The sequence below is a fragment of the Geobacillus sp. BMUD genome (genome assembly GCF_013096845.1).
Lineage (GTDB): Bacteria > Bacillota > Bacilli > Bacillales > Anoxybacillaceae > Geobacillus > Geobacillus vulcani.
The window spans coordinates 115,344-173,014 of sequence record NZ_SDLA01000004.1 but is presented as its reverse complement, the minus strand read 5'-3'; the positions used below and the strand labels follow the sequence as shown (position 1 = coordinate 173,014).

At 52.3% G+C, this 57,671-nt stretch carries 58 protein-coding genes (2 of these 58 cut by a window edge); 3 read left to right on the top strand and 55 right to left on the bottom strand.

Annotated features, from left to right (window positions below):
• The 41 genes from ETC05_RS07570 to prfA all read right to left on the bottom strand — a co-directional run.
• On the bottom strand, window positions 1-1,474 hold the 5' portion of the coding sequence (locus ETC05_RS07570; RefSeq protein WP_171660726.1) for a glutathione ABC transporter substrate-binding protein. 86 nt of this gene lie to the left of the window's left edge; only the first 1,474 of its 1,560 coding nucleotides appear in the window; the start codon lies at window positions 1,472-1,474; the stop codon falls past the left edge of the window.
• Between the two features lie 36 nt (window positions 1,475-1,510).
• Window positions 1,511-2,413, bottom strand: coding sequence for an ABC transporter permease (locus ETC05_RS07565; RefSeq protein ID WP_171660725.1), 903 nt, complete (start codon window positions 2,411-2,413; stop codon window positions 1,511-1,513).
• Between the two features lie 25 nt (window positions 2,414-2,438).
• Window positions 2,439-3,380, bottom strand: coding sequence for a nickel ABC transporter permease (gene nikB, locus ETC05_RS07560; RefSeq protein ID WP_171660724.1), 942 nt, complete (start codon window positions 3,378-3,380; stop codon window positions 2,439-2,441).
• Between the two features lie 239 nt (window positions 3,381-3,619).
• A complete protein-coding gene (locus ETC05_RS07555) occupies window positions 3,620-4,069 on the bottom strand; it encodes an Lrp/AsnC family transcriptional regulator (RefSeq protein ID WP_015376050.1) in 450 nt (149 codons plus the stop codon).
• Window positions 4,070-4,253: 184 nt separating this feature from the next.
• The gene (gene spoIIQ, locus ETC05_RS07550) at window positions 4,254-5,141 is read right to left on the bottom strand and encodes a stage II sporulation protein SpoIIQ (RefSeq protein WP_171660723.1); all 888 of its coding nucleotides are present in this window, start codon (window positions 5,139-5,141) and stop codon (window positions 4,254-4,256) included.
• A gap of 178 nt (window positions 5,142-5,319) precedes the next feature.
• A complete protein-coding gene (gene spoIID / locus ETC05_RS07545; protein ID WP_171660722.1) occupies window positions 5,320-6,351 on the bottom strand; it encodes a stage II sporulation protein D in 1,032 nt (343 codons plus the stop codon).
• 357 nt (window positions 6,352-6,708) lie between these two features.
• Entirely contained in the window at window positions 6,709-8,004 is a 1,296-nt protein-coding gene (gene murA, locus ETC05_RS07540) for a UDP-N-acetylglucosamine 1-carboxyvinyltransferase (protein WP_031406694.1), read from the bottom strand.
• 31 nt (window positions 8,005-8,035) lie between these two features.
• Window positions 8,036-8,791 carry a YwmB family TATA-box binding protein gene (locus ETC05_RS07535; RefSeq protein WP_031406692.1) on the bottom strand — a complete coding sequence of 252 codons (756 nt, stop codon included), beginning with the start codon at window positions 8,789-8,791 and terminating at the stop codon, window positions 8,036-8,038.
• Between the two features lie 248 nt (window positions 8,792-9,039).
• On the bottom strand, window positions 9,040-9,279 hold the full coding sequence (locus ETC05_RS07530; RefSeq protein ID WP_011232810.1) for a DUF1146 family protein: 240 nt from the start codon (window positions 9,277-9,279) through the stop codon (window positions 9,040-9,042).
• 437 nt (window positions 9,280-9,716) lie between these two features.
• A complete protein-coding gene (nuoN, locus tag ETC05_RS07525; protein WP_031406689.1) occupies window positions 9,717-11,210 on the bottom strand; it encodes an NADH-quinone oxidoreductase subunit NuoN in 1,494 nt (497 codons plus the stop codon).
• A 4-nt stretch (window positions 11,211-11,214) separates the two neighbouring features.
• Entirely contained in the window at window positions 11,215-12,774 is a 1,560-nt protein-coding gene (locus ETC05_RS07520; protein WP_031406687.1) for an NADH-quinone oxidoreductase subunit M, read from the bottom strand.
• Entirely contained in the window at window positions 12,771-14,624 is a 1,854-nt protein-coding gene (gene nuoL, locus ETC05_RS07515) for an NADH-quinone oxidoreductase subunit L (protein WP_171660721.1), read from the bottom strand. Before nuoL ends, ETC05_RS07520 begins: the two co-directional genes overlap by 4 nt.
• A 17-nt stretch (window positions 14,625-14,641) precedes the next feature.
• Window positions 14,642-14,947: an NADH-quinone oxidoreductase subunit NuoK gene (gene nuoK, locus ETC05_RS07510; RefSeq protein ID WP_011232815.1), complete on the bottom strand. Its 306-nt coding sequence runs from the start codon at window positions 14,945-14,947 to the stop codon at window positions 14,642-14,644.
• Window positions 14,944-15,465: an NADH-quinone oxidoreductase subunit J gene (locus ETC05_RS07505; protein WP_011232816.1), complete on the bottom strand. Its 522-nt coding sequence runs from the start codon at window positions 15,463-15,465 to the stop codon at window positions 14,944-14,946. Before ETC05_RS07505 ends, nuoK begins: the two co-directional genes overlap by 4 nt.
• Window positions 15,462-15,881 (bottom strand): NADH-quinone oxidoreductase subunit NuoI, encoded by a 420-nt coding sequence (gene nuoI / locus ETC05_RS07500; RefSeq protein WP_013146600.1) that lies wholly within the window; start codon window positions 15,879-15,881, stop codon window positions 15,462-15,464. Before nuoI ends, ETC05_RS07505 begins: the two co-directional genes overlap by 4 nt.
• A gap of 249 nt (window positions 15,882-16,130) precedes the next feature.
• The gene (nuoH, locus tag ETC05_RS07495; protein WP_011232819.1) at window positions 16,131-17,132 is read right to left on the bottom strand and encodes an NADH-quinone oxidoreductase subunit NuoH; all 1,002 of its coding nucleotides are present in this window, start codon (window positions 17,130-17,132) and stop codon (window positions 16,131-16,133) included.
• Window positions 17,129-18,229 carry an NADH-quinone oxidoreductase subunit D gene (locus ETC05_RS07490; RefSeq protein ID WP_014196947.1) on the bottom strand — a complete coding sequence of 367 codons (1,101 nt, stop codon included), beginning with the start codon at window positions 18,227-18,229 and terminating at the stop codon, window positions 17,129-17,131. Before ETC05_RS07490 ends, nuoH begins: the two co-directional genes overlap by 4 nt.
• 3 nt (window positions 18,230-18,232) lie before the next feature.
• Window positions 18,233-19,567 carry an NADH-quinone oxidoreductase subunit C gene (locus ETC05_RS07485; protein WP_483299794.1) on the bottom strand — a complete coding sequence of 445 codons (1,335 nt, stop codon included), beginning with the start codon at window positions 19,565-19,567 and terminating at the stop codon, window positions 18,233-18,235.
• 372 nt (window positions 19,568-19,939) lie between these two features.
• Window positions 19,940-20,452: a NuoB/complex I 20 kDa subunit family protein gene (locus tag ETC05_RS07480; RefSeq protein WP_011232822.1), complete on the bottom strand. Its 513-nt coding sequence runs from the start codon at window positions 20,450-20,452 to the stop codon at window positions 19,940-19,942.
• On the bottom strand, window positions 20,443-20,811 hold the full coding sequence (locus ETC05_RS07475) for an NADH-quinone oxidoreductase subunit A (protein WP_011232823.1): 369 nt from the start codon (window positions 20,809-20,811) through the stop codon (window positions 20,443-20,445). The genes ETC05_RS07480 and ETC05_RS07475 overlap by 10 nt, the downstream gene beginning before the upstream one ends.
• Before the next feature lie 273 nt (window positions 20,812-21,084).
• The gene (locus tag ETC05_RS07470) at window positions 21,085-21,486 is read right to left on the bottom strand and encodes a F0F1 ATP synthase subunit epsilon (RefSeq protein ID WP_011232824.1); all 402 of its coding nucleotides are present in this window, start codon (window positions 21,484-21,486) and stop codon (window positions 21,085-21,087) included.
• A gap of 22 nt (window positions 21,487-21,508) precedes the next feature.
• The gene (atpD, locus tag ETC05_RS07465) at window positions 21,509-22,930 is read right to left on the bottom strand and encodes a F0F1 ATP synthase subunit beta (protein ID WP_171660719.1); all 1,422 of its coding nucleotides are present in this window, start codon (window positions 22,928-22,930) and stop codon (window positions 21,509-21,511) included.
• A 27-nt stretch (window positions 22,931-22,957) separates the two neighbouring features.
• Window positions 22,958-23,815, bottom strand: a complete 858-nt coding sequence (atpG, locus tag ETC05_RS07460; RefSeq protein ID WP_011232826.1) for an ATP synthase F1 subunit gamma — start codon at window positions 23,813-23,815, stop codon at window positions 22,958-22,960.
• Between the two features lie 67 nt (window positions 23,816-23,882).
• The gene (gene atpA, locus ETC05_RS07455) at window positions 23,883-25,391 is read right to left on the bottom strand and encodes a F0F1 ATP synthase subunit alpha (RefSeq protein ID WP_011232827.1); all 1,509 of its coding nucleotides are present in this window, start codon (window positions 25,389-25,391) and stop codon (window positions 23,883-23,885) included.
• Window positions 25,392-25,415: 24 nt separating this feature from the next.
• The gene (locus ETC05_RS07450; protein ID WP_011232828.1) at window positions 25,416-25,952 is read right to left on the bottom strand and encodes a F0F1 ATP synthase subunit delta; all 537 of its coding nucleotides are present in this window, start codon (window positions 25,950-25,952) and stop codon (window positions 25,416-25,418) included.
• Window positions 25,949-26,482: a F0F1 ATP synthase subunit B gene (locus ETC05_RS07445; protein WP_171660741.1), complete on the bottom strand. Its 534-nt coding sequence runs from the start codon at window positions 26,480-26,482 to the stop codon at window positions 25,949-25,951. Before ETC05_RS07445 ends, ETC05_RS07450 begins: the two co-directional genes overlap by 4 nt.
• 120 nt (window positions 26,483-26,602) lie before the next feature.
• On the bottom strand, window positions 26,603-26,821 hold the full coding sequence (atpE, locus tag ETC05_RS07440; protein WP_011232830.1) for a F0F1 ATP synthase subunit C: 219 nt from the start codon (window positions 26,819-26,821) through the stop codon (window positions 26,603-26,605).
• A gap of 71 nt (window positions 26,822-26,892) precedes the next feature.
• Complete coding sequence (gene atpB / locus ETC05_RS07435) at window positions 26,893-27,606, bottom strand: F0F1 ATP synthase subunit A (protein ID WP_011232831.1); 714 nt, start codon at window positions 27,604-27,606, stop codon at window positions 26,893-26,895.
• Window positions 27,607-27,623: 17 nt separating this feature from the next.
• Window positions 27,624-28,007, bottom strand: a complete 384-nt coding sequence (locus ETC05_RS07430; protein WP_014196951.1) for an ATP synthase subunit I — start codon at window positions 28,005-28,007, stop codon at window positions 27,624-27,626.
• Between the two features lie 4 nt (window positions 28,008-28,011).
• The gene (locus ETC05_RS07425; protein WP_011232833.1) at window positions 28,012-28,233 is read right to left on the bottom strand and encodes an AtpZ/AtpI family protein; all 222 of its coding nucleotides are present in this window, start codon (window positions 28,231-28,233) and stop codon (window positions 28,012-28,014) included.
• A 603-nt stretch (window positions 28,234-28,836) separates the two neighbouring features.
• Complete coding sequence (gene upp, locus ETC05_RS07420; RefSeq protein WP_031406654.1) at window positions 28,837-29,466, bottom strand: uracil phosphoribosyltransferase; 630 nt, start codon at window positions 29,464-29,466, stop codon at window positions 28,837-28,839.
• Between the two features lie 190 nt (window positions 29,467-29,656).
• Window positions 29,657-30,895: a serine hydroxymethyltransferase gene (glyA, locus tag ETC05_RS07415; RefSeq protein ID WP_011232836.1), complete on the bottom strand. Its 1,239-nt coding sequence runs from the start codon at window positions 30,893-30,895 to the stop codon at window positions 29,657-29,659.
• 92 nt (window positions 30,896-30,987) lie between these two features.
• Window positions 30,988-31,566: a TIGR01440 family protein gene (locus ETC05_RS07410; RefSeq protein ID WP_013524809.1), complete on the bottom strand. Its 579-nt coding sequence runs from the start codon at window positions 31,564-31,566 to the stop codon at window positions 30,988-30,990.
• Window positions 31,567-32,335: 769 nt separating this feature from the next.
• Window positions 32,336-32,782, bottom strand: a complete 447-nt coding sequence (gene rpiB, locus ETC05_RS07405) for a ribose 5-phosphate isomerase B (RefSeq protein ID WP_023633289.1) — start codon at window positions 32,780-32,782, stop codon at window positions 32,336-32,338.
• Between the two features lie 95 nt (window positions 32,783-32,877).
• The gene (locus tag ETC05_RS07400; RefSeq protein ID WP_011232839.1) at window positions 32,878-34,167 is read right to left on the bottom strand and encodes a methyl-accepting chemotaxis protein; all 1,290 of its coding nucleotides are present in this window, start codon (window positions 34,165-34,167) and stop codon (window positions 32,878-32,880) included.
• 25 nt (window positions 34,168-34,192) lie between these two features.
• Window positions 34,193-34,639: a low molecular weight protein arginine phosphatase gene (locus ETC05_RS07395; RefSeq protein ID WP_011232840.1), complete on the bottom strand. Its 447-nt coding sequence runs from the start codon at window positions 34,637-34,639 to the stop codon at window positions 34,193-34,195.
• A 254-nt stretch (window positions 34,640-34,893) separates the two neighbouring features.
• Window positions 34,894-35,445, bottom strand: a complete 552-nt coding sequence (locus tag ETC05_RS07390; protein WP_011232841.1) for a manganese efflux pump MntP — start codon at window positions 35,443-35,445, stop codon at window positions 34,894-34,896.
• 412 nt (window positions 35,446-35,857) lie between these two features.
• Window positions 35,858-36,925 carry an L-threonylcarbamoyladenylate synthase gene (locus ETC05_RS07385; protein ID WP_062899057.1) on the bottom strand — a complete coding sequence of 356 codons (1,068 nt, stop codon included), beginning with the start codon at window positions 36,923-36,925 and terminating at the stop codon, window positions 35,858-35,860.
• Between the two features lie 129 nt (window positions 36,926-37,054).
• Window positions 37,055-37,918 carry a stage II sporulation protein R gene (gene spoIIR / locus ETC05_RS07380; RefSeq protein WP_171660740.1) on the bottom strand — a complete coding sequence of 288 codons (864 nt, stop codon included), beginning with the start codon at window positions 37,916-37,918 and terminating at the stop codon, window positions 37,055-37,057.
• Window positions 37,919-37,977: 59 nt separating this feature from the next.
• Window positions 37,978-38,859, bottom strand: coding sequence for a peptide chain release factor N(5)-glutamine methyltransferase (gene prmC, locus ETC05_RS07375; RefSeq protein ID WP_011232844.1), 882 nt, complete (start codon window positions 38,857-38,859; stop codon window positions 37,978-37,980).
• Entirely contained in the window at window positions 38,849-39,925 is a 1,077-nt protein-coding gene (prfA, locus tag ETC05_RS07370; RefSeq protein WP_171660718.1) for a peptide chain release factor 1, read from the bottom strand. Before prfA ends, prmC begins: the two co-directional genes overlap by 11 nt.
• A 274-nt stretch (window positions 39,926-40,199) precedes the next feature.
• On the opposite strand from prfA, the gene adhP reads away from it, so the two are divergent.
• Together adhP and adh are read left to right on the top strand one after the other, a co-directional pair.
• Window positions 40,200-41,222 carry an alcohol dehydrogenase AdhP gene (adhP, locus tag ETC05_RS07365; RefSeq protein WP_171660717.1) on the top strand — a complete coding sequence of 341 codons (1,023 nt, stop codon included), beginning with the start codon at window positions 40,200-40,202 and terminating at the stop codon, window positions 41,220-41,222.
• A 77-nt stretch (window positions 41,223-41,299) separates the two neighbouring features.
• Window positions 41,300-42,817 (top strand): aldehyde dehydrogenase, encoded by a 1,518-nt coding sequence (adh, locus tag ETC05_RS07360; protein ID WP_081188478.1) that lies wholly within the window; start codon window positions 41,300-41,302, stop codon window positions 42,815-42,817.
• A gap of 41 nt (window positions 42,818-42,858) precedes the next feature.
• On the opposite strand, the gene ETC05_RS07355 is transcribed toward adh, so the two are convergent.
• From ETC05_RS07355 to ETC05_RS07300, 13 genes are all read right to left on the bottom strand, one after another.
• A complete protein-coding gene (locus ETC05_RS07355; protein WP_171660716.1) occupies window positions 42,859-44,313 on the bottom strand; it encodes a sigma-54-dependent transcriptional regulator in 1,455 nt (484 codons plus the stop codon).
• Window positions 44,314-44,332: 19 nt separating this feature from the next.
• Window positions 44,333-45,997 (bottom strand): sensor histidine kinase, encoded by a 1,665-nt coding sequence (locus ETC05_RS07350; protein ID WP_171660715.1) that lies wholly within the window; start codon window positions 45,995-45,997, stop codon window positions 44,333-44,335.
• Between the two features lie 2 nt (window positions 45,998-45,999).
• The gene (locus ETC05_RS07345; protein WP_171660714.1) at window positions 46,000-47,148 is read right to left on the bottom strand and encodes an iron-containing alcohol dehydrogenase; all 1,149 of its coding nucleotides are present in this window, start codon (window positions 47,146-47,148) and stop codon (window positions 46,000-46,002) included.
• 253 nt (window positions 47,149-47,401) lie between these two features.
• Entirely contained in the window at window positions 47,402-47,842 is a 441-nt protein-coding gene (locus ETC05_RS07340; protein WP_253263967.1) for a hypothetical protein, read from the bottom strand.
• Window positions 47,843-47,906: 64 nt separating this feature from the next.
• Window positions 47,907-48,524: a thymidine kinase gene (locus ETC05_RS07335; RefSeq protein ID WP_171660713.1), complete on the bottom strand. Its 618-nt coding sequence runs from the start codon at window positions 48,522-48,524 to the stop codon at window positions 47,907-47,909.
• 163 nt (window positions 48,525-48,687) lie between these two features.
• Window positions 48,688-48,888: a 50S ribosomal protein L31 gene (gene rpmE / locus ETC05_RS07330; protein WP_011232848.1), complete on the bottom strand. Its 201-nt coding sequence runs from the start codon at window positions 48,886-48,888 to the stop codon at window positions 48,688-48,690.
• Between the two features lie 257 nt (window positions 48,889-49,145).
• Window positions 49,146-50,420: a transcription termination factor Rho gene (gene rho, locus ETC05_RS07325; protein ID WP_011232849.1), complete on the bottom strand. Its 1,275-nt coding sequence runs from the start codon at window positions 50,418-50,420 to the stop codon at window positions 49,146-49,148.
• A gap of 252 nt (window positions 50,421-50,672) precedes the next feature.
• Complete coding sequence (glpX, locus tag ETC05_RS07320) at window positions 50,673-51,635, bottom strand: class II fructose-bisphosphatase (protein WP_011232850.1); 963 nt, start codon at window positions 51,633-51,635, stop codon at window positions 50,673-50,675.
• A gap of 34 nt (window positions 51,636-51,669) precedes the next feature.
• Entirely contained in the window at window positions 51,670-52,956 is a 1,287-nt protein-coding gene (locus ETC05_RS07315; RefSeq protein ID WP_011232851.1) for a UDP-N-acetylglucosamine 1-carboxyvinyltransferase, read from the bottom strand.
• Window positions 52,957-53,088: 132 nt separating this feature from the next.
• Window positions 53,089-53,730: a fructose-6-phosphate aldolase gene (gene fsa / locus ETC05_RS07310; RefSeq protein WP_011232852.1), complete on the bottom strand. Its 642-nt coding sequence runs from the start codon at window positions 53,728-53,730 to the stop codon at window positions 53,089-53,091.
• A 75-nt stretch (window positions 53,731-53,805) separates the two neighbouring features.
• Window positions 53,806-54,669 carry a class II fructose-bisphosphate aldolase gene (locus ETC05_RS07305; RefSeq protein ID WP_011232853.1) on the bottom strand — a complete coding sequence of 288 codons (864 nt, stop codon included), beginning with the start codon at window positions 54,667-54,669 and terminating at the stop codon, window positions 53,806-53,808.
• 208 nt (window positions 54,670-54,877) lie between these two features.
• On the bottom strand, window positions 54,878-55,009 hold the full coding sequence (locus ETC05_RS18070; RefSeq protein WP_256371108.1) for a hypothetical protein: 132 nt from the start codon (window positions 55,007-55,009) through the stop codon (window positions 54,878-54,880).
• A gap of 65 nt (window positions 55,010-55,074) precedes the next feature.
• A complete protein-coding gene (locus ETC05_RS07300; RefSeq protein WP_031406619.1) occupies window positions 55,075-55,437 on the bottom strand; it encodes a response regulator in 363 nt (120 codons plus the stop codon).
• A 123-nt stretch (window positions 55,438-55,560) separates the two neighbouring features.
• Between ETC05_RS07300 and ETC05_RS07295 the strand changes: the two genes are divergently transcribed.
• Window positions 55,561-56,082 carry a DUF2529 domain-containing protein gene (locus ETC05_RS07295; protein ID WP_031406617.1) on the top strand — a complete coding sequence of 174 codons (522 nt, stop codon included), beginning with the start codon at window positions 55,561-55,563 and terminating at the stop codon, window positions 56,080-56,082.
• 151 nt (window positions 56,083-56,233) lie between these two features.
• On the opposite strand, the gene ETC05_RS07290 is transcribed toward ETC05_RS07295, so the two are convergent.
• On the bottom strand, window positions 56,234-57,671 hold the 3' portion of the coding sequence (locus ETC05_RS07290; protein WP_171660712.1) for a CTP synthase. It continues 158 nt past the right edge of the window; only the last 1,438 of its 1,596 coding nucleotides appear in the window; its start codon lies off the right edge, out of view — the gene reads right to left on this strand; it ends in the stop codon at window positions 56,234-56,236.

The following is a 57,671-nucleotide window of genomic DNA, read 5'->3' as shown; positions in this document are numbered from 1 at the left end:
CAACACCATGGTTCATCACGACAACAGCAGCGTCTTTCAACAAAAATTCGTTCGCTTCTTTCAATTTTTGTTTCCGCACTTCCGGGTCAATGGTCATACGTGATTCTTCGACTAGCTTATCGAAGGTTGGATTGTTGTAGAATATACGGTTCGTTGCCCCTGCATTCTTTGAATGGAAGTTCGGGTAAAACAGTTCGCTGCCGTCAGCAGTGAGGTTCGCCCAGCTTAAGAATGTGATATCATATTTCCCTTGTCTCGCTGAATCTAAGAATGTTCCCCACTCCATTGACTCAATTTCAGCATTAATTCCGACTTCCTTCAATTGGGCTTGGACAATTTCTGCCATCTTCATGTAGCTTGCTGTATTGGCGACTAAAATTTTTACCTTCGTTCCTTTATATCCATGCTCTTCAATGAGTTGTTTCGCTTTTTCTGGATTATAGGTGTAAGCGACGTTTTCCGACGACTCGTCATAGCCGAACACTTTCGGGCCGATGACGCTGTTTGATTTCACGCCGAGACCTTTTAACTGTTGGATGTATTCATCTTTGTTGATCGCATACGAAACGGCTTGGCGGAAGGCGAGTTCGTTCATCGGTTTCTTTTTCATATTAAACCCTAAATAGTAGACTGGTGTGCCTTCTTTTTTGATGAACTGAACGTTTTTCATCGATTCGACGCGAGACAACTGTTCAGCCGGAATATTGTCGATAAACTGCACATCGCCGGTTTGCAGCATCGAAATGGCGGTCGTTACTTCCGGAACGACTTTAAACGTTACTTTCTCTAATTTCGGCGCCCCTTGCCAATAGTTATCGTTTTTCTCCAGCGTCACATGATCCCCCGGCACCCATTCAACGAACTTAAACGGGCCGGTGCCAACTGGTTGCTTCATTAGATCCTGTTTTTGATCAGCGGTCGGACTGACGATGGAAGCATTCGTATGCGACAGGGCAGCGAGCATCGGACCATACGGATATTTCGTTTTGATCACAACGGTATAGTCGTCTTTCACTTCGACCGATTCAACCGGCTCAAGCAGCGATGCCCGCGGCGCCGCCGTTTTCGGATCTCGCAATTTATCAAACGTATATTTGACTGCTTGGGCGTTAAAATCAGTGCCGTCATGGAACTTAATCCCTTTTTTCAATTTAATAATCCATGTCTTGTCATCGGGAGTTTCATACGATTCTGCCAGATGCGGTTTGATTTCCATTGTCTCTGGATCGCGGACAAACAATGTTTCATACACTTGCTCGATAACTGCTGACGAGACGGAATCGTTCGTTAAAATGGGCGAAAGGCCAACGACATCGGACGTTGTCGCATATGTCAGCTCTTGGGTGACGTTTCCTTTCCCTTGCGAGCCGGACGAGGCATTGTTAGAAGCGGATTTGCCTGCGCATCCAGCCAATGCTCCGGAAATGGCAAGCATGAGAATAAGTACGATGTAAGACCAATACTTCTTCCTCACTGTTCTTCCCCCCAAAACTTGTTTATATATATTTGATTAATGGACATCCATGTTTGGATCCAGCGCGTCGCGCAACCCGTCACCAACGACATTAAAGGCGAAGACGACGAGCATAATCGCGATACCTGGAACGATTGTCATGTGCGGCGACGTCCACATAAACGCCTGTCCAGCGGCGATCATCGCCCCCCACTCCGGCGTCGGCGGCTGAGCGCCGAGCCCCAAATAGCTGAGCGAGGCAGCAGATAAAATCGCTGTCGCCATACGCATCGTCGCAAAGACGATAATCGGTGCCAGACAGTTTGGCAAAATATGCTTAATGATGATGCGGGTGTTGCTGGCCCCGAGCGCTTTCATTGCTAAAATGTACTCACGGTTTTTCACCGACAAGACGCTGCCGCGGACGATGCGGGCGCACGTCGGAATCGACCAAATGCTAATGGCGATCGCTACATTGACTAAACCTGTGCCTAAAATGGCAATGATCAGCATCGCCAGCAAAATGCCCGGAAACGCAAACAGCAAATCGACAATCCGCATGATCAGTCCGTCGAGTTTTTTGTAATACCCCGCCAACAACCCGAGCGCCACCCCACCGATCAGCCCCAAACTGACGGAAACGATGCCGACAACGAGGGAAATGCGGGCGCCATACACGATGCGGCTCCAAATATCCCGCCCATAATTATCGGTTCCAAGCCAATGCCCATCGGAAAAAACCGGCAACTCAGCCGCTGACAAATTTTGCTTAACCGGATCATGAGTAGCGAGCCACGGGGCGAAGATAGCCATGAGTACTTGAATCGCGATGATAACAAGCCCTGCGACTGCTAACTTGTTTTTCAGCAACCGCTTGATCGTGGTGATGTACATTTTTTCTTTCTTGCGTCCAAGGCTGGCTGTGGCATGGCCTGTGTTCACTGCAGCGTCGGTTTGCATCGATTGTCCCCTTTCTATCGTTCTTTTAATCGTAACTAATACGCGGATCAATAAACGTATAAATAATGTCAACAATCAGGTTGACTAAGACAAACAGCGTAGCAACAAGCAAGACGGAGCCTTGCACCATCGGGAAGTCCCGGGCGGCAATGGCTTGCACCATCAGCCGGCCAACGCCGTTAATGGCAAAAACCTGTTCGGTGATGATCGTGCCGCCGAGCAAAAAACCAAAGTTTAGCCCAATAACCGTAATGACTGGGATCATGGCGTTGCGCAAGGCATGCACCCAAATGACTGTCCTCTCTCGTAAGCCTTTGGCTCGTGCTGTCCGAATAAAGTCGGCTCGTATCACCTCGAGCATCGACGAACGGCTCATTCTCGCAATCATTGCCGCTGACCCAGTCCTGAGCGTAATGGCCGGCAGCACGAGCTGCTTCAACCCTTCCGCCGTGTAAAATGGCTGATCGAGCCCACCGACAGGCAGCAACTGCAAGTGAACGGCAAAAATCAAAATGAGCACAGTGCCAAGCCAAAAGTTTGGGATCGAAATGCCTGCCAAAGCAAAGACGGTGCTGGAGACGTCAAACCATGAATTTTGACGAATGGCAGAAATAATGCCGGCAACGACACCAATGATGACAGCCACGATAATGCTGGCAATGGCCAGCTTAAGTGTGTTGGGAAACCGCGTCATGATCGCGTCCCACACCGGCTGCTTCGTTTGATACGAATAACCAAGATCGCCATGAAACACTCCGCTTATGTAACGACCATACTGAACAAGGAACGGGTCGTTAAGCCCTAAATCTTCGCGGATGGCGTCGATGTCCGACTGTGATGCGGTCGGACCAGCAATGATCGTTGCTGGATCCCCCGGGGCGATATACATGCTCGTAAAAACGAGAAACGAGATACCGACCAACAGGAGGATGAGTTGAAAAAATCTTCTGACAATCATCCCAGCCATCATACTCACTCCTTTCTGTTGTTTATATAAAAAGGAATTTTATATGCATTTGTTAATTAAAATTAACATCATATTTAACAAAGTTAATTTTTATTTTGTTTTTTATGATTATATAGGAATTCGAATCAGTTTTCCATATAATTCTCTAAAAAAAATGAATTTTTTATTTATACACATAAAAAAGCGCCCCTTTACGGGACGCTTTCTACCGTGTTTCATCGCTCTGCTATAGATGACCGCTACAACTTCAACCCCGTCCGACTCTTAAAGCGGCGAAGCAAAATATGGCTTTCCACTCTCGTAATGCCTTCCAACGCATACAACTCGTTATTGATGAATTTCTCAAGGGCGGCAAAATCTTCTACGAGAACGTGCATATGGAGCGTGCTCGGGCCGGTCATTTGGTAGCAGCTCGCCACGTTTGGATTTTCAGCCAGTTTTTGTGCCACTTCAACCAAGTACGCTGGCTCGCAGTCGACCTCAAAAAACGCAGAAACTTGCTTGCCAAATTTCTCTGAATTAATGACGACCGTAAATTTCTCAATGACACCGTGCTTGACGAGCTGATTGACCCGTTCACGGACGGCGACGCGCGAGAGATTTAGCTTTTTCCCGATATCGACGTATGACATTCGGCCATCTTCAATCAACAGTTCCAGAATTTTGCGGTCGATGTCATCCAATTTCACTGCCTTGTCACCCGCCTAGCATCCATTTTCTATCATTATACCCGCTCCGGCTGCAAGGTTGAAAGTTTTTTTCATCCCCCTATGGCGCAACATGCCGATGAAAAAAAGACCCATCCGCTCGTCTTGGCAAACGGACAGGCCTTTTCGTCGCGTTTTTCGTTTCCTCTGCTAGACGCTTTGTCGATTACGCTCTTGCCATGCCGATCGAGGCGTCTGGCGTTTTGTAGGATGAAGCGTCGTTGTTTTCGTCTTGATTGTTGTCGCTTGGCGTCGTCGAATGGTCATCAGCCGATGGCTGTTCATTCGCTGGATTTTCATCCGCCGGCGTTGTTTCATCGCTTGGCATCAATTCTTTTTCCTTGTTCGTGGCGGCGCGGTCGCTTCCTGCGTTGTCTTCCGCTTTGTCAGTCAAAGCCGTCAACGGTTTGTTGACATAATCAATCGGATTCACCGCCCGGCCGTCTTTGCGAATTTCAAAGTGGACGTGGATGCCGGCTTCTTTGTTGAATTCGCTTTGCCCCGCCTTGCCGATCACTTCGCCTTGTTTCACCGTATCGCCGGCTTCCACTTTCACGTCAGCGAGCGATTGATAGACGGTCGTGACCCCTTGTTCATGGTTGATTTCGACAACGTAGCCTAAAATCGGGTCTTTTTCCGCTTTCGTCACCGTGCCGCTTAAGGAAGCGGTGACATCAAACGTTTTGCCGTCTTGGCGAACTAAGTCGATGCCTTGGTTCGGATGGTACGTATGATCATAAAAGACAAGGGCTGCTTCCTGTTCTGCTTCCGATGCTTTGTCATCGTAGAACGGCGTTTTCACTTGCACCGCATTTGGATCAAGCACCGGCATCGCAATCGTTTCGACCGTTTCATTGACCGGAACAGCCGGATTTTCTTGTTGGGCGGTGCCGTTTTTCGCCACGTTGTCTTTACCTATATTCTCCTCTTTGCTTGCCTGGAACCAAAGGGCGCCAGCGACGATCAATGCGGCAGATGATAAGTAGATGGCCGGAAATACCCAGCGTTTGCGAAACAGACGCTTCAGCGACGATTGTTTTTGTTCCTCTCTCATGTTCATCACCTCAGCAACCATTTTGAACAGAAAGAGGAAAAGATATACACATCAAAACCAATTTTTTCACTTATTTTTTGACATTCGGCTAGATTTTATACACAAAAAATGAGGGGCGCCTCCCTGTCTTTGGCCCTGAGAAAGGGACAAAAAAGTCGAGGGCGCAAAATCCCCCGACTCATCCGTTTTTCGCTGTCAGCTTGTTCAAAAACGCCGTCGCCGACGAAATATGGACACCGCGGTAATAATATTTGACAATGTCAGCGTACGTTTTCCCTTCTTTCGCCATAAAGTTGGCCCCGTACTGGCTCATGCCGACGCCATGGCCGTAACCTTTCGTCGTAATGATGATGTCATCTCCGTTGCGCACCCAAGTGAAATCACTCGACGGCAACCCGAGCCGTTCGCGCACATCACGGCCCGTAAACGTCTTGCCGCCGATTTTTACTTCGCCGACGCGGCGGCCGGGAGTGCGCGATACAATGACGCCGACTGAGCCGTCAGCGGGCAGTTCGATCCCCAACCTTCGCTCGAATTCCGCCACCGACATCGTTTTCCGCTGGTAAAACTTCGGCGATTGTTTATCCCATGGGCTGGCGACGCTTTTTAAATAGGGAAAATCGCTTTGCCAATAGGCTTCCGAATTTTCGGTATACCCGTTGCTTGTTGAGAAAAACAGCGCCTCGATCGGCTCGTTGTTGTATGTCAAAATTTGTCCTTGCGTTTCCAACACGGCTTTTGTCACTTTTTTGATTTTCCAATCATAATCGCTGCCCCACAGCTTTCGCAACTCGTCATCGCTGTAATAGACTTGATGAGCCACCGTGTCGGTCACATTCGCTCCTTTTGGCAGGCGAAACGGCTGGTTGGCAAGCAGCTGCTTGACAATGTATGTGCGCGCCGTCAACGCTTGCGCCTTTAATGCCTCGAGCTCAAATTCGGCCGGCATTTCCGCTGCGACGACGCCGATGACGTATTGCTCGAGCGGAATATGTTCGACACGTTGTTCTTTGCTTCGGTAGACCGCCACCTCGACGGACGGCCCTTCGGCTGCCTGCGACCGCTGAAGTTGTTCTTGCTTGTGCAGTTGTTCGGCCAATTTCGCCACCTTCCCGTCATAAAAGGGAAGAACGAGCGCTGTCGGAATGACGAGGATGGCGACAAATAGCAAGAAAGCGAGCACCATTACGGGTTTCAATCGTTTCACCATAGCCGAGCCCCCAATATGCGTTTTCCAAGCACAAGCGGACATTGCGAACAAATGCCTGCATTGGCTTCGGTTCGTTACTATAGTTATGGGCTCGGACAAGTATGTATGACAGTTTTCTTTTCATAGAAAAGGTCCATGGGCAACGTTTTGCCCTCCACCCAGGGATGAAAATCCGCGTCAGTCCTGCATTTTCACGGAAAAGGTCCATGGGCAGTGGTCTGCCCTCCACCGGAACATGAAAACGACGACCCAGCTTGGCCATATAGCAGCCTCAGGCGCGTGCCATGTGCGGATAGAAAAAACGACCATTTCCTGCTCGAAGGCAGTTCACGGTCGTTTTCTCGCTCCTGATCCGTTTCATTGGATCGCTTGAATGTGGTCGAATTGTTCCGTTTCTTCACGGACGCGTTCAATGTCAGCCCCAAGCGCAGCCAACTTTTCATGGAAGCGGACGTACCCGCGGTCGAGATGACGAAGCTCGGTTACGCGCGTGTAGCCGTCTGCCGCGAGTCCAGCCAAAATCAACGCTGCCGCTGCGCGCAAATCGGTCGCCGCCACTTCCGCGCCTTGCAGCTGGCACGGACCATTGATCATGACCGAACGACCTTCAATTTTAATATCGGCGTTCATGCGCCGGAATTCCTCAACATGCATAAAGCGGTTTTCAAACACCGTCTCGGTGATCATGCTTGTGCCTTCCGCTTTCAACAAGAGAGCCATCATTTGCGACTGCATGTCGGTCGGAAAGCCCGGATATGGCATCGTTTTAATGTCGACGGCTTTCAGCTTTTCCGGACCAATGACACGCACCCCATTTTCCTCTTCAATGACCGTTACGCCCATTTCTTCGAGTTTGGCGATCAGCGAGCCTAAATGTTCTGGAACCGCCCCTTGCACGAGGACGTCGCCGCCGGTGATGGCCGCTGCCACCATAAACGTGCCAGCTTCAATGCGATCCGGAATGACCGTATGTGTGGTGCCGACGAGCTCGTCGACCCCTTCGATTCGAATCGTTCCGGTGCCGGCGCCGCGCACTTTAGCGCCCATCGCATTCAAAAAGTTCGCCAAATCGACAATTTCCGGCTCTTTCGCACAGTTTTCGATCACGGTTGTTCCTTCCGCGAGGACGGCGGCCATCATAATATTTTCCGTCGCCCCGACGCTTGGAAAATCCAAATAAATTTTGGCGCCGCGGAGCCGTCCATTCACTTCCGCATCAATAAAGCCGTTGCCCACTTTCACGGATGCACCCATCGCTTCAAATCCTTTTAAGTGCTGATCAATGGGGCGCGAGCCAATGGCACAGCCGCCCGGCAGCGCTACACGGGCTCGGCCGTTGCGCGCCAACAGCGGGCCCATGACCAACACCGATGCGCGCATTTTTCGCACGTATTCAAACGGCGCTTCCACCGTCAACGGACCGGTGGCGTCGACGGTGACCGTTTCGCCGGCAATGTGCACGTCGGCGCCTAAATAGCGGAGCACTTCGCTGATTGTATATACATCGGAAAGAGCAGGCACATCATGAATCGTACTCGTTCCTTTCGTAGCCAATAAAGTGGCAGCAATGACAGGCAAAACGGCATTTTTTGCGCCTTCCACTTTGACGGTGCCGCTCAACCGGTTTCCGCCACGGACGATGATCTTTTCCAAGGTATTCCCCTCCGCGTCCAATTTCTCTATATTAATATTCAATGGTAATGATTGGGGTTCCAGCAACGACGCGCGTCTTGCCGCCCAATCTTTCTCTCAAGGCGAGTTGCAGGTTGATCGGCTGATGATTGGCGGCCGGGAGAACGTTCTTCCACTGCCCAGTATATGCAGACAGGGAAACGAGTGACTCTTCCCGCAACCACTCGACAGGCGTCGCTTGAAAATCACGAAGCAATTGAGAGGCTTGGTCGAACAAACCACCTTTCATATTACCACTGAACTCGCCTTCAATACAAGCAAAAAATGTAGGGTGGTTCACAAATAGGCTGTTCGTCGTTTTTTCAATGTGCTGTGCTGCTTCTTTCCACCTAGCTTGGCTCCACATCGGACCGGTCGCTTCATAGAGGATATACGTTTGCGGCATTCCGTTTGTGACGGTCATCACAAGCTGAATTTGTTCACGAAAGAAGGAATGGTCGTTCGTGCCGATCACTTTTTGCCAATGGTTAGCTTGGTGGAACGTCCAGCGAAAGGAGCGGTATGTTTGTTTGAACTCCGCCATTTTTTTGAAAAAGTCCGCATCATTTTGAATATCGTGGGCATACTCTCTTGTGTACACGACCCAACGGCCGAGCGAGGCACCATGTTGCACCAATGTGTGCGCCATCGTTTCCAACGGCTTGGACCATTCGTTCCCCCCGGCGCCCTCCGTCCGGTATTGTCCTGCGGCCAACAACGAGACCGCGGCGACGAGCGCCATTAGCCAACAGACTGGATTTTTTCTCATCTTCGTTCCCTTCCTCTCCTTACTTGTTATTGTTGCCGCTGAGCAAGGGAACATACGTCAAAAAAATCGACAATCGGTGATTTTTGAAACCGTTTTCAAACATCAAAGCGAAGGGCAATCGGCGGAGAATCGGTGGAAAAAAGGGACAGCGTGCAAAGAGACGCCGTCAAGGGCGGGGCCCCTTGACGGCCGAACAGAGGGCGAGGCAAGCGAGGGGAAGCCGAAGCCATGCGGCGCCCCAAGCCTCGCTATTCGCGGAACAAATACGGCAAATCGGTTGACCAAGCCCAATAGTCGAGGAAAAAGTTCGCCACCGTCGAGCCGATGGCAATCGTCAATAAAATGTACAACAACCGCCCTTGAACGACACGGTTCGGCCGAAGCAACACCTCGAGCCTCACTGCCTGCAGCGTCCACCACGTCACCGCTAGAAACGCCAAATGAACGATAATCGAAATCAACGCTTGTTGGCCGATGACCGGCATCATCAAGTTTCACCTCTTTCTCCAGCATATGTGAAACGGTGCATACGAAGCATTCTCTCTTTTCCGAAACGCGGCGAGCAGCCAGGGCGCTTCATCTAAAATCGGCAAGGATACCCCCACTTCAATCGTGTGCAGGGCGATAGCCCAACGATAAGTGGGGGAGGAATTGCCGTCAGATACGATAGTATCTGAACCTACACTTTTCCGTGAAAATGCTGCGCCTTGAGTGAACATTTTCATACCGAGTGGAGTGCGAATGCGCTTATGGACCTTTTCTAAAGAAAATGCGCAAGCCTTGAAACTTCCTGCTGGGTGGAAAGCAAAAAGGATGGCTCATGAATCTTTCCTTCGCAAAGCAGGCAGCGCATCCCCCCTTTCCAAACGAGGCCAGCGGCGCAAAAAAAGAGGAGAGGCATTCTCCCTCTCCCTTTATTCTACCGTTACGGCAAAAAATCGCCAAAATGCCCAAACTGGGCGAGTACATCGTAAGCCAGCCCCGGCGCCCAGCCGATCGCCAACGTTCCAAGCGCGCAAAGGATGACGGCGGTCGACAAACCGGCCGGAAGCCGGCCAAGCGGTGCCGTGAACGCCGGACGGAAAAAGAGCTGAACGATCAAATGGAAATAATACACGTATGAGATGACAGTCGTGATGGCCATCACCACAGCGAGCACGTAATGGCCCGGTTCAGTGACGACAAGGCCAATGAATATATACAGTTTGGCAATAAACCCAGCCGTTCCCGGAATGCCGGCAAGCGAGAGCAAAAACAGCCCGAGCGCTGAAGCCAACAGCGGACGATGCCGGTACAAGCCGGTGAGTCCATCCAAATCATCCGATCCCGTTTCATTGACAATATGGGCCACAATAGCAAACGCTCCGATGTTCATGAACGTATAGACAACCAAATACAGCCAAAGCGAATCGATCATCGTCCATGACATCGCGGCAAACCCGGCGAGCAAGTAGCCGGCATGGGCGATGCCTGAATAGGCGAGCAGCCGCTTTAAGCTCCGCTGCCGAAGCGCCACAACGCTGCCGATGATCATCGTCAATCCGGCTAACACGGTGATGACCGGCTGCATCGACAAGAGAAGCGATGATGGGTCCCGCCCTTCAGACGGCGCTGCGGCAAAGATCGTCACGAGCAAACGGAGAAGAAGGACAAAGCCGGCCGTTTTCGACACGACGGCAAAAAACGCCGTCGCAGGAACGGGCGCTCCTTCGTACACGTCCGGCGCCCACATATGGAACGGAACGGTCGCCAGCTTAAACGAAACCCCGATCAGCAAAAGGAGAAACGCCAAAGCGAGCATGTACGGCTCGTTCGTCTCCTGCAAACGGCGTGCAATGCCGCCGAGATTCGTCGTGCCGGTCAAGCCGAACAGATAGCTCATGCCAAACAGCATGATGGCGGTGGCGATGCCGCCGTTGATCACGTATTTGAGCGCCGCCTCATTCGACTCCGGCGCTGTTTTGCGTAAGCCGGCCAAAATGTAGGATGATACCGACAGCAGCTCGATACTGACGAACAGCGTCAGCAAGTCGCCGCTTGACGCAGTCATCATCGCCCCAAGCAAGGCAAACAGCATCATATAGGCAAACTCGCCGCGGTGAGGACTGTCTTCTTTCGGTTTCCAATCGGCGGTCAGAAGCAAAGCGAATGCGGCGCCAGCCAGCACAATGAGCTTAAATGCTTTGGCGAACGCATCGAGCCGGAACGTATCATGTAAAATGGATGCCGGCTCGGCCGGAATCATCGCCGCTGTCGCGATCATGGCCAATGCCGCCGCCGCCGCGGCGCCCCAGGCGAGCGGACGCCGGCTTCGGCCGCTTGGCAGGGCCAAATCGATCACTACTAGCACAATGGCAACCGCAAGAACGATCCATTCCGGCGTCATCATGCCCCAATCGGATTGCCATACATCGTTCATGTGATCACCCTCCTAGCCCGTTCATCATCGTCTCTACGACGGCTGTAAGCGGCGCGGCCAATAGCTGCGGATAGACGCCAACGGCCACGATCAACGCGACGAGGATGAACGCCGGCACTGCTTCTTTCCCTCGCAAGTCGACGGCAGCCTGATGCACCTCGATCGCCTCCGCCGTCGATCTTGGATTCATGACCGCCCCTCGACGGTCGCGGCCGAATGTGATGTCAAGAACAGCCTTGAGCGAGTAAGCCGCAGCTAAGATCAACCCAAGCGCCCCTACGGCGGCGAGGACCGGCTTCGTTTGAAACAGCCCGAGAAACGACGTGAATTCACCGACAAACCCCGCCATGCCCGGCAAGCCGAGCAAGGCGAGCGCTGCTGTAAGCAAATACCCGGAAAAGAGCGGCATCGCTTTCGTCAGTCCGCCAAGCCGGTTGAGATCCGTCGTTCCCGTTCGCCCGGCGAGCACGCCGACAAGCAAAAACGACAAAGCCGAAATGAGCCCGTGTGCGATCGATTGCAGGACCGCTCCTTGAATACCGGCCTCATTCAACGCGCCGAGTCCGATGAGCACAACCCCCATATGCGATACGCTCGAGTAGGCGAGCACGCGCTTCAGTTCGCGTTGGCGAAGCGCCAACAGCGCGCCGTACAACACGTTGATGACGCCAAATAGAGCGAGAACGCCGGCAAACGAGCGGAACTCGCCCGGAAACAAGCCGACCCCGAAGCGAATCATCGCATATGCCGCAATTTTCAATAGCACCCCGGCGTGAAGCATGACAACCGGCGGCGGCGCTTCAACGTGAACGCGGATGAGCCAACGATGGAACGGAAAGGCTGGCAGCTTGATCGCAAACGCCAGCAGCAGCCCCCCCAGCAGCCAGCGACGCCCCTCTTCCGAAAGCGGCGCAATCCACTGCCCTTGGGCAACGGGATTATGTAACATCTCATGGAGCAAGGCAAAGTTCGCTGTTCCCGCGCGGGCGACCAACACCGCGATCACGACAAGCAGTAAGGCCGAACCAAGACCGTTGTACAACAAGTAGCTGTACGCCGCCCGCTCGCGCTCAAATCCGCCCCACTTGCCGACAAGCAAAAACATGGCAACCAACGTCACTTCTAAAAAGAGGAAAAACCAAACGAAATTGGCGGCGGAAAATACGCCGAGCATACCAATCTCGAGCGCCAGCAGCCAAAGAAAATACCCTTTTTTCTCCGTTTTGACAAGCACCGACGCCAAAGCGGCCAACGTCGACAACACCGCAGTCAAAACGATAAAAACAAGCGACAGCCCATCGATGCCAAGCTCATAACGGATGACGTACGCCGCGTCCGTCAAAAATGGCAGGTCAGCAAGCCGCACCCAGTCCCGCGCTTCATCGAGCTGCTCGAGGCGAAACCCACGCCCGGACTGGATGAAAGCAAACAGCGCCAAAATGAGCGATGGTACGGTGGCGGCCGTTCCGAGCCATTGAATCATTCGTTCATCCGTTTTGCGGACAAACATCAACAACACGATGCCTAACAGCGGTGAAAAGACGAGCAGTGATAAAAACATCATAGCCAGTACCCCCCTGTTAAGGCGAAGATGACGACCAAAATCGCCAATCCGGCCACCGTCACCGCCCCATATGTCTGCGCCTGCCCGTTTTGCCCACGCGACCCAGCCGAGGCAGCCGCGCCGACGATGCCGGCCGCAAGCCGGGCGATCCCTTCAACAAGGAAGCGGTCGACATACACCAACAAACGGCTGATGAGCGACACGAGCGCCACAACTGTCAAACGGTAGATGTCATCGATATAGTAGTGGCGGCGCAACAGCTCATCAACATACGGAACGCGCGCGGACAGCCAATCGCGCGGCACCTTCCGCGCCCCATACATGAGCCAGGCGAGGAGAATCCCGGCAAGCGAGACGATTGCCGCCGCCACAGCAATCCATCCCGGCGCCGCTTCATGACGATACGCTCCATCCGTCAACCATTCCCCAAGGAACGGGCCAAACCACGGCGTTTGCACGTACCCCGCCACGATCGACAACACGCCGAGCACAAGCATAGGACCAACCATGGATGCCGGCGCTTCATGCACCTCTTCATCACGGCGCGCTTTTCCGGCAAAGACGAGGAAAAAGAGACGGAACATATAAAACGACGTCAGCAGCGCGGCAGCGACCGCGAGCCAAAAGAGAGGGCGCGGCCCGTTCGTCCAAGCGGCAGCCAAAATTTCGTCCTTGCTGAAAAAGCCGGAGAATAGCGGAACCCCGCTGATCGACAGCGCTCCAATCAAAAACAGCGGCGCGGTCCACGGCAACCGCCGCCAAAGTCCGCCCATTTCCTCGATGTTTTGGGTATGGACGGCATGAATGACGCTCCCGGCGGCCAAAAAGAGGAGCGCCTTAAAGAACGCATGCGTCGTCAAATGGAAGATGGCCGCGACATAGCTGCCGGCGCCAAGCGCCAACATCATATAACCGAGCTGGCTGATCGTCGAATACGCGAGGACGCGCTTAATGTCCGTCTGCACCAAGCCGATCGTCGCGGCGAAAATCGCCGTCACCCCGCCGATCGTCGCCACAGTCATCATGGCTGCATGGCTTGCCTCATACAGCGGAAACAATGCCGCCACAAGGTACACACCGGCCGCCACCATCGTCGCAGCGTGGATGAGCGCCGACACCGGCGTCGGGCCTTCCATCGCGTCTGGAAGCCATGTATGGAGCGGAAATTGCCCCGATTTGCCGATGGCGCCGATGAAAATCAAGATCGCCGCGAGCGTCGTCATCCCCGGCGACAGCGTCCCGTCGCCGACGGCGCGGAAAATGTCGTCGTAATCAAAGCTGTGCGTTTGCCAAAAGAGCAACATCATGCCGATGAAAAAGCCAACGTCGCCGATGCGCGTCATGATGAACGCTTTTTTCGCCGCCGCTTTTGCTTCTTCCTTATAGAAGTAAAAACCGATCAGCAAAAACGATCCAAGCCCGACGAGCTCCCAAAAGATGTACGCCTGCAGCAAATTCGGCGACAGCACAAGACCGAGCATCGCAAACGTAAACAGGCCCAAATACGCGTAAAAGGTGGAAAACCGTTCATCGCCAGCCATGTACCCTTGCGAATACACATGGACGAGCCAGCTGACGAGTGCGACGACGACGAGCATCCAAGCGTTTAGGGCGGTGGCGGAAATCCCGACCGTCAACGTCACGCCGCCTATCGTCATCCATGTCCAGTTTGCCTCATACGTCGACCCGCCGAGGCGGTCCACAAGCACCGCGAGCGCCAAAAGCAGCGACAAGAACGCCGCGGCGATGCCGACATAGGCGCTTGCTTGTTTCCATCTCCGTCCGAACAGCAGCAACAGAATGAACGAACCAAGCGGGAACAGCGGCACGACCCAAGCTAGGTTCATCATCGTTCCCATCCCCTTCTCTAATGTTTCAACGAATTGGCTTCATCGACTTGAACCGTCTTCCGGCTGCGGTAAAAAGCGATGAGCGCAGCTAAGCCGACGGCTGCTTCCGCCGCCGCCACGGCGATCGCAAACAGCGCGAACACATGCCCGTGAACGCTGGGATGGGCGCCGTATTTGGCAAACGCGACGAAGTTGATGTTGACCGCATTCAACATCAGCTCAATGCAGATGAGCACAATGACCGTATTCCTCTTCGTGAGCGCCCCGTACAGCCCGATGCAAAACAAGATCAGCGCCAACGCTAAATAGGCCGATAATGTCATTCGTCTTCCGCCCCCTTGCCGTCTTTTTTCGCCAACACGATCGCGCCAATTAAGGCGACAAGCAAAATGACAGACACGATTTCAAACGGAATCGTATAATACGAGTAAAGCAACTTGCCGATCGCCTTAGCGTTGTCGCCCGCCAGCGCGCTGCCGTCAGCGCCGAAGTCGAGCTGGCGGATGCCGAAGTAGACGGCAAGGCCGAAGGCGATGACGGAGAGGGCGGCAACCGCTTTATGCCAGACGCCGCCGGTGGTTTGGCGCTCCCTTTCGTCTGTGTGATGGCGCGTCAGCATGATCGCAAACAGCATGATGATCGTGATGGCTCCGGAATAGATGAGCACTTGCACAACAGCGACAAATTCGGCGGACAACAGCACGTACAGCCCGGCAATGCCCAAAAATGTCATGACGAGGGCGATGACCATATGGACGACGTTCGTCAGCTGGAGCATCGTCACTCCCCCGGCAATCGCCGCGAGGGCGAGCAAGAAAAAGGCGATGTCCGTTCCGCTCACGGCTTATTCTCCCTTCTTATGTTCGTATCGTTTTCATCAAGCCAGGCCAAATCTTTATACAGAGCGTCGCGGCTGTATTCCGCGAGCTCAAAGTTGTTCGTCATGACAATCGCTTCCGTTGGGCATACTTCCGTGCACAAATCACATAAAATGCAAATTTCAAAGTTGATGTTGTACGTCTCAATCACTTTCCCTTTTTTCGTCGGATCGGGATGTTTTTTCCCGGTCAGCTGGATGCATTCGGTCGGGCAAATGTTGACACACTGGTTGCACACGATGCATTTTTCGGGATAAAATTTCTGGATGCCCCGAAACCGATCCGGGAGCGGGAGCGGTTCGTGCGGGTAATCGTACGTCACTTTTTCGCGCGTCAACTCTTTTAACGTATACGCCAATCCTTTCATCAACCCTATCATCCGTCTACCCCTCTCATGGGAAAAGTGGCGTTCCGACACGACCTCTGCCCGAAGGAGGAGGCCATGCTCATGGGCGGCTGCCCCCTTCCTGGCAAGACAAGTTGCTTTGTTTCTTTAGAGGACTGGCGAAAAACGACCGATTTCGCCGAATCCGTTGCTTTTGGTTGAAAGAGAGGCGTTGATTTTACAGGACTTCTCAATTTGAGAAAAGTCCGTTTTTCGCGACTTTTCACTAAATCACCGGCTTTTTTAGAAAAACCACGCTTTAACGACCGCCGTCAGCACAATGTTGACGAGCGAAAGCGGAAGCAGCACTTTCCAGGCGAACTCCATCAGCTGGTCGGCGCGCACGCGCGGAAATGTGGCGCGAAACCAAATGAGGACGAAAACAACCGCACAAAACTTCAGCGCAAACCAGACCGCGCCAGGAATCCAGCCGAGAAAGGCGACCGGATGCCAGCCGCCGAGAAACAAAATCGTCACAAGCGCCGCCATGGCGAACAAATACACATACTCGGCGAGCATAAAGAACGCCCAACGGAATCCGGAATATTCGACATGAAAGCCGGCGACCAACTCGGACTCCGCCTCCGGCAAGTCAAACGGCGTCCGGTTCAACTCGGCCACCGCGGCAATGAGGAAAATCAAAAACGCCAACGGCTGGGCGAAAATGAACCAGACGTCTTTTTGCGCCGCAACGATGTCGACTAAATTCATGCTTCCAGCCAAAAGCACGACGCCAAGCGCTGACATGACGAGCGGAATCTCATAGGAAATCATTTGCGCGGCTGCCCGCATGCCGCCAAGCAGAGCGTATTTGTTGTTTGACGCCCAGCCGCCGGCGACAACGCCGACGGTCGTCAAGCCGGAGACAGCGATATAATACAGAAGGCCGACGCCAATATCGGCGAACCGGAACGCATCGGTAAACGGCAATACCGCCAACACCATAAACGACGGCACAAAGGCGATGATCGGCGCCAGCACGTAGAGCGGACGGTCGGCCGCTTTCGGGATCGTATCCTCTTTCAAAAGCAGCTTCAACACATCGGCAACGGTTTGCAGCAGTCCGAAGCGGCCGCCGACTTGGTTCGGGCCGATGCGCCCTTGCATAAACCCCATCACTTTCCGTTCGGCCAAAATGCCGTATGTGACAAAGGCGAGCACAACCGCCAAAAGCAGCGCCCCAAGCCCGAAAAACAGGGCGATGTTCGACCAGCCAGGCGTGGATTCAAGCCATTGTTCCATCATCCGTCGACCTCCCCAAGCACAATGTCAATCGACCCAAGAATGGCGATGACATTGGCCAAGTTTTCCCCTTTGAGCAGCTTCGGGAGTATTTGCAAGTTGTAAAACGATGGGCGCCGGAATTTGAGGCGGTACGGCTCTTTTTTGCCGTCGCTCGCAATATAGCAGCCGATCTCGCCGCGCGGCGCTTCGATGCGGACAAATGTCTCACCCGGCGGCGCTTTAATGATGCGGGGCACTTTTCCCATGATCGGCCCCTCAGGCGGAAATTGCTCGCACGCCTGCTCGATGATGCGGAGCGACTGTTCGATTTCCGCCATCCGGCATTCATAGCGGGCGAGGCAATCGCCGCCCTCGCGCACCGGCACGTCAAAATCAAAGCGGTCATAGATCGAATACGGTTCATCTTTGCGCAAATCCCATTTGACGCCGGTCGACCGCAAGTTGACGCCGCTCAGCGAATAGCTGATCGCCTCTTCTTTCGTATACCGCCCGACGCCGGTGACGCGCTGGCGGAAAATTTCATTGCCGGTGACAAGCTCATGATAGCCGTGAAGTTTCTCCCGCATGTACGGAACGAACTGCTTCACTTTGTCAATCCAACCGTCCGGCGCATCCCATTTGACCCCGCCGATGCGCATATAGTTGAACGTCAACCGCGCTCCAGACAGCTCATTTAATAGATTAATAATCATTTCGCGTTCGCGGAACGCGTACAAAAACGGGCTCGTCGCGCCAAGGTCAAGCAAGTACGTCCCCCACCAGACAAGGTGGCTGGCGATCCGCCCAAGCTCCATGGCGAGAACGCGCAAATATTCGGCCCGCTCCGGCACTTCAATGCCCATCATCGTTTCGACCGCATGGCAAAGCACATAGTTGTTCGTCATCGCTGATAAATAGTCCATCCGGTCGGTGTACGGGATGATTTGCGTATATTGCAGCCCTTCGGCAATTTTCTCCGTTCCGCGATGCAAATAGCCGATGACCGGTGTCGCTTCTTGAATGATCTCGCCGTCAATTTTTAAAATGAGGCGGAACACCCCGTGCGTGCTCGGGTGTTGAGGGCCGACGTTTAAAATCATTTCTTCTGTGCGCAGCATCATCTACACCTCCGCATCATACGGCTCGTAATCTTTGCGCAACGGATGCCCGACCCATTGCTCCCCTAGGAAGATGCGGATTAAGTTCGGGTGGCCGCGGAAACGGATGCCAAGCAAATCGTACGCTTCGCACTCCGGCCAGTTCGCCCCCGGCCAAAGCGGAACGAGCGAATCGACTTCCGGGTTGTCGCGCTCGATTTTGACTTTCAGCGCCACCGGCTGCCGGTTTGGATAGGAATACAAATGGACGTACACTTCCATATGCGTTTGAAAATCGGTGCCGTGCAGCTCGGATAAATAATCAAACCGAAGCTGTTCATGGCCTTTCAACAACTCGGCGACTTTGTAGTACGCCTCTTTTTTCACGACAAGCGTCGGCACATCTTTCGCCAGCCGGTTGATGTATGCATCCTCGAGCACGTCCGAACCGAGATGCTCATGAATGATGCGGACATATTTCTCAAGCAGCGGATCGTTCGGCGACGGAGCGGCATACCGTCCGGTTCCTCCGTCAGTTTCTTCGGCCTTTGTCCGGGCGGCCGCTGCCGCTTTTTGTTTCGCCCCCTCATCGCCAGCGCCGCCTTGTTGCTTCGCCAAGGCCGCCGCCCGCGCTTTTGCCGCGGCCGCAGCTTTCGCTTTCGCCGCGGCGGCCGCTTTTTGCTTGGCTAGCTCGTCATCGTCGCCCGACGCTTCAGCGGCTTTTTGTTTGGCTAATGCAGCAGCTCTCGCCTTCGCGGCCGCAGCTGCCTTTTTCTTCGCCAACTCAAGATCATCCTCCGCACCGCTTTCCGCCGCCTCGCGCTGTCTCCGCAGTTCCGCCGCCCTCGCCCGCGCTTCCTCTGCCGCCTTTCTCTTCGCCGCCTCGAGGTCGCCTTCGGTCGCCGCACCAGACGCAGCGGCCTCGCGCTGTCTCCGCAGCTCCGCCGCCTTCGCCCGCGCTTCCTCCGCCGCCTTTCTCTTCGCCGCCTCGAGGTCGCCTTCGGTCGCCGCACCAGACGCAGCGGCCTCGCGCTGTCTTCGCAGCTCCGCCGCCTTCGCCCGCGCTTCCTCCGCCGCCTTTCTCTTCGCCGCCTCGAGGTCGCCTTCGGTCGCCGCACCAGACGCAGCGGCCTCGCGCTGTCTCCGCAGTTCCGCCGCCCTCGCCCGCGCTTCCTCCGCCGCCTTTCTCTTCGCCGCCTCGAGGTCGCCTTCGGTCGCCGCACCAGACGCAGCGGCCTCGCGCTGTCTTCGCAGCTCCGCCGCCCTCGCCCGCGCTTCCTCCGCCGCCTTTCTCTTCGCCGCCTCGAGGTCGCCTTCGGTCGCGCCGCCTGTCGCGGCTGCTTCCCGCTGTCTTCGCAGCTCCGCCGCCCTCGCCCGCGCTTCCTCCGCCGCCTTTCTCTTCGCCGCCTCGAGGTCGCCTTCGGTCGCGCCGCCTGTCGCGGCTGCTTCCCGCTGTCTTCGCAGTTCGGCGGCCCTCTCCCGCGCTTCCTCGGCTGCTCGTTTTTTCGCCAATGCAAGATCGTCGGCCGATGCCGGTTCCGTTGCCTCTCCCTTCGTTGTTTCGAGCTGGCTGCCATTCGAATTCGGGGGCGTTTTCAAACTGCCCGTTTCGGCGGCTGACTTGGCCTGTTCATCTGCCTGCCTAGCCGCGAGCCGTTCGCGCGCCAGCTGTTTTGCCCGCTCAGCGGCTTCTTTTTTTCGCTGGGCCAAATCTTTTTCTTCATCCATCGGTTACAGCACCTTCTTCCCCGTTTTGGCTTCCAGTCGGATTTTTTCTTTTAATTTATGAATACCGTAGATGAGCGCTGCCGGGTTCGGCGGACAGCCTGGTATGTACACGTCCACCGGGACAATTTGGTCGACGCCTTTGACGACGCTGTACGATTTGACGTACGGGCCGCCGGCTGTCGCACACGAACCCATGGCGATGACCCATTTCGGTTCGGGCATTTGGTCATACAACCGGCGCAAGAGCGGCGCCATTTTTTTCGTCACCGTGCCCGAGACAATCATGACGTCCGCCTGCCGCGGCGAGGCGCGGAAAAACGAACCGAACCGGTCGAGGTCGTAATGGGCGCCGCCGACCGCCATCATCTCGATAGCGCAACAGGCAAGGCCGAACGTCAACGGCCAAAGCGAACTGCTTCGGGCCCATCCTTTCAACTGTTCCAACGTCGTCAAAAAGACGTTTCGCTTCACTTCTTCCATTTCGACGCCAGAAAAACCCTCCCATTTCACATCCATCGTAACACCTTCTTTTTCCAAGCATAGATAAGGCCAATGGCAAGCAAAACGATGAAAATGATCATTTCCACCAACGCGAACAAACCGAGTTGGTCATAGACAACAGCCCACGGGTACAAAAACACCGTCTCGATATCGAAAATGACAAACAGCAAGGCAAATAGGTAGTACCGAACTTGGAACTGAACGCGCGAGTCGTGAAAGGGATTGTTACCGCTTTCATACGTTGTCGCCTTTGCATCACTCGGCACGTGCGGCCGCAGCCACCGCCCGGCCGTGAGCGCCCCGATCGGCAGCAACACACCGAGGCAAAGGAAGACGAAGATGATCAAATAACTGTTTGCATAGATGTTGCTCAACCAGCTCGCCCCCTTCCGGTTTACTACATACGTATGGTGTTAATGATGAAATTTTTCAATAATTCCTTCGATTTCATTATAACATTTATATCCAGCCGTGTCAGCAAAACTTCAAGTTAACACTGTCAACACTGTATCCATTCATGTAAGCGCTTCATCTTTGTTGAAACGACGGAATGCGAGGAACGAAAAAAGAGAGAGCGTTTGCCTCTCTCCTTGACGGACGATTCTTCTGTTTTCATCAAAAAAAGCAGGGGAGTTTTCCCCTGCTTTTTACTTCATTTCCGCAACACTCAAACGGTTCATGGCGCGTTTTAACGCCAGTTCAGCCCGCTTGAAGTCGATGTCATCCTGCTGGCTTTGCAGGCGGCGCTCCGCCCGCTCTTTCGCCGCTTTGGCGCGGAGGACGTCAATGTCCTCCGCCCGTTCAGCAGCTTGAGCCAAAATCGTCACTTTGTCCGGGCGGACTTCCAAAAAGCCGCCGCTGACGGCAATGTATTGCGTTTTGCCGCCTTTTTTCAGCCGGGCCGCGCTGATCTCGAGCGGGGCGACAAGCGGAATGTGCCCCGGCAAAATGCCGAGCTCGCCGCTTTTCGCTTTGACGCTGACCATCTCAACATCGTCTTCGTACACCGGGCCATCAGGAGTAACGACGCTCACGTGGATCGTTTTCATTGTCCAATCCCCCTATCCCGGGTCACACTTCGACACCCATCGCTTTCGCTTTTTCAACGACTTCTTCAATGCGGCCGACTAAGCGGAACGCCTCTTCCGGAAGGTGGTCATATTTGCCTTCCAAAATTTCTTTGAAACCGCGTACGGTTTCCTTAACCGGCACGTACGAACCCGGTTGGCCCGTGAATTGTTCCGCCACATGGAAGTTTTGCGACAAGAAGAACTGAATGCGGCGGGCGCGATGAACGACGAGTTTGTCTTCATCCGACAGTTCATCCATCCCCAAGATGGCGATGATGTCTTGCAATTCTTTATAACGTTGCAGCGTTTGCTGCACTTTGCGGGCGACTTGGTAGTGCTCCTCGCCGACGATTTCCGGCGCCAACGCACGCGATGTCGAAGCGAGCGGGTCAACGGCCGGATAAATCCCCATCTCCGCGAGCTTCCGCTCCAGGTTCGTCGTCGCATCCAAGTGCGAGAACGTCGTGGCCGGAGCCGGGTCCGTATAGTCGTCGGCCGGGACGTAAATCGCTTGAATCGAGGTGATCGATCCTTTCGCCGTCGACGTGATCCGCTCTTGCAATTGACCCATCTCCGTCGCCAATGTCGGTTGGTAACCAACGGCCGACGGCATGCGGCCTAACAGCGCCGACACTTCCGAACCGGCCTGCGTGAAACGGAAGATGTTATCGATAAAGAGCAACACGTCTTGGCCTTGTTCATCACGGAAGTATTCGGCCATCGTCAAGCCGGTCAAGGCGACGCGCATCCGCGCCCCCGGCGGCTCATTCATTTGTCCGAACACCATGGCCGTTTTGCTGATGACGCCGGAATCTTTCATCTCATGGTACAAGTCGTTTCCTTCGCGCGTCCGTTCGCCGACGCCAGCAAAGACGGAAATCCCGCCGTGCTCTTGGGCGATGTTGTGGATCAGCTCTTGAATCAAGACCGTTTTTCCTACGCCAGCGCCGCCGAACAAACCGATTTTTCCGCCTTTAATATACGGGGCAAGCAAGTCAACGACTTTAATCCCCGTTTCCAAAATTTCGACTTCCGTCGCCAATTCCTCGAATTTTGGCGCCGGACGGTGAATCGGGTCGCGGCGGGCGTCAGCCGGAATGTCGCCTTCCAAGTCGATCGGCTCGCCCAAGACGTTGAACACGCGGCCAAGCGTGACTTCGCCGACCGGCACCGAAATCGGTGCACCGGTATCGATGACTTCCATGCCGCGGATGAGGCCGTCTGTGGACGCCATCGCGATCGTCCGTACTGTATCATCGCCAAGGTGCAAGGCGACTTCCAATGTCAAGTCGATGTCGACTTCGTTTTCGTTGCGCGCTTTATGTTGAATTTTCAGGGCGTTGTAGATCGCCGGCAAGTGGCCGTTCTCAAACTTGACGTCTACAACCGGACCCATGACTTGGATAACGCGTCCTCTTGTCATCGTTTTCCCTCCTAACTTGCTAGTCCCCTATTGCAAGGCGTTTGCTCCGGCGACAATTTCCGTAATTTCTTGCGTAATCGCCGCTTGGCGAGCGCGGTTGTAGGAAAGCGTCAATGTGCGAATGAGCTCGTTCGCATTGTCCGTTGCGTTCTTCATCGCCGTCATGCGGGCGGCGTGTTCGCTTGCTTTTGCATCGAGCAATGCGCCGTAAATGAGGCTTTCCGCATACTGCGGCAATAAGACGTCCAAAATTTCTTCTTGCGACGGTTCAAATTCGTACACCGTGCGCTGCTTATTCTCCGCCAAGTCAGTGAGCGGCAGAAGCTTCCGTTCCGTCACCTCTTGCTGGATCGCGCTCACGTAATGGTTGTAATACATATACAGCTCGTCAAACGTACCGTCGGCGAATAACCCAACCGTTTTGCGGGCGATTTCTTTAATATCGGCAAACGACGGCTGGTCCGGCAAGCGGGTGATGTCGAGAATGACCGGCATGTTCCGCTTGCGGAAAAAGCTCAACCCGACGCGGCCGATGACGATGATCGCATATTCGTCCGGAGAAGCATGGCGTTTTTGGATCGTTTGGTACACGAGGCGCAGCACGTTGCTGTTGTACGCGCCAGCCAGACCGCGATCCGACGTGATCACGAGATACCCGGTTTTTTTCACCGGGCGCGAAACGAGCATCGGATGCGAAGCCCCCCCGGCGCCAAGCGCCACATTAGCCACGACTTCTTGAATTTTCTCCATATATGGAACGAACGATTTCGCGTTTTGCTCCGCTCGGTTCAGCTTCGACGTCGAGACCATTTCCATCGCTTTTGTAATTTGGCTTGTCTTCTTCGTCGCATTGATGCGCGTTTTAATATCGCGTAACGATGCCAAAGGTTTCACCACCTTTTTGCTGCACGGGTTCTAACAGGCGTGAGGGGGCGATATGCCCCCGCCGGCCTTATTGTGAAACGACAAACGTTTTCTTGAACGCTTCGATCGCTTTATTGAGATCGTCTTCGTTCGGAAGATCTTTCGTCGTGCGGATGTGCTCAAGCAAGTGTTGGCCGTTTTGGTCGAGCCACAAGTAAAACTCTTTCTCGAAACGGCGCACATCTTCAACCGGAATGTCGTCCAAAAAGCCGCGCGTCAATGCATAGATGATCAACACTTGTTTTTCGACCGGAATCGGCTGATGCAAATCTTGCTTCAGCACTTCGACCGTGCGCGCCCCGCGGGCGAGCTTCGCTTGCGTCGCCTTGTCGAGGTCGGAGCCGAATTGGGCGAACGCCTCCAGCTCACGGTAAGCGGCCAAGTCCAAACGGAGCGTCCCGGCTACTTTTTTCATCGCTTTGATTTGCGCTGCCCCACCGACGCGCGAAACGGACAACCCTGCGTTGATCGCTGGGCGGACGCCGGAGAAGAACAAGTCCGATTGCAAGAAAATTTGCCCGTCCGTAATCGAGATGACGTTCGTCGGAATGTACGCGGAAATATCGCCCGCTTGCGTTTCGACGAACGGAAGCGCGGTCAAGGAACCGCCGCCTTTGGCATCGCTCAATTTCGCTGCGCGCTCAAGCAGGCGGGAGTGCAAGTAGAAAATATCCCCCGGATACGCTTCACGGCCCGGCGGACGGCGAAGCAAGAGCGACAATTCACGGTATGCCGCGGCTTGTTTCGATAAATCGTCATAGACCACTAACACGTGTTGGCCTTTATACATGAAATACTCGCCCATCGCCACACCGGCATACGGCGCCAAGAACAAAAGCGGAGCCGGCTGCGACGCCGAAGCGGTGACGACGATCGTATAGTCGAGCGCGCCGTGTTTGCGGAGCGTTTCGACAACGGTGCGGACCGTCGATTCTTTTTGCCCGATGGCGACATAAATACAAATCATGTTTTGGTCTTTTTGGTTGATGATCGTGTCAATGGCGACGGACGTTTTCCCCGTTTGCCGGTCGCCGATGATGAGTTCGCGCTGGCCGCGGCCGATCGGCACGAGCGCGTCGATCGCTTTAATCCCGGTTTGCAGCGGCTCATGCACCGATCTCCGGTCCATAACGCCCGGCGCCGGGCTCTCGATCGGGCGCGTTTCCGTCGTTTCCACCGGCCCTAATCCGTCAACAGGCTGACCGAGTGGGTTGACGACGCGGCCGATGAGCGCTTCCCCAACGGGCACTTCCATGATCCGGCCCGTACGGCGCACTTCGTCCCCTTCTTTAATGCCGGTGTACGGTCCTAAAATAACGATACCGACGTTGTTTTCTTCCAAGTTCAACGCCATGCCCATCACGCCGTTGGCAAACTCGACGAGCTCGCCGGACATGACGTTATCGAGCCCATGAGCGCGCGCGATCCCGTCGCCGACTTGGATGACGGTGCCGACGTCGCTCACTTGGATTTGCGATTCATAGTTTTCAATCTGCTGCTTAATGAGCGCGCTGATTTCTTCCGCTCGAATGCTCATGCCTTTCACCCCTGTCTTCAAATGTTAGCCGATCAGCTGCCGCCGAATCCGTTCAAGCTGCCCGCTGACGCTGCCGTCGTAAATGCGGTTGCCGATGCGCAGCTTCACGCCGCCGATGAGTTCCGGATCAATGATATTTTCAATCTCAAGCGTCTGTTTGCCGACTTTTTGGGCAAAGACGTCGGAAAGCGCCCGCAGTTCTTCGTCCGTCAACGGCCGCGCCGAATAGGCGACCGCCTTGGCGATGCCACGCGCATCGTCGACTAGGGCGAGAAACTGTTCCGCCAGCTCGGGCACAAGGCCGAAGCGATGGCGCTCCAGAAGAAGGAGAAGCGTGTTTTGCACCGGGGTGGACACACCGGCGAACGCTTCGCGGATGAGCGCTTTTTTCTGATCCAAGGAAAGTTTCGGATACGAAAGAAGCGATAAAAACTCGCCGTTTTCCGCCAACGCCTGGCGCACGGCGCGAACATCTTCTTCGATTCGATCAAGCTGTCCTTGTTCGAGCGCGATTTGGAACAAAGCGGACGCGTACCGTTTGGCGATCACTTCTTGGTTCATCGCGCTCCTCCTGCCTCTTGAACGTCTTTGATGTACGCTTCGATCAGCTTGCGTTGATCTTGCTCGGTCAGCTCTTTTTCAATCACTTTTGAGGCGATCAAGACAGACAACGAGGCCACTTGTTCGCGGAGCGCGGCCATCGCCTGTTCTTTTTCACGCTCGATTTCTTTTTTCGCCGCTTCTTTCACCCGTTCCGCTTCCGCACGGGCCGAGGCGACAATTTGTTCTTTCTGCTCTTCAGCCAGCTTGCGCGCGTTTTCAATGAGCGCTTGCGCTTCTTGGCGCGACTGCTTCATCAGTTCGCGCTGTTCTTCAAGAAGTTTTTCTGCTTCTTGACGGCGTTTTTCCGCCTGGTCGATTTCGTTCGCGATATGTTCTTCACGTTGTTTCATGATATTCATTAACGGCTGCCAAGCGAATTTGCGCAACAAGGCCAGCAAAATGATGAACATCAGCAATTGGTAAATAATCGTGCCGCCGCTGATGCCATGCGCCGCTTCGCCGAGCACCCATACGTTTGCCTTCCACAACACCGCGTTTCACTCCTTTCGACAGCTATCGCACCGACGCGATCTCGCAAAACCGCACATAAAGGAATGGCGAAGGTGGTCGTTGACACGAACTTCGCCATCACTTTCCATATCGATTTCTTATCGACCTAAGTAAATGAACGAGAAGACGACACCGATGATCGGAAGCGCCTCAACCAACGCGACCCCGATGAACATCGTCGTTTGCAAAACCGGACGCAATTCTGGTTGACGAGCAATCCCTTCGATGGTACGGCTGACGATCAACCCGTTGCCGATGCCGGCGCCTAACGCCCCCAAACCTACCGCAATCGCAGCTGCAAGTACACCCAAACTCATGTTGATAGATCCTCCTTCGCAATGTTTAAAGTAATGTTTCATTCAAGTCTTGCTCTAATGAAAAGGAATGCTCAATGGTCATGACTGACCTTATGAGCCATATAAACCATTGTTAACATCGTAAAAATGAACGCCTGAATCGTTCCGACAAAAATACTGAACGCTTGCCACACCATCATCGGGATGGCTGCGCCAACAGCGCCAAGCACACCGTAATGCGTGCCAAGGCTGGCGAGCAAGCCAAGCAAAATTTCCCCGGCGTAAATGTTCCCGAAAAGACGCAAACCGAGCGTCAGCGTGTTGGCAAACTCTTCGATGATTTTAAGCGGGAACAACCAGGCGACTGGACGGGTGTAATCGCGCAAATAGTCGGACGCCCCTTTCATTTTGACGCCATAGTAGTGGGTGAGGCCGACGACCATCACCGCCAGCGTCAACGTAACGGTCGCATCCGCGGTCGGCGATTTCCACCAAAGTTCACCGTTTACGTGGACGGAAAACGGCAGTCCAAGCATATTGGCCACAAACACATACATGATGAGCGTGACGCCCAGCGTCAAAAAGCGGCCGCCCGTTTGCCAATCCATCGTGCTGTTAATGATGCCTCTGACAAAGTCAAAGACCCACTCCATAAAGTTTTGCATCCCCGTCGGGCGCAGCTGAAGCGAGCGAGTAGCCGCAACAGCAATGATGAAAACGATCAAGCTCGTGATCGTAATCATCAACATATCAGATAAATTAAACGTAAGGCCTAAAAATTCGACAAGCGGCGCTTTATGCTCCATCCTCTCTCACCTCGCTTTCATACCTGCAGCTTGTCGTTTTTCCATTTGTGAAAGAAGAAATCTATTATAATGACAATGTAGGATGTCATTAATCCCAAAACGGTTGGCGCGATATGGAAATATTGCGGATACGTCAGAACAATGACAGCAGCCAACGCGGCAAGCGCCAAACGCGATAAGGTGCCTAATGTGCGCACTTTTTTGCGCGCCGCCACCGCTTGTCCGAATTTTTCGATTTTCCAGGTTAAGTTCCAAACCATGAGGAGGCTGATCGATGTGCCGAGAATCAAGCTGAGAAAAACGGTTTTATACGGCGTAAATCCAAAGCCGAGCGTATAGATGGCGAGCAAATACAATATATACCTAACTTGCCGCAAAAACACCGTTTGAAGACTTCCCATTTTATTACTCCTCAGAGAAATATTGGCGGATCAAGCGCAACATGGCATACACGCCGGCCGCCAGTCCGAGCAAAAGGCCGACGATCAAAAAGATCGGCTCGGTGCCAAATCGATCATCGATCCATCTCCCGCCGAAAACGCCGACCAAAATCGAACCGACAAGTTGGGAGACGATGGCGGACATCAACGCCATGGCTTGAAACGGGTGGCGCTGTTTTGGGGACATGCCAACACACCCTTTAACATAATGAAAACCTTCTCAATCTACCCCTTGTAAAGGATACAATACGGCCTGGTCAATGTCAATGTGTTTCCACGTAAAACCTCATTCACATAGGGCAAATATTAATAATTTGTGACAATTTCTCATTTTCTTCTCACAATGATGATGTATAATGATATATTTTATTTTTAGCCTATTTTCCTTTTCATGATTCTATATAGATGCAATTTGAAGCTTTACCATTTGCAGTTTTTACCGAGTATTTGATCGACTGTCGGGCGACCGAACAACGCCGCTTCCAGACCCATATATGGGTCTGTGAAGCAGGCGGTTGTTCGGTCCTCCGTCACGCCAAGGCGTGACGGAGAAGCCTGTGGCTTTCCTCCGACAGTCGAAAAGGGGCAAACCGCTTTTCCGTCAAGGATATGTTAAACTTCTTCGTTGCATCTATATATATACTTGGCTTTGCAAACGGAGCGGTTTCTCAGCGCCATCTTTCTGCCGCGGCCTATTCGATGCAAGCGCTTAACTGACGCATGGGCAAGGCACCCTCTCCGCCGCTCGATGGAATGCGAACCCCGCGCGGCGCGGAGCGCCTTGCAACTGTTATTTTGTGCCAAACAGCCGGTCGCCGGCGTCGCCGAGACCAGGGACAATATAGCCGTGGTCGTTCAACCGCTCATCAAGGGCAGCGATGTAAATGTCCACATCCGGGTGGGCCGTTTCCACCGCTTTGACTCCTTCCGGCGCCGCGATCAGGCACATAAATTTAATGCTTTTCGCTCCCCGCTTTTTCAGCGCATCGATCGCCGCCACCGCTGATCCGCCGGTTGCGAGCATCGGGTCGACGATGATAAAATCGCGCTCTTCGACATCGCTCGGCAGCTTGACGTAATATTCGACCGGCTTTAATGTTTGGGGATCGCGGTACAAGCCGATATGGCCGACTTTCGCCGCCGGGATGAGCTTCAGGATGCCGTCAACCATGCCGATGCCGGCGCGCAAAATCGGGATGACGCCCAGTTTTTTGCCGGCGATCACTTTCGCTTTCGCTTTGCTGACGGGAGTTTCGATTTCAACTTCCTCAAGCGGAAGGTCGCGCGTAATTTCAAACGCCATCAACGTCGCCACTTCGTCGACAAGCTCGCGAAATTCTTTCGTGCCCGTATTCTTGTCGCGAATGTAGGTCAATTTATGCTGGATGAGCGGGTGGTCAAATACGTACACTTTTCCCATTAGGCAACTCTCCTCTTCCGTATGTATGCGGTACACTTCTATACATTCTACTGGAAAACGGGCGCCTGTTCAACCGTTGAAACAAACAAAAAGGCACAGCGCCAAGGAATGGATGGCAGTGTGCCTTCGCTCAGTCCCGGACAAGCCGGAGCGCCCCGCCGGCGGCATGTCGGCGGGGCGCTGTTTTCCGTCAATCTTGATAGAGCGGAAACTTTTCCGTCAAAGCGGCCACGCGTTGGCGCGCTTCCTCAAGCGCTTGTTCGCTGCCGACGTTTTTCAGCACAAGGCCGATGATGGCGGCGATTTCGTCCATCTCTTCCAATCCGAAGCCGCGCGTCGTGACCGCGGCCGTGCCGATGCGGATGCCGCTTGTGACAAACGGGCTTTCCGGATCGTACGGAATCGTGTTTTTGTTGACCGTAATCCCGACCTCATCGAGCACTTTCTCCGCCGTTTTCCCGGTCAGCTGCTGCGGGCGCAAATCGACAAGCAGCAAATGGTTGTCCGTGCCGCCGGAAATGAGAGTGAATCCTTCGTTTTGCAAGGCGGCTGCGAGCCGTTTGGCATTCTCCACGACGCGCTTCGCGTAGACTTTAAAGTCGTCTTGCAACGCTTCGCCGAGCGCGACGGCTTTGGCGGCAATGACATGCATGAGCGGGCCGCCTTGAATGCCAGGGAAAATGGCTTTGTCGATCTGTTTGGCGAACTGCTCCTGGCATAAAATCATCCCGCCGCGCGGACCGCGCAGCGTTTTGTGCGTCGTCGTCGTAACGAAATGGGCGTACGGCACTGGATTCGGATGAACACCTGCCGCAACAAGACCGGCAATATGGGCCATGTCAACCATTAAATAGGCGCCGACTTCATCGGCAATCTCGCGGAACTTGGCGAAGTCGATGATGCGCGGATAGGCGCTCGCGCCGGCGACGATCAACTTCGGCCGGTGAAGGCGCGCTTTTTCGCGCACGTCGTCATAGTCAATGACATGCGTTTCCGGATCGACGCCGTATTCGACAAAATTGTACTGAATGCCGCTGAAATTGACCGGGCTGCCGTGCGTCAAATGGCCGCCGTGCGACAAGTTCATGCCAAGCACCGTGTCGCCGTGCTCAAGAACGGTGAAATAAACGGCCATGTTCGCCTGCGCTCCGGAGTGCGGCTGGACGTTCACATGCTCCGCTCCAAACAACTGCTTCGCTCGCTCGCGCGCCAAATCTTCGACGATGTCGACATATTCACAACCGCCGTAGTAGCGGCGTCCCGGATAGCCTTCCGCATATTTGTTCGTCAGCACCGACCCTTGCGCTTCCATGACCGCGCGGCTGACAAAGTTTTCCGAGGCGATCAGTTCAATTTTCGCATGTTGCCGCTTCCGCTCTTGCTCAATAGCGGCGAACACTTGCGGATCTTGTTGTGGCAAGTAATTCATCAATAGCTCCCCCTTATGCGAAATCAGTGAATATTCGTTTTTATTTTATCAGCTTCAGCTAGGCAAATTCAAAGAAAAAATGAATGAAACCGCTAGAAAGAACAGGAATCATTCGGATTTTCCAACGAGTAGACCGCTCGGGCGCCGCCGATCAGCTTCGGCCGCGTTTTCGCCAGCGTCACGCACGCCGATCCAATGTGCTTCACCGAAACGCGCACGGGAACGGCAACCGGCTTCAAATGCATACCGATGAGCGTATGGCCGATGTCAATGCCGGCATCGGCGCGAATCGCCTCGACAACGACCGGGTCAGCGAACTTTCGATAGGCGTAGGCGGCCATCGCCCCACCCGCTTTCGGCACCGGAACGACCGAAACGATCTCCAGCCCGTGAGTTTTGGCGGTTTCCCGTTCGACAACAAGCGCCCGATTTAAATGTTCACAACATTGAAACGCGAGCGCAATGCCGGTTTCGCGCCGCCACGCGTCAAGCTCGGCAAACAGCATGGCGGCAACGTCCATCGATCCAGCCGTGCCGATCCGCTCGCCAAGCACCTCGCTCGTACTGCAGCCGATCACAACGACATCGCCGCGGCCAAGCGGAGCCTGTTTGCGAAACTCATGCAAGATGGCTTGCCATTGCTGCCGCCATTCGGTCAATCGTGCGTCCATGTCCTCTTCCCCTCCTTCGTTCGTTTTTATCCACGCTGCCGTTGACGAACACTGGCACTTTCGACGGTGATTCGTCAAAACCGAGTCCGGCTCCGGGGATGCCTGCGATACTCACGAATATGGAGTTTTCCTAGAAGGCTGATGAAAAAACAACCGTTTCCCCTGAATCGACAGTTCTCAAGTGGAGAGAACGAAACGCTTGCCGACTACAGCAGAAAAGCTGGGAACAGAGCCTTCTCAACGGGTTTTTATTGATTAATCAACACGCCTGACTTTTTGAACGCTCTCCCACCTACGCTCACGCTTAGAGGTGGGAGATTCTTGGGAACACCCGCCCTGCGGCAGGCTGTTCACCAAGCCATCCCCGTGCGTCCCACGGTTCAGCTGTCTTACCAAAACAGCAAAATTATATAAATGCAATTGAAAGCTTTTACATTCTTCGTTTTTACCGATCATTTCATCCGACTGTCGAGTGACCGAACAACACCGCTTAAAGACCCATGAATGGGTCTGTGAAGCGAGTCGTTGTTCGGTCTTTCGTCACGCCTTAGCGTGACAGAGGCAAGCCTATGGCTTGCCTTCGACAGTCAAAAATGGATGAGCCACTTTTCCGTCAAGAATATGTTAAACGATTTCGTTGCATCTCTATACACTCCCTTGCTGCCGCCATTCTCATGAAGCAAGACGCCCACGGCCGGCATGGGGCTGCACGGCGTCTTCCGCTTATGGCTCGCAGGCCGCATCCGCTCCGATGCGGCCCTGGTTCTGCCTACAAATGCTTGTTTTCATAGTCGGCGATTTTGCCGATTCGCCGCGCATGGCGTCCGCCTTCAAATTCGGTCTCAAGCCATGCCTTGGCGATTTCGCGCGCCAGGCCGGGGCCGATGACGCGCTCCCCCATCGCGAGAATGTTGCTGTCATTATGCATGCGCGTCAGCTTGGCGCTGTAGACGTCGTGGCAAAGGGCGCAACGCACCCCTTTCACTTTGTTGGCGGCGATCGTCATGCCGATGCCGGTGCCGCAGATCAAAATGCCGCGATCAAATTCGCCGCGCGCCACTTTTTCAGCGACGGGAAGCGCGTAATCCGGGTAATCGACCGATGTTTCACAATCGCAGCCAAAATCGGTGTACTCGATTCCCATTTCATCCAACAGTGCTTTAATTTCCTCACGAATGCGAATTCCACCATGGTCAGAAGCAATAGCGACTTTCATCACGTTCGGGCGGGGAGCCCTAGGCTTCGCAGTGATAGCGAAAGCCAGGGAGGAATCGCCCTTCCTCCTTTCGATGAATCATATTTGCATGTGCATCAACGGGTGCGGAACCGGGCGACAGCCGCCTGCAATTGTTCGGCCTGTTCAACCAACTCGCCAGCCAGTTTATGCACATCGTTGATCGATGCGGCCTGCTCCTCGGTCGCCGCCGCAACTTCGAGCGCGCCGGCGGACGTCTGCTCAGCAATCGCCGCCACTTCTTGCGTCTGCGCCGCGGCCCGCTTCATATGCCCCATTTGACGCTTCGCCAACTCAGCGATGTCATGGACGGCGCGGATCACTTCATCAGCTGAGGCCGCCATGGCCGCAATGGCCTCATTCGTGCGCTCCCCTTTCGCCGCCTCAGCGTTTGCGGCGGCCACCTGCTTGTCCATTTGCGCCACCACACGGGCGACTTCATTTTGAATGTTGCCGACCAGTTCCGCGATTTTCTTGACCGCCTTGGCGCTCTCATCAGCCAGCTTGCGCACTTCCTCAGCGACGACGGCAAACCCCCGGCCGTGCTCGCCGGCGCGGGCTGCCTCAATGGAAGCATTGAGCGCAAGCAAGTTCGTCTGTTCAGCGATGTCCGCGACAAGCAACGTAATGTTGCCGATTTGATTGGCGTGTGCTTCGAGCTGCTTGACAGCCGCCCGCGACAGTTCTTGATCGTCAGCCAGCTGATCGATGCCGCTGACAAGCGAATGGGTGATATCGCGGCTTGCCTTCAGCGTTTCGGCCATCCCATATACCGACTGTTCCGCACGCTCGGCTGTTTCTTTTACTTGTACTGCGATGGCGAGCACATCCTCGGCCGCCGCAGCCGCTTCTTGGATCGCCTCGGCCGAAGACGCCGCCCCTTTGGAAATGTCGTCAATGGTCGCTGCAATATCGCGTGCACGGTTTGACGCTGTTTCGGACGCCTGCCTCATTTCCGCCGTCTTTTCAGTCGTGCGCGCTGCGCTCTCTTCCACATTGGCGACGACTGCGCGCAAATGGCCGAGCATCCGGTTGAACGCGACAGCCAGCGAGCGAATTTCGTCATGGGAAGAGGGCAGCGGAACATCCTCATCGATATGCCCTTCCGTCGCCTTTGCCGCCGCTTCCTCGAGCCGTTGCAGCGGCCTTGTAATCCAGCCAGCGGCCAAATAGGCAAGCACTCCGGACCAAAAGATGCCAAGGAGCAACACGATCATCGTGAACACGCTTTTGTTCCATGAGGCGAACCACTGATCATACAAAACGTACAAGAAAAAGGCGCTCGTTGAATACGTGATCAGCGCCAACGCTGTCGTAAAGACGACGAGCTTCAGGCGCAAACCGAACCGATGACTTGTCCCCCCCATTTGTGTTCCCCCTCACTTCTCAAGCTCATTGTTCTGTTTGCAACTTTTCCGCCAAGCGGTCAATGAGCGTCTCCAGCTCATCGCGCGCCGCCCGGTACACTTCAATCGGCCCGCCGAACGGATCGGCGATGTCGCCGTCTGTTCCCGAGACGAACTGCTTCAACGTAAACGTTTTGTCCTTCGCTTCTGGGAAACGCTCGACGATCATTTCTTTATGGCCGGATGTCATCGCCAGCACGTGCGTCGCCCAGTCGATATGCTCTTTTTTCAGCTGCGAGGAGCGGTGGGCCGCTTCGATTCCTTTTTCCTTCAACACCGTCTTGGCGTGAACCGACGCCTCGCTCCCTTCCGCCGCAAACACGCCGGCCGATTTTACCTCGACGCCTGGCAGCTGCTTATTCTCCAACAATGCAGCGGCCATGGGGCTCCGGCACGTATTGCCCGTGCAGACGAACAAAATGCGGTATGGCATACAACCACCTCTTCACATCAATGACTTACCATCAATATACCATAGGGAAAAGAGCAAAAAAAGGCTCTTCACCACAACATGTACTTGACAAGCAATGCGGTTTCCTGCGTAAGGATAAGCAAAAAGTGCTGATTTTCCCTCACAAGCGTAAATAGGGTATGCTCAGAAAAAATCAAGTACAACTTTTGGTGAAGAGCCGCAAAAAAAGCAGGCAGTCCGCTTTTTTCCATTGAAGGAAAACCGCCTGCCGCCGTTTATAGAAAAAGCAGCTTGAGCCCGAACGCCAGCAAAATGCTGCCGCCGAGCGCTTCGCTGTAAGAACCGAGCCATTGCTGAAAATGGCGGCCGACAAAAAGCCCAACCCATGTCAGCACCATGCTGAACAGACCAAACAGCAAAATCGTCACCATCGTCCGCGCTCCGAAAATGCCGAGGCTCAGCCCGACGGAAAAGCTGTCTAGGCTGACGCTGAACGCAAAAAAAAGCAACCCCACCCCACGAGGAAACAGCGGTGAGCCATCGTCCCTCCGGAACGAGGCGATGATCATTTGCCCGCCAAGCCATAACAGCAGCGCCCCGCCCGCGTATGTCGCGACACTTCCGAACTCGCGCGACAGCAGGCGGCCGACCGCCATGCCAGCAAGCGGCATGAGAATATGAAACAAGCCGATCGTCAACCCGATATAAAACATTTGCCGCAGCCGGAGGCGCAACAGCCCCATTCCTAAAGCGACTGAAAACGCGTCCATGCCCAGCGCCAGCGCCATCATTGACAGCGCGATGATTTCGCCGATGAATGCGCCCATGTTTCTTCCCTCCCGGACCGGCCTTATTGCTAAACATATGCACGTCCAGGGCAGTTTAGAAGCAGAGCGGGCAGCCAATGGGCGCCGCCTGATTGACGGGCGGACGGAAAAGAAAAAACCGGTCCACAACAGACCGGTTTAGCGCTTGGAAACGGCATCCCCCAAATCCTCTAGTTGCAATTTGAACCTTACCGTTTGCAGAGCCGTTTTCTCGACTGTCGCACGACCGAACAACGCCGCTTCCAAACCCATACATGGATCTGTGAAGCGCGTTTCCGTTCGGTCTTCCGTCACGCCAAGGCGCGACGAAGAAGCCTGCGGCTTGCCTCCGACCGTCAAAAAATAGACAAGCTGCTTTTTCGACCAGGATATGTGAAACTTGTTCGCTGCATCTATACAGACGGCCGTCCTTTCATTTCCGCTGTTCGCTGATGGCGCGTCCGCCGGCTGCTTTGCGGAGCCGGTTCATGATCGCCGCGCCGATTCCTTCTTCCGGAAACGCCTCGCTGTAAATGAGATCGACGTTCGTTTCATCAAATCGGCGCAGCGTGTCGTACAGCCGGCTCGCGACCGTCTCAAGCGCCTGGCGCGTTCCGCACGGCAGCACGACATCGGCCGCATACTGATCCCAGTTCTCCTCGGTCGTCAACACGCCGACCGTTTTCCCTTCCGCCCGGCTTTCATCGACAAGCCGCTGCAAAAACGCGGGCGGGCCGGCGACGATCCAAAGCGGCGCTTTCGGCGCATAATGCGTATATTTCATCCCCGGCGCTTTCGGCGCCGCCTCGTCGTCCACAGCAGCGGCCTCTTCAACGCGGCCGATCGCTTCAATAAGCGCCTCTTTCGTCACCCCTCCCGGGCGCAAAATCGTCGGCACGCCCCCACTACAATCGAGCACCGTCGATTCAACGCCCACGCCGGTCGGCCCGCCGTCGATCACCCCGGCGATCCGCCCGTCTAAATCGGCAAGCACGTGCGCCGCCGTCGTCGGACTCGGCCTTCCTGACCGATTCGCGCTCGGGGCGGCCAACGCCAAGCCGCTCGCCTCGATCAACGCCAGCGCCAGCGGGTGATCCGGCATGCGCACCGCCACCGTCGGCAGCCCAGCCGTCACCCGTTCAGACACCGCTTTGGCCCGTTTTGGCAATACTAACGTGAGCGGCCCCGGCCAAAACCGCTCCATCAACGTTTTCGCCATCGGCGGGATCGAGGCGGCTACCGCCTCCGCTTGGGCCATGCTGGCGACATGAACGATGAGCGGATTGTCGCTCGGCCGCCCTTTGGCGGCGAAAATTTTTTCCACCGCGGCTGTATTGGCCGCATCGGCCCCCAACCCGTACACCGTTTCCGTCGGGAATGCGATGACTTCCCCGGCCCGCAGCCATTCAACCGCCTCTCGTATTTGTGGATAAACTTGCTGTTTATCAACAATATTATCCACAACCCAAACACGCGTTTTCAATCGTTTCACCTTCTCCATCGCCGTGATTCGCCTTGAAAATGGCGGCTTTTTTTACAAGCGTCAGATCGCCGCCCGATGCCTTTCCACAGTTATACACAAATTGTGAATAAACTTGTTGTTTTTGTGGATAACTTTGTGGATAGATGCTTATGGAATGAGATGGCTGAGCCACTCTTTGAAGAAAAATTTTACTTCCACCGGCTGTTCCGGCTCGGCCATGACGACGAAGGACGATTCTTGATCATCAGTGTGCCCTTTGTCCTTCTCGCCATCCGCATGGATGGACGAAGCGGCGCGATCTTCGGTTTCCGCCATCGCACCCCTCTCCTCTTTCGGTTCGTCCGGCTCGATGGCCTGCTCGCCGCTTCGCATCGCCTCAGCTTCCGCTTCGGCCGACTCGCTGTTTTGCTTCGACCCGGCTTCCATTGACCGGACGCTCTCAGCCGACACCGGTTCATTCGTTCCTGCAGGCGATCGGTTCGCCTCCATCATGACGGCATCGCTGTTGGAAAAATCGAGAAAACAAAGCGGCGGGAACAGAACGCACCACCAGTTTGCTCCTTTTCCTTCCCCAAGCGTGATCAGCACGGCATCATAGATGCCAGCCGGATATACGTAGTTGCCGTACACTTTCGTCGGAAAATGAACCGGGCCAAACTCCACTTTGTACGTTTGATCGCTTTGTTCATCGCGCAACACGCGGGCGACCGTCCGCTCGATGTCCGGCAGGTGAGAGCGGATGACGCGCTTTGCTTCCTCAAACGAAGTGAGTTCGGCCACCCAGCCGTTGATTTGCGCATTGACCGCATCACGCACTTTTCGCTTCAATTGTTGGTCTTCATCGGCGTCGCTGTTGGCTAAAATGCGCAGGCGGATTGCCTCATCAGGGATGGCGACCGCCGCGTTCGCCCCGGCGTCCGTCTTGTGGCCGTACAGCTCGACGAGTACGCCTGTCGTTAATAGAATGATATATAAACATATGGCAATGGCATTTCCTTTGATGGTCATCATCGGCACCGTCCTTTCACCTTTCATTGTGGACGGCGCCGCTCGTTTTTAAACCTATCAATCTAACACTTTTTCCCGTTTTTCGGCCGCGTCATGTACACCATCCGGTCTTTGCCGTTGAGGTCAAAATCGACTTCCACTTCGGCTTCTGGAAACGCTGCGGCCAAGAGCGCCGCCACTGCTTCCCCTTGCCCGGCGCCGACTTCAAAAGCGGCAAGCGCCGGCGCGCCGAGCACAAGCGGCAGCTCGCGGGCGAAGCGGCGGTAAAAATCGAGCCCATCGCGGCCGCCAAAGAGCGCCGTGTGCGGCTCATAGTTTTTGACGACCGGGGAAAGCATAGCGGCGTCCGTCTCTGGAATGTACGGCGGATTGGAAACGACGACATCGACCGTCCACCCCATGGCCATGATCGGCTGCAGCAAATCGCCGCACAAAAATGAAACGTTCGCCCCGAGCCGCCGGGCGTTTTCACGGGCGACCGCGAGCGCCGCTTCGGAAATATCGGTTGCGGTCACCGACAACGCTTTGTTCTCCAGCGCCAATGTCACGGCGATCGCCCCGCTGCCAGTGCCGACGTCAACGACATCGATCCGCTTCCGACCAGCAAATAGACGCGGCACCCGCTTTAGGACGCCAAGCACCAGTTCTTCCGTTTCCGGGCGCGGGATTAACACATGGCGATTGACAAGAAACAACCGGCCGTAAAACGATTCATAGCCGATCAAATATTGAATCGGCACATGATCCACCGCATGGCGGCGCACATCGGCCGCAAATCGTTCATATACCGCTTCGTCGACCGGCTCGCGCCAACGGGCGAACAGCCCGGCCCGATCGGTGCGCAAATGGTGGCACAATAGCCACTCCGCCGCCCGCTCCTCTTTTCCGTGGGCGCGCAAAAAAGAAGAAGCCCAGGCGAGGACTTCGTGGACGTTACGACGCATCGTTCGCTTGCTCCAATTTTTTCGCTTGGTCGTCCAAAATGAGCGCCTCGATGATTTCATCCAAATGCCCATCGAGCACTTGATCGAGCTTTTGGATCGTCAGCCCGATGCGGTGGTCGGTGACACGGTTTTGCGGGAAGTTATAGGTGCGAATCCGCTCGGAACGGTCCCCTGTTCCAACTGCTTGCTTGCGCGTCTGATCGTATTCCGCCCGCGCTTCTTGCTGGTATTTGTCGTAAATGCGGGCGCGCAATACTTTCATCGCTTTTTCTTTGTTTTTAATTTGCGATTTTTCGTCTTGGCACGTTACGACAATTCCCGTTGGAATGTGCGTCAAACGAACCGCCGACATCGTGGTGTTCACGCTTTGTCCACCCGGTCCGCTCGATGCAAACGTATCGACGCGAATATCTTTTTCGTTAATTTCGACTTCGATTTCTTCCATTTCCGGCAAACAAGCAACCGTTGCCGTCGATGTGTGAATACGTCCGCCAGATTCCGTTTCCGGGACGCGCTGCACTCGGTGCGCGCCGTTTTCGTATTTCAGCTTGGAATACGCTCCTTTTCCGATAATCGTAAAAATAATTTCTTTATATCCTCCAAGCCCGGTCGGACTCGCTTCAATAACTTCCGTTTTCCATCCTTGCGATTCCGCATAGCGTGTATACATCCGGTACAAGTCGCCGGCAAATAGCGCCGCTTCCTCGCCGCCTGCCGCGGCACGGATTTCCATAATAACGTTTTTCTCATCGTTCGGATCTTTCGGAAGAAGAAGAATTTTTAACTTATTGACAAGCTCTTCTTCTTTTTGTTCCAACTCATCAATTTCTTCTTTCACCATTTCCCGCATTTCTGGATCAAGCTTCTCTTCTAACATCGCTTTTGCCTCATCCAGCTGCTTGCGGACCGATTTGTATTCGCGATACGTTTGTACCGTTTCTGATAAATCCGATTGCTCTTTCGAATAGTCGCGAAGTTTTTTTGGATCGTTAATCACTTCTGGATCCATTAGCAGTTGATTTAATTTTTCATAACGTTCTTCTACTGCTTCCAGACGTTCAAACACGTTTTTCACCTCTGTTTTTCGATGCACAGTCTGATTTATTATTATATCCCAAATATATGAAATAGAAAAGGGTGCATAGTGAAGAGAGCTTCACAAGCCAATTAAAATCAATATTACGAAAATTAGTCAAAAATTATCGAGATTTCGTCCAATTTTAACAAAAATTCGGCAAAACCATGTGGATTTGTCACAGAAAAGTCATTTTTTCTATTGGCACAGTTTTTGCAGGATAAACTAGTGGAACTTGTTTGAAATTTAGAAAGGGGTAGGGAGAATGAAAGCAGCGGTTGTCACTGAATTTAAGCAACAATTAGAAATTAAAGAGGTGGAAAAACCAAAACTAAACTATGGAGAAGTACTTGTCAAAATTGAAGCTTGCGGGGTTTGCCACACTGATTTGCATGCTGCGCACGGAGACTGGCCAGTCAAGCCAAAATTGCCTTTAATCCCTGGACACGAAGGGGTAGGGATTGTTGTCGAAGTAGCAGAAGGAGTAAAATCCGTTAAAGTAGGAGACCGTGTCGGTATTCCATGGCTATACTCCGCTTGCGGAGAATGTGAATATTGCTTGAGCGGGCAAGAAACACTTTGTCCACATCAATTAAACGGTGGATATTCCGTCGATGGGGGATATGCGGAATACTGCAAAGCACCTGCCGATTATGTCGCAAAAATCCCAGAAAATTTAGATCCAGTCGAAGTCGCGCCAATTCTCTGCGCGGGAGTAACGACATACAAAGCGCTAAAAGTGTCTAACGCCAAACCGGGAGAATGGGTAGCCATCTACGGAATCGGAGGATTAGGGCATATTGCTCTTCAATACGCGAAAACAATGGGATTCAACGTTGTCGCGGTCGATATTAGCGATGAAAAAATCGATCTTGCCAAACAATTAGGGGCGGATATTGCTATTAATGGACTAAAAGAGGATCCAGTCGAAGCTATTCATGAAAAAGTAGGCGGAGTACATGCTGCTATTAGTGTTGCCGTAACGAAAAAAGCGTTCGAACAAGCCTATAAATCTGTAAGACGCGGCGGATGCCTTGTTGTTGTTGGATTGCCTAACGATGAACTGCCAATCCCTATTTTCGATACGGTATTAAATGGAATTACGGTGAAAGGATCGATCGTCGGTACGAGAAAAGATATGCAAGAAGCGTTGGATTTCGCTGCGAGAGGAAAAGTACGCCCTATTGTAGAAACCGCTCCACTAGAACAAATCAATGAAGTATTTGAGAGAATGGAAAAAGGAAAAATTAACGGCCGGGTCGTTTTAACAATCGGTGTAAACCGTTAATGGAACATATGATCCACACGGGAGACGGTCTTTTTGACCGCTCCCTATTCAAAATGACATTATAGGAGGGAAAAAGCATGATTTATAGCCGCCCAGGAGAAAAAGACGCAAAAGTACAATTTAAAACAAGATATGATAATTATATTAATGGTGAATGGGTTCCGCCTATTGGAGGGCAATATTTCGAAAATATCACCCCTGTAACTGGCGAAGTGTTTTGTGAAGTCGCTCGCTCCCAAGCAGAAGATATTGAGTTAGCGTTAGACGCTGCCCATGCTGCAAAAGAATCATGGGGAAAAACTTCTCCAGCGGAAAGAGCGTTAATTTTAAATAAAATTGCCGATCGCATTGAGGCTAATCTAGAAATGCTCGCGGTAGCTGAAACGTGGGACAATGGTAAGCCTATTCGAGAAACATTGAATGCTGACTTACCGTTATGTATTGATCATTTTCGTTACTTTGCCGGAGTTATCCGCGCCCAGGAAGGCACGATCAGCCAAATTGATGATGATACAGTAGCTTATCATTTCCATGAACCGTTAGGCGTTGTTGGACAAATTATTCCTTGGAACTTTCCGTTATTAATGGCTGCATGGAAAATCGCTCCCGCACTGGCAGCGGGCAATTGCATTGTGTTAAAACCAGCAGAGCAAACTCCTGCTTCCATTATGGTGCTGATGGAACTTATCGGTGATCTATTGCCACCAGGAGTACTAAATGTCGTTAATGGATTTGGTCTTGAAGCTGGAAAACCTCTAGCTTCGAGTTCACGTATCGCCAAAATCGCCTTTACCGGAGAAACGACAACAGGTCGGCTTATTATGCAATATGCTTCCCAAAATATCATTCCAGTTACTCTTGAGCTAGGCGGCAAATCTCCAAACATATTTTTCCCTGACGTGATGGATCAAGAAGACGAATTTTTAGACAAAGCCATTGAAGGATTTGCGATGTTTGCTCTCAACCAAGGAGAAGTATGTACATGCCCATCTCGAGCGCTCATTCATGAATCAATTTATGATGATTTTATGGAACGAGCGTTAGAGAGAGTAAAAAATATTAAAACAGGAAACCCATTAGATACTGATACAATGATGGGTGCACAAGCCTCATCCGAACAAATGGAAAAAATACTTTCTTACATTGAAATTGGTAAACAAGAAGGAGCAGAATGCCTCATCGGTGGAGAAAAAAACATTATTGAAGGATTCGAAAATGGATATTATATTAAGCCGACTGTATTTAAAGGTCATAATAAAATGAGAATCTTTCAAGAAGAAATTTTTGGACCGGTTGTATCTGTTACTACATTTAAAGATGAAAAGGAAGCATTAGAAATTGCCAATGATACATTATATGGCTTAGGCGCAGGAGTTTGGACACGAAATATTAATCTTGCCTATCGTTTTGGTAGAGGTATTCAAGCTGGTAGGGTATGGACGAATTGTTATCACTCGTATCCAGCCCATGCTGCATTTGGCGGTTATAAACTATCTGGATTTGGACGGGAAACACATAAAATGATGCTATCCCATTATCAACAAACAAAGAACTTATTGGTAAGTTACAGCCCAAAAGCCCAGGGATTTTTCTGAAAAATAAAAATAATATGTTAAAAAGGGACTGCTTTTAAATTTTATTCTTTTAAAGCAGTCCCTTTTTCTTTCAATAAATAGCGAAGCTGGCGCACCGTAATGTTTAACCGTTCTGCCGCTTCTTTTTTATCTCCTAATGTTTCCTTCAACGTTTTCCAAACGAAAAATCGTCCGATCTGTGTTTCTAAATCTTTTACGGCATCTAAAACATGTTGAAGTTCAAGCCGCTCATTGTTTTCTTTCCATAATGATAAAATATAGCCGGTCCAGTTTTGCAAGTAAGATTCTAAATCCATCTCGTTGTTATTTTTAATTTCACTTGATGGAATCGAAGATATATTCGTTTCCGTTCTTATTTTTTCTGGAAGATAATCAGGTGTGATGACCATCGTTTCGCCTTCCGCCAACGTCACCGCTCTTTTTACGACGTTAAAAAGCTCTCTCACATTTCCCGGCCATGAATATTGTTTCATTTGCAAAATGGCATCGTCGGAAAAAATAAGAGTAGAATTCAGCTTTTTTAAAAAGTGCTTGATCAAAATAGGTAAATCATCTATCCGTTCTCTTAAAGGAGGGATCGTTAATTTTACTACATCTAACCGGTATAATAAGTCTTCACGAAACGTTTTCTCTTTTACCGCCTGACTGAGATTGACATGGGAAGCGGCGATAATTCTAGCATTGGTTCTACGGACGGTTTCGCCACCGACGCGAATATACTCTCCCGTTTCCAACACACGTAATAATTTTACTTGTGTAGCTAAGGATGCTTCCCCTATTTCGTCCAAAAATAATGTTCCTCTGTTCGCGATCTCGAAAATTCCTTTCTTTTCTTTCAACGCTCCCGTAAACGCCCCTTTTTCATGGCCAAACAATTCGCTTTCAAGCAGCGTTTCCGACAGCGCCCCGCAGTTGATTCCAATAAAAGGCTGGTTATAACGCATGCTTGCTTGATGAATAAAATGCGCGAGCACTTCTTTTCCCGTTCCGGTCTCTCCTTCAATTAACACGTTTACGTTTTTTTTGGCGATTTTATAAGCAAGCTTGATTAAATCGTTCATTTCTTTATTCGTTCCGATAACAAAACCGAGCGCTTCCGCCAACTTATACATATCATGTTGAGACGAATGGATTTCACTATCCATTAATTCTTCAATAGTTTTTTCTAACTCATCAATATCATCGAATGGCTTCTCAATATAATCACTTGCGCCATACTTAATTGCTTCTACCGCAGTCTTCACAGTGCTGTATCCCGTCATAATAATGACCTTGCACGATGGTTGAACGGCTTTTAACTGTTTTAACAGCTCCAACCCATTTGTGTCTGGCAGCTTTACATCAATTAAGGCAAGGTCAAATGAATATTGTTGAATTAATTTTAAAAAGTCTTTGCCGTTCCATCCTAACTTGACATGATATCCTTTTCCCTCTAACAAATGAAGAAAAAATGTACATACTTCTCGTTCATCGTCAATCACTAACACATTGGGCATTAATTGTTCACTCCCACGTTTATTGCTTTGCCGGCAGCTTTAACATAAATGTACTTCCTTTTCCAGGATGGCTTATCACCTCGATGGTCCCTCCGTGAGCTTGCGCGATTCCTAAGCTGACGGATAATCCAAGTCCCGTTCCTTTCCCGGGCCTTTTCGTCGTAAAGAAAGGATTAAAAATCTCTTGCAAGTATTGTTCTTCAATTCCTTTGCCGTTATCTTGAACCGATAAAAGCACCCACTTTTTGCCGTCTTCCGTCACCGATTTTGTTTCAATGGAAATGACTTTTTTTGGAATATCCATCTCTTCCAATGCGTCTTTTGCATTAATTAAAAGATTTAAAACAATTTGTCCGATTTGCTGAATATTTCCTTCAATCAATTCCAGTGAATGATCTAATTTTTTCTGAATGGTGATATTTTGTTTCTTAATTTGATCACCGATTAACCCTAGCACTTGCTCCACCGCTTCATTGACAGAGCAATCTTCAAACATATATTCATCTTGCCGGGAGAAAGTCAATAAATTTTGGATAATCGTTTTACATCTCTTTCCACATGAATAAATATCGGAAAGCAATTTGTAGGATCGATCATCCTTTGATGCCGTTCTTAACAGCAATTGGGCATTGCCTAAAATAGCCGTCAATGGGTTATTCAATTCATGGGCGATTCCCGCTGCCATCTCTCCGATCGCGGCCAACTTTCCTGATTGGACTAATTGCGCTTCAATCCGGAGTTTTTCCGTAATGTCATTAATATAAATAATAATGGCATAGATGTGTTGACTTTCATTGAATACTGGATAAGCACGCAATTCACATATTCGCTTTTGAAAATGAATCTCCTGATAGACAGGCTTTTTTGTTTGAACCATTTTCAGCACGGGACTGTTATGAACGTCTATCGACAAAAGTTGATGAAAGTTTCGTTTCTCACTTTTATATAAATGCAGCTGGAAAAAATCTTTCGCTGCGTCATTATATTTCAAAATATTTCCTTCTAAATCAACGACTAAAATCATCTCTGAAACCGCGCGAAATGTTTCCTCCCATTCCTTTTTGCTAGTGAGAACCTCGTTATAAAGACGAGCGTTTTCGATGCACACGGCTAACTGGTCACAAAACTGTTGGAAAAAGGTCAAATCATCTTCGTCATATTCTATGATTTCTTTGCTTCCTATGCAGAGCACACCGATGACTTTCCCTTTGTGAATAAGCGGGACTAACAATACACTGCGAATTCCTAAAGATTCATATACTTTATTTTCTATATAGTCTTCATAGTTTTCTTTATTGGAATCTACTTGATAAAAGATTTTTTCAAGTGATTCAACTGCTTTCCAATAAAGGGAATACTCTTTTGACAACTCAAATCCAATCGGAAAATACAATGAGTGAGGAGGATAAACATTGGTTAAAATCAATTTTTCATTTTCATACATAGATAAACTAATTCTTTCGATTGGAAAAATCGTTTGCAGCTTATCAAAAACGTTTTTCAACATTTCATCGATGGACATATCGACATTAAAACTTTTTGTTACATCATTAATAATTTCAAGCTGCATATTTTTCTTTTTGAGCTCAATCACCGTTTTCTTTAATTCGTTATAGTAACTTTTTTTCGAAGACTGAACGCCAGTTAATAAGTTAATCATTTGTTGCCGATCTTCTACTTCCATCTCTACCATGCCCTTCTAAATATTTCTTCAATATCTTCTACTGTGACATCTCGAGGATTGGTGATCATACAAGCATCATGGAGGGCGATGACACTCATATGCGGTATTTCGTCTTTTTCTAATCCTATATCGGATAATCGTTGCGGAGCGTCAATCTCCATTGTTAATTGTTTGATATACTCAATTGCTTTTCTTCCCGCTTCCATGTGTGACAATCCTCGAATATCAATACCGAGAAATGTCGCGATATCCGCAAATTTTTTCGGATTGGCCAATAGATTATATTCCATCACATATGGAAGTAAAATAGAATTAATATCGCCGTGAAGAACGGGATACTTTCCTCCGACCGCATGCGACATCGCATGCACCGCGCCTAAAATGGAGTTAGAAAACGCAAGGCCAGCCTGCAAACTAGCCATTGCCATATGTGTCTTCGCTTCTTTGTTGATTTTTGAAGCAACAGATGGACGCAAATATTCTGATACTAAAGAAATAGCGTTTTTTGCTTGAACATCGGTTAATGGGGTTGCGGCTAAACTTACGTATGATTCAATACCATGCGTTAAAACATCTAAGCCGGTTGAAGCAGTTAAACGGGCGCTTTTTGTCGATAATGTTTCTGGATCAATAATTGCAATATCTGGAATAAGGGATTTGGAAATAATCGTCATCTTTTTTTGTCCTAATGTATCTACGATGACGGAAAATTGCGATACTTCAGAACCCGATCCAGCCGTTGTAGGAATCATCACTTGTGGAGGCAATGGGTTTCTGATTTTGTCCACCCCTTCATAATCGTGAATCTTTCCTCCATTGGTGGCCAAAATGGCAATGGCCTTCGCCACATCTAAAGGACTTCCTCCACCAATTCCTATGATCGCATCACATTCATTTTCTATGTAAACTTTGCATCCTTTTTCCACTTCGATATCTTTTGGATTAACCGTTACATCGTGAAATATCGTGTATTTTAAATTCGCCTGTTTGCAGCTTTTTACGACGACATCCAACCATCCGGCTTCGATCACTCCTGGGTCACTGACAATTAAAACGTTAGTTGCTCCAAGCCGCAAACAGCTTTCCCCTACATGCTCAATAGCACCATTCCCAAAAATGATCTCCGGCATCACGAATTTATGAATATTCATATTACCCACCTAACCAAAAAATTGTCAAAGTCATCTAAAGGATATTTTATTCGACACCATTATGTATATTCCTACATTCAATTATATCAATTTAGGTGTATTCTCGACATATAATAAATTGGATACCTCTTTTCCGTCGAATTTAGCCAAATTTTTCTTTTTTAATCAAAAACGTATAAAAAAGCATAACTAACCATCAAATTACAATATTTGATGAAGAAAAAGATCCATCTTCTTCTCAGAAGATGAATCTTTAATCTAAACGCACATAAATATCGTACGCTGGAATGGCTTTTGTAAGCAGCTGATGAATCCGTTTCTGTTCTGTTTGCCGTTTTTCCTCTGACATCGAGGAAGGGACGTGAACAGTCACGTACATATTGTTTCCATTCATCCAAACAGACCCTAATTCATAATCGGTATATGTCTCGATGACTTGTACGGCTTTACGGACATTGGCGCGATCATTTCCACTGCCGTCTGCGATGCTGATGAAATTCGGATTTTGCCGCGTTTTTTCCGGGTCGTCAAAGTTGTTATATAAATAGCGGTCATAATCGCTTTGCGCTTTATCATCTGTAATCAGCTTCGTGCCATTTTTATCTTCGCTTTGCTGATGGTAAGAATGGTTTGGATTCATCGAACAAGCAGAAAGAACAATAGCAAAACCTAACAGCAGTAAGCTTCTCATCATTTGTCGCCTCCCTGCTGTTAGGTTTTCCCGCATTCTTAAAAATATAGATGGCAGGATTCACCGACTAACGGGCAAGATGGTTATTGGTTTGGCTTTTTTTCGTTGGTTTATCAGGAACTTCATGATGGTGGCGGCAGCGCGGCTCGTATGATTCGCTTGCCCCTACTAAAATAACAGGGTCATAATAAGACGCTGGAACGCCGTTAATAAGCCGCTGCGTTCGGCTGGCCGGGGAACCGCATACCGTGCAAACCGCCTGCAGCTTCGTCACCGACTCAGCGATCGCCATCAGCGCCGGCACGGGGCCAAACGGTTCGCCGCGGAAGTCTTGATCCAACCCCGCAACGATCACTCGATAGCCGCGATCCGCTAACGTTTGAACGACTTCAATAATGTCATCGGGAAAAAATTGCACTTCGTCAATGGCAATGACGTCCGTTTTCTCGGAAATATGGTCAAAAATTTCTTTCGGCGAGGAAACAGGAATGGCGATCACCGAATTGCCGTTGTGCGACACGACTGCGTCTTCGCTATAACGATTGTCGATCGTCGGTTTGAACACTTTCACTTCCTGCTTGGCAAACTGAGCGCGGCGGACGCGGCGAATCAATTCTTCTGATTTGCCGGAAAACATGCATCCACAAATGAGCTCAAGCCAGCCGGACTGCGTCATCACGTACATCGGGGCCTCTCCTTTCACACAACACTGTCCTCAAACCATCGGCCGCTCCTTGCCGTCTGCCATCGCAACGATCAGCGGGATCAGCTTGATAAGCAACCGGCCTTCCATCTGCTCTCACGAAAAAGCAGGCAAGTTTCGCTTGCCTGCTTTCGTCACGTCCTTGTTACTTAAGGCCGTATTTTTTATTGAATTTATCCACGCGGCCCGCTGCCGTAACAAATTTTTGTTTGCCCGTGAAGAACGGATGGCATTCCGAGCAAATCTCCACGCGCAGCTCGTCTTTGACCGAACCGCTTTCGAATTCGTTGCCGCATGCGCAACGGACGATGACTTTTTTGTACTCTGGATGGATGCCTTGTTTCATCGTTTTCATCTCCTTCCGCCCTGTATCTTATCGAAACAGAGTGATTCGTAGCATGGAACGCTTCATGCTTATGCGCGCCCGCCCGTTTGGCAAGGCGCAGCGCATGGAACAGCTGGGACTCCACCGAAGCGAACCCAGCCGGTGCAAATCACGGATCGCACAAACCAAAAGGCGATAGCCAAAACACACATGTTAAGATTATAACAGCTTTTCTGTCAGTTTGCAACGGGCGATTCGCGGCAAATTCCGCCAACTGCCTACAGACGGGGCGGGCCGCCCTGTTTCCACTCCTGATCGAGCAAGGCGAAAAACTCTTCGTTTGACTTCGTCCGGCGCAATTTGTTCAAAAACCGCTCGATAAAGTCGGGCGAATCGGCCATCGTTTTGCGGATCGCCCACAGCTTTTCCAAATGTTCTTTCGGGATGAGCAGCTCCTCTTTGCGCGTTCCCGAGCGGCGAATGTCAATCGCCGGAAAAATGCGGCGCTCGGCGAGCGAGCGGTCAAGATGGAGCTCCATGTTGCCGGTGCCTTTAAATTCCTCGTAAATGACGTCATCCATGCGCGACCCGGTGTCAATGAGGGCGGTCGCCAAAATCGTCAAGCTGCCGCCTTCTTCGATGTTGCGCGCCGCGCCGAAAAACCGCTTCGGGCGATGAAACGCCGCTGGGTCGATCCCTCCTGAGAGCGTGCGTCCGCTCGGCGGAATGACCAAGTTGTACGCCCGGGCGAGGCGGGTGATGCTGTCCATTAAAATGACGACGTCACGCTTATGCTCAACTAATCGCATCGCCCGTTCTAAGACAAGCTCGGCCACTTTAATATGGTTTTCCGGCACCTCATCAAACGTCGAGCTGACGACATCGCCTTGCACCGACCGCTCGATGTCGGTCACTTCTTCCGGCCGTTCGTCAATGAGCAAGACGATCAACTCGACATCCGGGTGGTTTGTGGTGATGCTGTTGGCAATTTCCTTCAGCAGCATCGTCTTGCCAGCTTTCGGCGGCGCGACGATCAACCCGCGCTGGCCAAAGCCGACGGGAGCGATCAAGTCGATGATGCGGGTCGACAGCTTGTCCGGCGTTGTCTCCAGCTTCATTTGCCGATTCGGGTAAAGCGGCGTCAACGCTGGAAAGTGAACGCGCTCCTTGGCGACTTCCGGGTCTTCGCCGTTGACCGCTTCGACATGAAGCAAGCCGAAGTAGCGTTCATTTTCTTTCGGCGGCCGCACTTTGCCGGATACTTTATCCCCGTTGCGCAAATCAAAACGGCGGATTTGGGAAGCGGAAATGTAAATGTCTTCCGAGCTCGGGGAATAGTTGATCGGGCGCAAAAAGCCGAATCCTTCCGACGGAATGATTTCGAGGATGCCTTCCATGAAAAAGAGGCCGTCTTGTTCGGCACGCGCTTTCAAAATCGCAAAAATAAGCTCCTTTTTCGTCAACTTGCTGTAGTATGAAATTTTGTATTGCTTGGCGAGCTCATACAGCTCCTTCAATTTCATGTTTTCTAGTGCTGCTAACGTTAATTCCATCTTGACACCACACTTTGCAAATTTTCCTATTCTCCCATCGTTCGTGTTCGGACGTATTGGTCATCAATTCGACAGGCGAAGGGATTCATTTCGAAGATGATGAAGGCTGAAATGAAATAAAGAAGTAGAATGGCAGAGCTTATTTTTGCATAAGCAACACGACTATTTTACCCTTTTTTCTTCTTTTTAATCAATATTTTTTTGTTTTTCCGAGCCAGGCGCGGCTCCGGCGCCCGGCCGGATGGTAGGATATCATTTGATGACTAAGTTCGGTTTTTTCTTCAAACTGTGCCGCCCTTCGATGAAGCGGACCGTGCCGGACTTGGCCCGCATGACGACGGAGTGGGTGAGGCCGTACGCCCCTTTCAGCCGCACGCCGCGCAATAGCTCGCCGTCGGTGACGCCGGTGGCGGCAAAAATCGCGTCGTCTCCTTTCACCAAATCGTCCATGCGCAGCACTTTGTTGACGTCAATGCCCATTTGTTTGCACCGCTCGACTTCATCGTCGTTTTGCGGCAGCAACTTCCCTTGCAGTTCGCCGCCAAGGCATTTCAACGCGACCGCCGCGAGCACTCCTTCCGGCGCGCCGCCCGAGCCGAACAAAATGTCAACGCCGGTATGGTCAAACGCCGTGTTAATGGCGGCGGCGACATCGCCGTCATTGATGAGCTTAATGCGGGCGCCGGCTTCACGCAGCTCATGAATGAGACGCTCATGGCGCGGACGGTTGAGAACAACCGCGACGACGTCTTCAATATCTTTGTTTTTCGCCTTCGCCACCGCCTTTAAATTGTCGATGATCGGCGCCTCAATGTCAATCATCCCGACCGCTTCCGGCCCGACGGCGATTTTCTCCATGTACATGTCCGGCGCGTGAAGCAGATGACCGTGGTCAGCGACAGCGACGACAGCCAAGGCGTTCCATCCCCCGGAAGCGACGATGTTCGTCCCTTCAAGCGGGTCGACAGCGACATCGACGCGTGGGCCATAGCCGTTGCCGAGCTTTTCCCCGATATACAGCATCGGCGCTTCGTCCATTTCCCCTTCGCCGATGACGACGGTGCCTTTCATCGGCACGGTGTCAAACACGTCGCGCATCGCCGACGTCGCGGCGTCATCAGCCTCATTCTTTTTCCCGCGCCCCATCCAGCGGGCGGCGGCAAGCGCCGCCGCTTCGGTGACGCGCACGAGTTCCATCGATAAGCTTCGTTCCATCGTCGTTCTCCCCTTCCCCTTTGTCGACTGGACGTTACGCGTTTTTCACTTGCTCGATTTCTTCATCGGTCATTTTTTCGCGCCAAATGGTGGCGCCGATGTCAGACAGTTTTTCGACGAGGTTGCTGTAGCCGCGGTCGATATGCTCGACGCCGGTGATCTCCGTCACTCCTTCAGCCATCAGCCCGGCAATGACAAGCGCCGCCCCGGCGCGCAAATCGCTCGCCTTCACTTTCGCCCCTTGCAGTTTGACGGGGCCGGTGACGATGGCTGAGCGGCCTTCGACTTTTACATTGGCGTTCATGCGCCGCAATTCATCGACATGCTTGAAGCGGGCGCTGTAAATCGTGTCGGTGACGACGCTTGTGCCGTTGGCTTTTGTCAGCAGCGCGGTAAACGGCTGCTGCAGATCAGTTGGGAAGCCCGGATAGACGAGCGTCTTGACGTCAACCGCTTTCAAAACGTCGGTGCCGCAGACGAGAATTTGATCTTCCCCCGTCTCCACGCGCACCCCCATTTCGCGCAATTTGGCCGTCAGCGATTCAACGTGCTGCGGGATGACGTTGTCGACGACGACTTCGCCATTGGTGGCCGCGGCGGCGATCATGTACGTCCCGGCTTCGATCCGATCCGGGATGATGGCATGGCGGCAGCCCGATAATTTTTCGACGCCGTCAATGCGGATCACATCGGTGCCGGCTCCTTTGATTTTCGCGCCCATATTCGAAAGCAATGTCGCTACATCGATGATTTCCGGCTCTTTCGCCGCATTTTCGATAATCGTCCGCCCTTTGGCGCGCACCGCCGCCAGCATGATGTTGATCGTCGCGCCGACGCTGACGACGTCCAAAAAAATGCGGGCTCCGCGCAGTTCCTCCGCGCGCAAGTAAATGGCGCCCTGCTCGTTCGTTACGGTGGCTCCCAGCGCCTCAAACCCTTTGATATGCTGGTCAATCGGGCGCGGACCGAGATGACATCCGCCCGGCAAGCCGACAACCGCTCTTTTGAAGCGGCCAAGCATCGCCCCCATCAAATAGTAGGAGGCGCGCAGCTTTTTCACCTTCCCATTTGGAAGCGGCATGGACACCATATTCGTTGGGTCGATGACCGCCTCTTTGCCGTCAAACGAAAACGAGCCGCCGATTTCTTCGATCAAGCTTCCTAAAATGTGCACGTCGGAAATGTCCGGCAACCCCTCGATCGTCACCGGCGAATCGGCCAAAATCGCTGCAGGAATCAAAGCGACCGCGCTGTTTTTCGCACCGCTCACTTTGATCGTTCCCCGCAGCCGATCTCCGCCGATAATTTTCATTTTATCCATCGTCGTCTCCCTTCTTTGCTCGGAAGTTGGCTTCACCCCTGGGACGAAAAAGCAAAGCCGGGCGGGCTCATCACGTCCGGCCTGAACGCGGCAGAGCGAGCCCGCTTCACCCAAGAGGCAAACGGCTTACTTTCATTTTTGCCGATTCCAGTCGGCGAGAAACTTCTCAATTCCTTGATCAGTCAGCGGATGGTTGAACAATTGCATAAGCACCTTGTACGGAACCGTGGCAATATGCGCCCCGCGCAACGCCGCTTCTGTCACATGGTGCGGATGGCGGATCGAAGCGGCGATGATTTCCGTTTCAATGCCATGAATGTTGAAAATCTCAGCGATGGTGGAAATGAGCTCTAAACCGTTATGGCCGATGTCATCGAGGCGGCCGAGGAACGGAGAGACGTACGTCGCGCCGGCGCGTGCGGCCAAGAGCGCCTGGTTGGCGGTGAACACAAGCGTCACATTCGTTTGAATCCCTTTTTCGCTGAACGCCTTGACTGCTTTTAAGCCTTCCGGCGTCATCGGCACTTTGATCGTAATGTTCGGGGCGATTTTCGCCAGCTCTTCGCCTTCCGCGATCATGCCAGCGGCGTCGGTCGAAATGACTTCAGCGCTCACCGAACCAGAAACGATCGATGTAATTTCGCGCAACCGATCATGGAACGATACGTTCTCCTTCGCCACGAGGCTTGGGTTGGTCGTGACGCCGGCCAAAATGCCGAGTTCATGGGCGTGTTTGATTTCTTCCAAGTTGGCAGTGTCGATAAAAAATTTCATGCTGAACCCTCCTTGTTATTCGTTGCACATGCAAAGGCAGCCGCGCGGCGGCCAAACGCCGCCCGCGAAGCCGATTCATCGCGCCGCTTTTCCGGACGAGCCAAACTCGCGCATTTTGCCGATGACCGTCGCTTTGATGGCGTCGCGGCCCGGGCCGATGATTTTGCGCGGATCATAGACGTTCGGGTCTTTCGCGAGCAGTTCGCGGACGACTTTGGTAAACGCCATTTGGTTTTCGGTATTGACGTTGATTTTCGATGTGCCAAGGGAGATCGCGCGTTGAATTTGTTCGGTCGGAATGCCGGTGCCGCCGTGGAGCACAAGCGGAACGCCGGTTAAATCGCGGATTTGCTCCATTTCGGCAAATCCGAGCTTCGGCTCTCCTTTGTACGGGCCGTGCACAGAACCGAGCGCCGGGGCGAGACAGTCGACGCCTGTCCGTTTGACAAGCTCTTCGCACTCTTTCGGGTCGGCGTAAATGATCCCTTCTCCGACGACGTCGTCTTCCTGCCCGCCGACGATGCCGAGCTCCGCTTCGACCGAAACGCCGCGCGCATGAGCATATTCAACGACTTGCGAGGTGATGCGGACGTTTTCTTCAAATGGATGGTGGGAGGCGTCAATCATAACCGAGGTGAACCCGGCGTCAATCGCCGCTTTGCATTTTTCAAAGCTCGATCCATGGTCGAGATGGATGGCGACCGGAACGGTGATGTTCATGTCTTCCATTAAGCCTTTGACCATGTTGACGACGGTTTTGAATCCGCTCATATAGCGAGCCGCCCCTTCGGAGACGCCGAGAATGACCGGCGATTTTTCCTCCTCAGCCGCCGCTAAAATCGCTTGCGTCCATTCCAAGTTGTTAATGTTGAATTGGCCGACCGCATATTTGCCGCGCAACGCCTCGTTCAACATCTCTTTCATCGATACTAACGGCATGGTTACATCCTCCTTAGCTGATCGTCGTCTTTGTCGCCTTGGCGGTGACTGGGTCCACAGGCGCAAAATCTCTCTACGCTATAAGCATACCAACTTGCCGGCAAAACGGCAACATTTCCCCCTTGTATCATCCCGAACCGAGAGGATCCCCACTTCCACGCGTGAGCATTGGTGGGAGAGCGTTCACAACCTCCTAAAGACGACAGTGTCACCAAATGTTCATCGATGCACTTTCTTTGCCAAAGGAAAGCCGCTCATCGATGGCGCTGTCTAGAAGACGGGTGATGTAATCAAAAAGCAGCTCAACAGCCTCCCTTCTCAAGTTAAGAAACCTGATCAAATTGGCTCTTTCCTCCCGATGAACTTCCATCGATTTCACAAAAATAATCGTTTTTCACCGGCCTTCTAGGCAGTAATGTATTTTTTGACGGCAGCGCGCAAATCGTCAATATCAAAGGGCTTGGCAAAATGCATAAGCGCCCCGAGCTCTTTCGTTTCTTGAATCATATCGAGCTCCCCGTAGGCAGTCATGATGATCACCTTAATATCCGGATCGATGTCTTTCAACCGTTTTAAAATTTCAATGCCGTCCATGCCAGGAATTTTCATATCAAGAAGCACAAGATCAGGGCAGTGTTTGCGGGCGATTTCGAGCGCCTGCATGCCGTTGGCGGCTTGATAGGTCACATATCCTTCACGCTGAAACACTTCGTTGAGCAAAATGCGAATACCATATTGATCATCGACAATTAAAATTTTGTTTCCCACCTTTATGCACCTCTATTCTCTGTTTTCTCCCTATTAATGTTTCGCATTTGGCAAACCCATTTCCTGCTTGCTTTTCTTGTTGTTTGCCGATTTTGTATAATAGCGGCGAAAGGAGGCCGAACCGTGAAAATTTTAACGACGCAAACGATCGGACTGTTGCAAAAAATCGCTGCGGACGAAGAGCTGGCGCTCGAAGACGGGGCGCGTCTGCTTGCCCAGGCTGCTATCGGCGATGGGCGCATTTGGCTGTATGGCATCGGTGAACTCGATGCGGTCGCCGCCGCCGCGCTTTTTGGCCCTGATCCGTTGCCGAAAGCCAAACGGCTTGAACCGACGGCAACCGATGACTGGCAGGAAACGGATCGCGCGCTTCTCTTTGCCCGCTTTTCCAATGATCCTGAGGCCATTCGCCTCGTCGAACAGCTGCAGGCACACGGCGTCGATGCAGTGGCCGTCGCGGCGCTCGTCAAGGATGAACCCGGACTGGCCGATATAGCCACCGTCTTTATCGACAGCAAACTTTCCCGCCCGCTCGTGCCGACCGAAGATGGCCGCCGCATCGGCATGCCGACGATCATCACCGCTTCCTTCGTCTACTACGGGCTGCGCGTGTTGCTCGATGAAATTTTATCGGAATATGAGTAACGGCCGCCATCCAAATGAGCGCTCTCCCGCCGGCTGAAGGAAAAAGGGAAGAGAAGCCGCGCCTAAGTCAACGAGCATCGTGCTTGAAAAAAAGAAAGGGAGCTGAACCCAAAAGGCCATTCGGTGGCTTTTTGGGACAGCTCCTTTTTCGTCACTGTTTCAGCGACGCTCTGACAAATTCGCGGAACAGCGGCTGCGGCCGCGTCGGGCGCGAGGTGAATTCCGGATGGAATTGAGCGGCGACGAACCACGGATGATCCTTGAGTTCGATCACTTCAACCAACCGTCCGTCCGGGCTCGTGCCGGAAAAAATGAAGCCATGCTCTTCCATGATCGGCCGGTATTGGTTGTTGAATTCGTACCGATGGCGATGGCGCTCGTAAATGACTTCATCGCCGTAGGCGGCGTAAGCGAGCGTCCCTTCCTGCAGCTTGCACGGATACAAGCCGAGGCGGAGCGTGCCGCCTAAATCTTCGACATCCTTCTGCTCCGGAAGCAAGTCGATGATCGGATGCGGTGTATTCGGGTCAAACTCGGACGAATGGGCGCCTTTCAGGCCGACGACATGGCGGGCAAATTCAATCGAGGCGAGCTGCATTCCTAAGCAAATGCCTAAAAACGGCACGCGCTGCTCGCGGGCGTAGCGAATCGCCTCAATTTTCCCTTCGACCCCCCGATCGCCAAACCCGCCCGGAACCAAAATGCCGTCCGCTTCTTTCAACAGATCGGCCACATTGTCCCGCGTCACATGCTCAGCATTGATCCACTGAATATCAATGTCGGTGTCAAACGCATACCCCGCATGACGGAGCGCCTCAACAACAGAAATATAGGCGTCCGGAAGCTCGACGTATTTGCCGACCAAAGCGATTTTCGTCGTTTTCGATAAGTTGCGCACTTTCTCGACGAGCGCTTTCCATTCGGTCATATCCGCTTCGCGGCAGTTGAGGCGCAAATGTTCGCACACGATTTGATCCAGCTTTTGTTCTTGAAGCATAAGCGGAACGGCATACAGCGTGTCGGCGTCGCGCGCCTCGATGACCGCTTTCGGATCGATGTCGCAAAACAAGGCGATTTTCTCTTTCATTTCCTGTGACATCGGCATTTCCGTGCGCACGACGATGACGTTCGGCTGAATGCCGAGGCTGCGCAATTCTTTCACGCTGTGCTGCGTCGGCTTCGTTTTCATTTCCCCAGCCGCCTTGATGTACGGCACGAGCGTGCAGTGGATGTACATGACGTTTTCGCGGCCGACGTCGCTTTTGATTTGGCGGATCGCTTCTAAAAAAGGAAGCGATTCAATATCGCCGACCGTGCCGCCAATTTCCGTGATGACGACATCCGCGTTCGTCTCTCTTCCGGCGCGAAAGACACGCTCCTTAATTTCGTTCGTAATGTGTGGGATGACTTGCACCGTGCCGCCTAGGTAATCGCCGCGGCGCTCTTTGCGGATGACGGCGGAATAAATTTTCCCAGTGGTGACGTTGCTATATTTGTTCAAATTAATATCGATAAACCGCTCATAATGCCCTAAATCCAAGTCTGTCTCCGCACCGTCATCGGTGACGAACACCTCGCCATGCTGGTAT

Excerpts from the sequence above, each read along its gene's own strand:
- ETC05_RS07565 (WP_171660725.1), bottom strand. The coding sequence starts at position 2,413 with ATGCAAACCGACGCTGCAGTGAACACAGGCCATGCCACAGCCAGCCTT.
- nikB (WP_171660724.1), bottom strand. The coding sequence starts at position 3,380 with ATGGCTGGGATGATTGTCAGAAGATTTTTTCAACTCATCCTCCTGTTG.
- spoIIQ (WP_171660723.1), bottom strand. The coding sequence starts at position 5,141 with ATGAGAGAGGAACAAAAACAATCGTCGCTGAAGCGTCTGTTTCGCAAA.
- spoIID (WP_171660722.1), bottom strand. The coding sequence starts at position 6,351 with ATGGTGAAACGATTGAAACCCGTAATGGTGCTCGCTTTCTTGCTATTT.
- ETC05_RS07535 (WP_031406692.1), bottom strand. The coding sequence starts at position 8,791 with ATGAGAAAAAATCCAGTCTGTTGGCTAATGGCGCTCGTCGCCGCGGTC.
- ETC05_RS07530 (WP_011232810.1), bottom strand. The coding sequence starts at position 9,279 with ATGATGCCGGTCATCGGCCAACAAGCGTTGATTTCGATTATCGTTCAT.
- nuoN (WP_031406689.1), bottom strand. The coding sequence starts at position 11,210 with ATGAACGATGTATGGCAATCCGATTGGGGCATGATGACGCCGGAATGG.
- ETC05_RS07520 (WP_031406687.1), bottom strand. The coding sequence starts at position 12,774 with ATGATGTTTTTATCACTGCTCGTCTTTTCACCGCTGTTAGGCATCGTG.
- nuoL (WP_171660721.1), bottom strand. The coding sequence starts at position 14,624 with ATGATGAACCTAGCTTGGGTCGTGCCGCTGTTCCCGCTTGGTTCGTTC.
- nuoK (WP_011232815.1), bottom strand. The coding sequence starts at position 14,947 with ATGACATTATCGGCCTATTTAGCGTTGGCGCTGATCTTGTTTTGCATC.
- nuoI (WP_013146600.1), bottom strand. The coding sequence starts at position 15,881 with ATGATAGGGTTGATGAAAGGATTGGCGTATACGTTAAAAGAGTTGACG.
- nuoH (WP_011232819.1), bottom strand. The coding sequence starts at position 17,132 with ATGATGGAACAATGGCTTGAATCCACGCCTGGCTGGTCGAACATCGCC.
- ETC05_RS07490 (WP_014196947.1), bottom strand. The coding sequence starts at position 18,229 with ATGCTGCGCACAGAAGAAATGATTTTAAACGTCGGCCCTCAACACCCG.
- ETC05_RS07480 (WP_011232822.1), bottom strand. The coding sequence starts at position 20,452 with ATGGATGTGAAATGGGAGGGTTTTTCTGGCGTCGAAATGGAAGAAGTG.
- ETC05_RS07470 (WP_011232824.1), bottom strand. The coding sequence starts at position 21,486 with ATGAAAACGATCCACGTGAGCGTCGTTACTCCTGATGGCCCGGTGTAC.
- atpD (WP_171660719.1), bottom strand. The coding sequence starts at position 22,930 with ATGACAAGAGGACGCGTTATCCAAGTCATGGGTCCGGTTGTAGACGTC.
- atpA (WP_011232827.1), bottom strand. The coding sequence starts at position 25,391 with ATGAGCATTCGAGCGGAAGAAATCAGCGCGCTCATTAAGCAGCAGATT.
- ETC05_RS07450 (WP_011232828.1), bottom strand. The coding sequence starts at position 25,952 with ATGAACCAAGAAGTGATCGCCAAACGGTACGCGTCCGCTTTGTTCCAA.
- atpE (WP_011232830.1), bottom strand. The coding sequence starts at position 26,821 with ATGAGTTTGGGTGTACTTGCAGCTGCGATTGCGGTAGGTTTGGGGGCG.
- atpB (WP_011232831.1), bottom strand. The coding sequence starts at position 27,606 with ATGGAGCATAAAGCGCCGCTTGTCGAATTTTTAGGCCTTACGTTTAAT.
- ETC05_RS07430 (WP_014196951.1), bottom strand. The coding sequence starts at position 28,007 with ATGGGAAGTCTTCAAACGGTGTTTTTGCGGCAAGTTAGGTATATATTG.
- ETC05_RS07425 (WP_011232833.1), bottom strand. The coding sequence starts at position 28,233 with ATGTCCCCAAAACAGCGCCACCCGTTTCAAGCCATGGCGTTGATGTCC.
- upp (WP_031406654.1), bottom strand. The coding sequence starts at position 29,466 with ATGGGAAAAGTGTACGTATTTGACCACCCGCTCATCCAGCATAAATTG.
- glyA (WP_011232836.1), bottom strand. The coding sequence starts at position 30,895 with ATGAATTACTTGCCACAACAAGATCCGCAAGTGTTCGCCGCTATTGAG.
- ETC05_RS07410 (WP_013524809.1), bottom strand. The coding sequence starts at position 31,566 with ATGGACGCACGATTGACCGAATGGCGGCAGCAATGGCAAGCCATCTTG.
- rpiB (WP_023633289.1), bottom strand. The coding sequence starts at position 32,782 with ATGAAAGTCGCTATTGCTTCTGACCATGGTGGAATTCGCATTCGTGAG.
- ETC05_RS07400 (WP_011232839.1), bottom strand. The coding sequence starts at position 34,167 with ATGGGGGGGACAAGTCATCGGTTCGGTTTGCGCCTGAAGCTCGTCGTC.
- ETC05_RS07395 (WP_011232840.1), bottom strand. The coding sequence starts at position 34,639 with ATGCCATACCGCATTTTGTTCGTCTGCACGGGCAATACGTGCCGGAGC.
- ETC05_RS07390 (WP_011232841.1), bottom strand. The coding sequence starts at position 35,445 with ATGGGCGCATTCATCGGCGAAATCATCGCGCTGTCAATGATGGCGCTG.
- ETC05_RS07385 (WP_062899057.1), bottom strand. The coding sequence starts at position 36,925 with ATGGAGAAGGTGAAACGATTGAAAACGCGTGTTTGGGTTGTGGATAAT.
- spoIIR (WP_171660740.1), bottom strand. The coding sequence starts at position 37,918 with ATGATGACCATCAAAGGAAATGCCATTGCCATATGTTTATATATCATT.
- prmC (WP_011232844.1), bottom strand. The coding sequence starts at position 38,859 with ATGCGTCGTAACGTCCACGAAGTCCTCGCCTGGGCTTCTTCTTTTTTG.
- adhP (WP_171660717.1), top strand. The coding sequence starts at position 40,200 with ATGAAAGCAGCGGTTGTCACTGAATTTAAGCAACAATTAGAAATTAAA.
- adh (WP_081188478.1), top strand. The coding sequence starts at position 41,300 with ATGATTTATAGCCGCCCAGGAGAAAAAGACGCAAAAGTACAATTTAAA.
- ETC05_RS07355 (WP_171660716.1), bottom strand. The coding sequence starts at position 44,313 with ATGCCCAATGTGTTAGTGATTGACGATGAACGAGAAGTATGTACATTT.
- ETC05_RS07350 (WP_171660715.1), bottom strand. The coding sequence starts at position 45,997 with ATGGAAGTAGAAGATCGGCAACAAATGATTAACTTATTAACTGGCGTT.
- ETC05_RS07345 (WP_171660714.1), bottom strand. The coding sequence starts at position 47,148 with ATGAATATTCATAAATTCGTGATGCCGGAGATCATTTTTGGGAATGGT.
- ETC05_RS07340 (WP_253263967.1), bottom strand. The coding sequence starts at position 47,842 with ATGATGAGAAGCTTACTGCTGTTAGGTTTTGCTATTGTTCTTTCTGCT.
- ETC05_RS07335 (WP_171660713.1), bottom strand. The coding sequence starts at position 48,524 with ATGTACGTGATGACGCAGTCCGGCTGGCTTGAGCTCATTTGTGGATGC.
- rpmE (WP_011232848.1), bottom strand. The coding sequence starts at position 48,888 with ATGAAACAAGGCATCCATCCAGAGTACAAAAAAGTCATCGTCCGTTGC.
- rho (WP_011232849.1), bottom strand. The coding sequence starts at position 50,420 with ATGGAATTAACGTTAGCAGCACTAGAAAACATGAAATTGAAGGAGCTG.
- glpX (WP_011232850.1), bottom strand. The coding sequence starts at position 51,635 with ATGGAACGAAGCTTATCGATGGAACTCGTGCGCGTCACCGAAGCGGCG.
- ETC05_RS07315 (WP_011232851.1), bottom strand. The coding sequence starts at position 52,956 with ATGGATAAAATGAAAATTATCGGCGGAGATCGGCTGCGGGGAACGATC.
- fsa (WP_011232852.1), bottom strand. The coding sequence starts at position 53,730 with ATGAAATTTTTTATCGACACTGCCAACTTGGAAGAAATCAAACACGCC.
- ETC05_RS07305 (WP_011232853.1), bottom strand. The coding sequence starts at position 54,669 with ATGCCGTTAGTATCGATGAAAGAGATGTTGAACGAGGCGTTGCGCGGC.